Below are 54,059 nucleotides of genomic sequence, written 5' to 3'. Positions count from 1 at the left end.
TTGACCGCGCCGGCCTGACCCGAAAGCCCGCCACCGCGCACCGTGGCGACCACGTCGTACTGGCCGCTACGATCGGTGATGGTGAAGGGCTGGTTGATGACCAGACGCAGGGTCGGACGCGCAAGATAGGTTTCCTGGTCCTTGCCGTTGATGGTGATCTTGCCGGTGCCGGGCTTGACCCACACGCGGGCAACCGCATCCTTGCGGCGACCGGTGGCATAGGCGCGGCCCTGCTTGTCAAGCTCCTGCTGGCGCAGCGGAGCGGAAACGCGGGCGATTTCGACCGCGTCACCCTGCGGCGCGTCGCCGGCGATATCCTTGAGATCGGCGAGATCGGAGACGGTGGTGGTTTCGCCAGTATTTTCCGGGGTCATTATGCGGTGACCTTGTTCTTGCGATTCATGGAAGCGACGTCGAGCACCTGCGGCTGCTGGCCGTCATGCGGATGCTCGGTGCCGACGTAGAGGTGCAGCGCCTTCATCTGCTGGCGGCCCAGCGGGCCGCGCGGAATCATGCGTTCGACAGCCTTTTCGAGCACACGTTCGGGGAACTTGCCGCCCAGCACCTTGGCCGGGGTGGTTTCCTTGATGCCGCCGGGGTGGCCGGTGTGCTTGTAATAGACCTTGTCGCCCATCTTCTTGCCGGTGAACTGCACCTTTTCGGCGTTGATGATGATGACATGATCGCCGCAATCGACATGCGGCGTGAAGCTCGGCTTGTGCTTGCCGCGCAGGATATTGGCGACGATCGCGGCGAGACGGCCGACGACGAGGCCATCGGCATCGATAATATGCCAGTTCTTTTCGACCTCGGCCGGTTTGATCGACCGGGTCTGCTTGCTGAGCGCCTTCATGGCTGTGTGTCCTTGGTTCGAAACATTGTCCGGCAAAATTCACCGGAGAATCGCCCCGCCAGCCAATCGGTCGGAGGGCAAGTGAGCGCGCAACTGTCGTTTCGGCCCCCGAAAGTCAAGCAAAAGCGCGGGTCACACGAGAGGTAAAATAATACCTTGCCGCAATCGAGTCAGGCGCGGTGGAGGCTCCAGCGCTCGCGCGAGCGGCGTTCGGTTCCGTCGATCCGGGTCACAATCTGTCGTTCGCCTTCGGCCAGCCAGCGTGCGTTCGGGGCGGCGCGGGCCTCCCACAGCAGGGTGATTTCGCCCGTCAGGCCCTCGGGCAGCGGCACGGTCTCGACCTGCCGGATCGGGGCGGCGAGCGGGAAGAACAGATCTGTCGGCAGCGTGTCGAACTGGCTGGCCCCGGCGCGGTGGACCTCCGCGAGATAGCGCAGGAGGCTATCGCGACGGGCGCCGGAGCGGGTCAGTCGTGCGATCACCCCCTCGGCCGTGCGCAGGGCAGCCGACAGGTCGGCAGGCGCTGTCGAGGCTGAGCCATGGGAGACGATCAGGCCGGTCTCCGCCAGCAGGATCGGAAACATGGCCCCCGTGTCGCGCCGCTCCTCGATCCGGGCGAGTTCGCCCAGATGCGGCGGCGCCTCGACCGTGGCAGATACCTGTGTGCCGGAAACGACGATTCCGCGCGCCTGCCGGGCAAAGCCGACTTCCCACCCGCGCCGAACGGTAATTGTCGCCTCGCCCGACAATTCGCGCACCATCTCGCGTACCAGCAGCATGGTGCCTTCGGGTAGAGCCAGCGCGCCGTCAGTCGCAGCCAGCGGACGCACGAACGGCCCGAGGCTGCCTGCCATGCTAGCCCCGATCAGCCCGGCCAACAGCGTCCGGCGGGTACTCCCGGCCATATGATATTCCCCCCGTTTGCGACCTTGCCGCCGCTTCAGTCCTTCGCCTGCGCCCCTGCGGCAAGCCCGGAGACCGCAGTGGCCAGCCATGCGCCGGTCGCCGGATGCGCAGCATCGCAGTGCCAGCCGACGATGGCGGGTGTATCATAGGGGTGCAACTTGCCCAACTGCTCCAAAGCCGCAGTCAGTCGCGCGGCGGTGGTCTTGAACAACACGCCGGTTTCGGTGCCGCTTTCGCGTTCGCCTTGCCACAGAAACACGGATTCGATCTCGCCGATGATGTTGGCGCAGGCGATGTGGCCGTGGTCGAGCATTTGCCCGGCAACCGCGCGGGCGCTGTCGCGATCGGGGAAGGGGCACCAGATCAGCGCCGCGCCATCCTCCGTGCTCACCATCAGCGCGCGGCCAGTGCGTTCTGGCGGATTAGCCCGTCACTGTGCATCGCCCACACAGTCGCCGCTACCGTCAGCGCGCCTACCAGCTGGTGCGCGGCGGCGATCCACAGCGACACTTCGCTCATCACCGTGGCAATGCCCAGCAGCACCATCGTGCCGAAAGCGGTGTGCACCGCCACCGAAGCGAAGCGATCGGCCTTGCGCACCCGCCGCGCCAGCCACACCAGCGCCGCCACCGCGACCCATGCCCACCAGCGGTGCAGGAATTGCAGCAGGAACGGATCATGCGTGAGCGTCCACAGCACGCCGTCCGACCAGTCCACTTGTGGAATCAGCCGTCCGTTCATCAGCGGCCAGTCATAGGCGGCGTGCCCTGCGTTCAGCCCCGCCACCCACGCGCCGAGCAGGAGCTGGATAAAGAGTACAAGCGCAACCAGCGCCGAGCCTGCCGTCAGCGGCGCCGGACGCGCAGCGGGATCACGAGCGAGCCGCCCGAGATCGCGCGCCGTCCATACCAGACCGCCGAGCAGGAGCAGCGCTGTCAGCAAATGCGCCGACAGGCGGAAATGGCTGACATCGGTGAGATCGGTCTGCCCCACCCCGGAGGAGACCATGTACCAGCCCAGCGCCCCCTGCCCGAGGATTAGCCCGAACATCGCCGCCAGCCGCCAGCCATAGCCAGCAGGGATCGCCCGCCGCACCGCAAACACGATCAGCGGCAGCAGAAATGCGAGTCCGATCAACCGGCCCAGAATGCGGTGAAACCATTCCCAGAAGAAGATGAACTTGAAGGCCGCCAGATCCATTCCCGCCGGGCCGCTTTCGAATCTGTACTCGGCGGTCGCGCGATACTTGGCGAATTCGGCAGCCCAGGCCGCTTCGGTCAGCGGCGGCAGGATGCCGGTGACAACGTTCCATTCGGTGATCGACAGCCCGCTTTCGGTCAGCCGGGTGATCCCGCCCACCAGCACGATGCCGACCACCATCGCCGCGACGACCATGAGCCAGCGGGCCAGCGCCAGCGGACGCGCCTTGCCGCGCGGGGCGACAGCGAAATGACTGGAGACTGAGGCGGACGTGGCCATGACGGCGCATTCCATGTGCCGGAGCGGCGGTGAGTGCAAGCCCGTTCGGCGCAAGCGCAAGTGCGATCGGCGCAATCCCGGCGGCCGCGCTTGCACAATGTAACAATATCACATAAAGGGCGGAGCGTGATGACCCAGCCCCCCGTGCCTGCCGCGAATCAGACATCGCTGCGTCCCAGCCTGCGTCGGCGCCTCGATCACCTCGGGATCGGGCTGGCTGGCCTGTGCGCGCTGCATTGTATCGCCACGTTGCTGTTGGTCTCGGCCCTGGGGCTCGGCGGGCATTTCCTTTTGGAAGAGAACATCCACCGCATCGGCCTCGCGCTGGCGCTGGTGGTGGCTGCGGTCGCTATCGGCTGGGGGCTGATGCGCCACCGCCGCCCGTTCCCTTTCGCCGTGGCGATGGCGGGGCTCGGCTTCATGTTCTGGGCGCTGATCGTGCCGCACGGAACCAATGAATTTCTGCTGACGTTGCTGGGGGTTACGCTGGTTTCCGCCGCGCACTATCTCAACCTGCGCGCCTTGCGCTGAAAGCCCCGTCAAACTGATGGTTGCACCCTCGCGTCGAGAGCCTATGTCTCGCGCCATGAGCGATCCCAAGACCATCACCCTCAACGGGGACACCCGCCGCACCGACGCCGCCACGATCGCCGATCTGGTGCGCGAGCTGGAGCTTTCGCCGGAGAAAGTCGCGGTCGAACGCAATGGCGAAATCGTGCCGCGCTCGACCTTGGGTGAAGCTTCGCTGGCCGATGGCGACACGCTGGAGATCGTCCATTTTGTCGGCGGGGGTGATCGTGGGGGCGATCATGCGGCCGATACCTGGACGGTCGCGGGCCGCACCTTCACTTCGCGGCTGATCGTCGGCACCGGCAAGTACAAGAACTTCGAACAGAACGCTGCGGCTGTCGCGGCTTCGGGCGCGGAAATCGTCACCGTGGCGGTGCGCCGCGTGAACGTCAGCGATCCCAAGGCGCCGATGCTGACCGACTATATCGACCCCAAAAAGATCACCTACCTGCCCAACACCGCAGGCTGCTTCACCGGCGAGGATGCAGTGCGCACACTGCGGCTGGCGCGCGAGGCGGGCGGCTGGGATCTGGTCAAGCTGGAGGTGCTGGGCGAGGCGCGCACGCTGTATCCCGACATGCGCGAAACGCTGAAGGCGACCGAGGTGCTGGCCAAGGAAGGCTTCCGGCCGATGGTCTACTGCGCCGATGATCCGATTGCCGCCAAGCAACTGGAAGATGCAGGCGCGGTCGCGATCATGCCGCTGGGCGCGCCGATCGGTTCGGGGCTGGGCATCCAGAATCGGGTGATGATCCGGCTGATTGTCGAAGGCGCGAAGGTGCCGGTGCTGGTCGATGCGGGCGTCGGCACAGCGTCGGATGCGGCAGTCGGCATGGAGCTGGGCTGCGACGGCATCCTGATGAACACCGCCATCGCCGAAGCCAAAGACCCGATCCGCATGGCCCGCGCGATGAAACTCGCCGTCGAAGCCGGACGCGAGGCCTATCTCGCAGGCCGCATGGCGCGGCGGATGTACGCCGATCCCAGTAGTCCGCTGGCAGGCTTGATCTAAACCCAATCGCGCATATCGCGCCACTCCGGCTGCGCAGCAGCCGCAAGCGCGACCGCGCGCCCGCAGCAACCGAAGGGCGCGAGGATTTCGCGGCCCGGACGGGCTGCGGACAACAAGAACGCGCAGCAGCCGCAAGCGCGACCGCGCGCCCGCAGCAACCGAAGGCGCGAGGATTTCGCGCGCCGGAGGCGTGCGGAACACAAAAACCTCACCTAACGCTAAATTAACCACAATCGGCGAAGTTCTCCTTGTCCGAAGGAGGCACACCATGATGACGCCGATTGCCGAGATGCGCGAATTTGCGGGCTTCGCCCCGTGTGAGCAACGTTACATCAAGCGCAGCCTCGATATCGGCCTTGCCCGCACCGACGCCTTCCGCCGCTGGGGCCGCGGCGAGGCGGAGAACGTGGCGATCCGCCGCCAATATGTCGCCTATCAGGATTTGAAGGCGCTGCGCGCGCTGGTCCCGGTGGAGGGCACCCCGAACGAAGTCGAACGCTTCCTCGGCAAGCTGGTGCGCATCGCCGCCTTCGATCTCGAACAGGAGCGGCTGGAGTGCTTTTCGGCGTTCCGCTTCCTCTATGAACGCCTGCTCGGCGCAGCGGCGCGGCCCTATTTGCCCGCTGCCTTCTGCGCCGCGAGCGCGCTCCCGGCCATCCGCCCCGAACGCCGCAAGCTGCTGCTGCAATCGCTGAGCGAAGCCGCCGCCACCGCGCCCGGCTGGTCGCAGCGCGAGCCGGGGTTCTATCCCGAGTATGTCGACGATTTCGAAGCGGCATGAGCGGGAGGGGCGCTCCGCCTTACCCCTAACCGATCACGATCCCTGCCACCTTCCACGCGCCTTCCTCCCACACCAGCGAGAGGCTCTCGACCTGATTGGTGCCGCTCGCATATCTGCTGGCGAACTTGACGAGACGATATCCTTTGGGCGGAGCGGGGACGTATTCGTTGGCGACCAGATCACGGGTCAGAAGCTGACCCAATGACGGGCGCACCTGGTCGGAGACTGCGGCCCAGCGCTCCAGAGTGTTGACGCTGCGGAACTGCGCCCCAGTGGAAGCGTAGGTGTCGGCCCAGCGGTTTTCGTCCCACAATTTCAGGAAATCTTCGGCACTGCGAGCGGCTTCGGCGGCAGAGGGTTCAGCTGCGGCATTGCTGCTCGTTGCCGCAGCGGGCAGGACCGAAAGCGGCGAGGTGGGCAGGAACAAGGCGGCGAGAATCAGCGACATGGCAAGCACTCCGATAGACACAAGGGCAAGGTCTGGCCGTGCCCACCGCCGGGTGGCGGATGCCTTCGCCGATGCACCGGGAGGGGACGCCAACGCATCCCCCAAAGTCTTGTCCCCCAGCAATTCGGGGGTGCCAGTTTCCTCGGCCAGTAGCCGCCGTGCTGCCTCGCGGCTGCTGGTCACGCCAAGCTTGCGCCGTGCATGGCGCAGCCGTTCGTTCACCGTATGCACCGACAGACCAAGCTCTCGCGCCGACGATTTGGCATCATGCCCCCGCAGGATCAGCCGCAGGGTCTGGCGTTCCTTCTCGGTCAGAGTAGCGAGGCGGGCGGAAGTCATGGTCCGATGTCTAGGGCGGGCGAAGCAGCCGGACCACCCCGAATTATTTGGATCGTCATGGGTGAGCGCGATGGTGCCGAACATGCTTTTGCCGCAGTGGCCCGATAGGTTGGTCGGCAAGAGGAGATCAAGATGACCGACCGCATTCTCGTATTCTACGGTTCCTATCGCCGCGACCGCATGGGTATCCGGCTCGCCGATTACTGCGTCCAGAAGCTGGCTGAACGCGGGGCCGAGGTGGAGTTGATCGACGCGCAGGCGGTGGGCCTGCCGATGCTCGACCGGATGTACAAGGAATACCCCAAGGGCGAAGCACCCGAGGCGCTGGAAAGCCTCGCCGGCAAGATCCGTGCGGCGGATGCCTTCGTGTTCGTGACCGGCGAATATAACTGGAGCGTGCAGCCGGGGCTGAAGAACCTCACTGACCATTTCCTCGAGGAATGGTTCTGGCGCCCCGCCGCCATCGCCAGCTATTCCGCCGGACGCTTTGCCGGGGTGCGCGCGGCGCTGGCATGGCGCGACATTCTGGGCGAAATGGGCATGGCGGTGGTGTCGAGCACCATCGCGGTCGGTCAGATCGGCAACACGCTCGACGAGCAGGCCCAGCCGCAGGGTGAAGGCGGCAAAGCGCTCGAACGCCAGTTCCCGCGCTTTGCCGACGATCTGGCGTGGTGGACTGCGGCGGCAAAGGAGCAGCGGGAGAAGTCGAAACCGCCGTTTTGAGGTGCAATGGAGGCAGCGACCCTAAGCTCTTACAGATCAACGCCTTGTTTATGGGTGACTTACCGTTAAAGGCAGGGCATGTGGCTGAAGGAACCTCAGGCAATAATCTTTGACTGTGACGGGGTTCTAGTAGACTCTGAGATCATTCACATCGCTGCGGAGATTGAACTGCTGGCGAAGTTGGGTTTGGTCTATGCGCGCGAAGCATATTTGACGCGTTTTGTTGGACTGTCGAACGCTGATTTCCAAGCTGAGGTGGAGGCCGATTACGCTAAGCTTACTGGTGATAATTTCCCTTCAGACTTCGGCTCACAGCTTAATGAAATAATCTGGCCTCGGATTGAGGCCGAGCTTAGAGCAATCGATGGCGTTGCTGAGCTTGTCCAATCATTCTGTGGCAAGGTCGCGGTCGGATCATCTTCCCCTCTTGAAAAGCTGCTAAAGAAGCTTGAGATAACAGGGCTGCAATCGCTGTTTGCGCCCCACATCTACTCTGCCGACCAAGTCAAGACTGGGAAGCCAGCCCCCGACCTGTTCTTGCATTCCGCTGCGCAGATCGAGGTTGATCCGATCCGCTGCCTCGTCATCGAAGACAGCGTTCACGGAGTTTTGGCTGCGAAGGCGGCGGGCATGACCCCCATCGGCTTCGTCGGAGGCGGTCACTGTGATAAGGGGCTTGAACAAAGGCTTTTGGCCAATGGTGCCGTGATGGTAGTTTCCCACCACTCGCAGATCCGCGCTTTGCTTTGCTGAGCTGCACTTCCCTGCGCTCGCGCCTACCCCCGATACAACCCATCAATCCGCCCCTGATACCGCTCGCGGATCTTGTGGCGGCGGATCTTCATGCTCGGCGTCATTTCCTCGTTCTCGATGCTGAACGCCTCGTCCGCGAAGGCGAACTGGCGGACCTTTTCGATCACTGACAGATCGGCATTGGTGCGGTCCAGCGCCGCGCGCACCGCGTTCTTGAAGGCGGGCAGGTCCTGCAAGGCGGACAGATCGAACTTCTCGCCGTTCTCCCGCGACCATTCCAGCGCCCATTCGGCATCGGGCACGATCAGCCCGACCACGTAAGGCCGCTTGTCCCCGCTCACCATCGCCTGCGCGATTTCGGGCTGCAACGTCAGCATCCCTTCGACCTTCTGGGGCGCGATATTGTCGCCCTTGTCGTTGACGATCATGTCCTTCTTGCGGTCGGTGATAACGATCCGGCCCTTGTGATCCAGATGCCCGATATCGCCGGTGTGGAGCCACGGCCTGCCCGCCGGTTCGGCGGGATCGGCCTGCAGCGTGCGCGCGGTTTCGGCATCGTTGCGCCAATAGCCGTGCATCACCAGCTCGCCGCGCACCAGAATTTCGCCGTCCTCGGCAATCCGCACCTCGACCCCGCGCAGCGGCGGGCCGACGGTGTCCATCCGCAGGCCCACCTTGGGACGGTTGCAGCTGATCACCGGCCCGGCCTCGGTCTGGCCGTAACCCTGCAGCATCGTAAGCCCGAGCGCATCGAAGAAATTGCCGACTTCGGGATTGAGCGGCGCCCCGCCCGAAACCATCGCCTTGATCCGCCCGCCGAACTTGTCACGGATTTTCGGGCGCAGGGTCTTGCCGATGATAAAATCGAGCGGCCGGTCACGCAGGCGCTTCTTGCCGTCCTTGCTGTGCTCGGAGATTTTCATCGCGGCATCCAGCATGAAACCGGCGACTTTGCCCTGCTTCTCGATCTGTTTCATGATGCGGGCGCGCAGCACTTCGAACAGGCGCGGAACGACCACCATCAGCGTCGGGCGCGTTTCCTCGATATTGGAAGCGAGCTTTTCCAAACCTTCCGAATAGAAGATTTCTGCCCCTACCCCGATGGGAAGATACTGGCCGCCGGAATGTTCATAGGCGTGGGACAGCGGCAGGAACGACAGGAAGCGTTCGTCGCTCAGACCGAAATCGTTGATCAGTACCTCGGCCGCACCGCCGACATTGCATAGAATCGCGCCGTGGTGCTGCATCACGCCGCGCGGGGCGCCGCCGGTGCCGCTGGTGTAGATCAGGCACGCGGTGGCCGATCGTTCGATCTCCGCGATACGTTCGTCCACCGCTGCCCGCGCCGCGGTGGCATCGCCGGTAATCAGCGCGTCCCATGCGTGATATTCGAAGCTGCCCGACTGCTGGCGCTTCAGATCCTCGATCCCGATCACGTGTTCGACCAACCCGGTCTGCCCGATCGCGCCGACCAGCGGGGCGAGAAGTTTGCTGTTCGATACGAACACCGCCCGCGCGCCCGAATTGTCGAGAATGTGTGCGTGATCGCGGCGGGTGTTGGTGGTGTAGGTCGGCACTGTGATGCACCCGGCGGCCATGATCGCCAGATCGGCGATGCACCATTCGGGGCGGTTTTCCGATACCAGCGCCACCCGGTCGCCATCGGAAAGCCCCATGCGGCGCAAGGCCTCGGCCAACAGGCAGACATGCTCGGCCGCCGACCGCCAGCTTTGCGTCACCCATTTGCCGTCAGCCTTGTGGCCTAGGAAGGGGGCGTCGCCCTTTTCGTCGGCGCGCTTGAGGAACAGTTCGACGAGGTTCTGCGCCCCGTCGATATCCTGCAACATCGGGTCGTCGGCCGGGTTGATGGCGACGCCGACAGAATGGGCAAGCGTGGGGGAATGCACTGCCAAGGCTCCTGATCCCTTCGAACATGGTGCCGGGGCTCTCATGCGGCCCCGTTGCATTCAGATTAGAGCCTCATCGCCGGAGCGGCAACCCGTGAGCATCACTCGTAATCGAGCTTGCCCGCAAGCCGCGGATCGACCGCCACTTCCCAGCCGCCATCGGGCAGGCGCCGCAGGGCATTGGCTTTCAGCGGCGGCGCGGCCGCGCGGATATCGCCATGGCCGAGCGCCTTCAGGTCGTCCTCCATCGCTTCCAGCGGGCCTTGTTCGATCACCACCACATCGCCGAAGCTCATGATGAACGGCAGACCGAGCGCGGCTTCCGCGGTTAGGCCGAAATCCACCACCCCGATGATCGCGCGGGCGACCTGCACCGGGATGGTCGGGCCGCCCGCCGCGCCGATCACCAGCACCACTTCGCCTGTCGCGTCAAAGACGATGGTCGGTGCCATTGACGAGCGCGGACGCTTGCCGCCTTCGACCCGGTTGGCGACGGGCTTGCCGCCCTCTTCCGGGGTGAGGGTGAAATCGGTCAATTCGTTGTTGAGGTAGAACCCGCGGAAGAACAGCCCTGATCCGAACGCGCCCTCGACGGTGGAGGTATAGCTGACGGCGTTGCCTTCGCCATCGACGACCGCGAAATGGGTGGTGCCGCTCTCCGGCTCCTCGGGCCCGTCTGCGCGCGCGAGCGGCGCGCCGGGCGGTACGCCCGCTTCTATCTCAGCGAGTGCGGAGGCGGGGGAAATCAGTGCCGAACGCACGGCTATGTAACCGGGATCGACCAGCCCGGCGACGGGGACCTCAACGAAGTCTGAATCCGCAAGATAAAGCTCGCGGTCGGCATAGGCGAGGCGCTGGCTTTCCACGAACAGGTGCCAGAATAGCGGGCTATCCGGGCCCATCGCGGCGAGATCGAAGCGTTCAAGCTGGCTCAGCATCTGCCCGACAGCCACCCCGCCCGAAGACGGCGGCCCCATGCCGCACACGCGGTAGACGCGGTATGGCACGCAAATGGGATCGCGCAGTTTGGCATCATAAGCCGCCACATCTTGCGCCGTCATCGCGCCGTCCTGCGGAGTCTCGCCTGCGACATAGGCGGCCAGATTCGCGGCGGCATTCGCGCCGTACATCGCCTCAGGCCCTGCCGCGGCGATGGCTGCGAAGGTGTCTGCGAGCGCGGGGACTTTCACGGTCGTACCGATTGGCAGCGGTTCGCCGTCCGCGCCGAAGAAAATAGCGCGGGCGGCATCGGTCTTGTCGGCGCGGCCCTTGCTGGCGGCGAGCGATTCGTGAAACCGGCGGTTGACGGTGAAGCCGTCGCGGGCGAGCGCGATGGCGGGCTGGAACAGCACCGCCCACGGCAGCTTGCCGAATTTTTCGTGGGCTTCGGCGGCGAGCGCGATATTGCCCGGCACCCCGACGCTGAGACCGGAGAACACGCGGGTCTCGCGCGGCAGGACCTTGCCCTCGGCATCAAGAAAACGGGTCGGCGTGGCAGCAGCGGGCGCGGTTTCGCGCCCGTCGATGCTGATGATATCGTCGCTATCTCCGTCGGCGCGGAGCATGAACCCGCCGCCGCCGATGCCCGAACTTTGCGGTTCGACCACGGTCAGCGCCAGCATTACCGCAATCGCCGCATCGGTGGCCGATCCGCCTTGCGCCAGAATCGCTTCGCCCGCAGCGGTCGCGCGCGGATCGGCGCTGCTGACCGCGCCCTGCGCGAGCGTCGGCGACGTCGCTGTGGCAGTTTCGGGCGGGAGAGTGGCGGCGCAGCCGGTGAGGGCGAGCGCCAGCGGGGCGAACAGGGGGACGAGAAAACGCATCGGCAGCATCGCTATTCGGTTCCGACCGCTTCGGCAATGCTGGCAAAGCCATCGCGCCGCATCAGCCGCTCCAGACCCTTAACGATCCGCGCGCCGAGGCCCGGCCCTTCATAGACCATTGCGGAATACAGCTGCACCAGCGAAGCCCCGGCACGAATGCGTTCCCACGCGTGTTCGGCCGTGGCGATGCCGCCGACGCCGACCAACGGGATCGCCCCGCCGGTCGCCTTGCGGAAATCGCGCAAGCGCTGCTGCGCAAGCTCACGCAATGGCTCGCCCGACAGCCCGCCGATCTCACCCGCATGATGCGAACGCAAGGCTGGGCGCGAAATCGTGGTGTTGGACACCACCAGTGCGCCGAGCCGCCTGTCCAGCGCGATGCGGGCGATGGCGTCGATATCGGCGGGTTCGAGATCGGGCGCGACCTTGAGAAAGATCGGCGGGGGCGAATCGATTCCCGAAACGTCGTCCCGCGCCGCAATCACCGCATCGATCAGGCCCGCCAGCGCACCTTCATCCTGCAACGCGCGCAAGCCGGGCGTGTTGGGCGACGACACGTTGACGCAAAGATAGCTCGAAAATGGTGCCATCAAACGCGCCATCACGGCATAGTCGGCGATGCGGTCATCCGAATCCTTGTTCGCGCCGATATTGACGCCGACGATCCCCGTCCGGCCCGCGCGTGCGCGTATCCGTTCGAGCGCGGCCTCGGCCCCGGCATTGTTGAACCCCATACGGTTGATCACCGCGCCATCTTCCACCAGCCGGAACAGGCGCGGCTGCGGGTTGCCCGCCTGCGGCAGCGGCGTGATCGATCCCACCTCGGTGAAGCCGAAACCCAGACCGAGCAGCGCGTCGGGCACCTCGGCATCCTTGTCGAACCCGGCAGCAACTCCCACCGGATTGGGGAAGGACAGCCCCGCCACTTCCACACCCAGCGCGCCCGGCACCGGCATCGGCGCGCGCAGCGGCAGGGCCTTCAACCCTTTGATGGCAAGGCGGTGCCCGGTTTCGGAATCGAGCGCGAACAGAGCGGGCTTGAGCAAGCGGAACAGCATGGATTGCGCGCCTATGGCAGGCCGCGGGCGCTGTCGAGCGTGCAAGTGGCTTTGCCTGGCTTTGCGCGCCTGTGCGAGCGCCATAAACCAAGGGCAGCAGCACGTTAGCAGCCCGAAATATCAACTAGAGGATACCGCTTGTCGCTTGCATACAATCATTACTCCGATTCGCTCTTTATAGGCTGCGTTGCGACCCGAAGGGCTCGGAGCAGCAATGCAAAGAGTTCCTCAACTCAGATAGGGCGGCGTTCCATCAAGGAGCGTCGCCCTCTTTTTTGGTGCTGCCGGTTTTTGACAGGGCGACAGCGGGTTTGTTAAACGTTACATCGACCCATGAGCGCCAAAACTCTACCCCCGGCTGTGCCGATCGGATCTGCAGCGCCCGCATCGGCGCTGACCCCTGCTGCACTGATCAGCATCGATTATATCGACCCGCCAGCGGCGATCGCGCCGCTGGTCACCACGCTTTACCATTTCCGCTGTGACGAGCCCGTTATTCGCGACATCCAGCCTGCCGCCATCGGGCAGATATGCCTGTTTCCCCACGGCTCGGGGGAGATCCAGTTTGCTGATGGGCGCCGCGATCCGAACCACCCCGTCGGGCTGCTGACACCGCTTTCCCGCGCCACACCGATCGTGGTCGACGGGCCGTTCCATGCCTTCGGCGCGGCGCTGACTCCGCTAGGCTGGGCGGCACTGACCGGGCTTCACGCCGGCGAGCATCGCGACCGGTTGTTGCCGGCCGCATCGGTGCTGGGCGAGGATTTCGGCGAATTGGGGGAGGCGCTGCTGAATGCCTATCGCGGCGGCACGATGAGCGGGCGGGATTGCGCGCGGGCGGTGGGCGATTTCGTGGCCGCCAATGCCCGCCCCGTGAACCCGCGCCACCTCGCACTGATTGTCGCGGTTGGGCACTGGCTCGGGGCGTCGTTCAATCCTGACACTGCCAAGTTGAGCGGTGCTGCGGGCTATTCGGCCCGCCAGGTGCAGCGTCTGGTCGAGCGCTATTTCGGCCTGCCGCCGCGCGGGCTGGCGCGCAAATATCGCGCTTTGCGTGCGGCGGCCCTGCTGTCCGGTCCCTATCTCGCCCCGGAGGACGAATCCGCAATTTCCGAAGCCTTTTTCGATCAACCCCACATGATACGCGAAATCACGCATTTCGTCGGTCGCACCCCGGCGCGGCTGAGCGATCCCTCGATGCCCTACCTCGCCGAGATGATCGATCCGAGGAACCTGCGCGAACTGCGTAGCTGAGCCGCGCTGCGTGGGATGATCGCCTGCGGTTGTCAGGGTGGGGCGGGCAAGGCTAAGCCGGCCGCATACCGGTCATACCTGCGAAGACAACCAAGGACTCCACGATAATGATCACGCGCCTGTTCGCCGCCCCCCTTTCCCTGCTGGCCATTGCTGCCGCGCTCGGCACGGCTGCCCTGCCTGCCACGCTGGCGGCGCAGGAGGCGGGGGCTGCACCCGTCGCCGCGCCCGCCGAACTTCCCGCGACCGTCACGATCGACGAATTCTTCGCCGCTTATGATGCCGCCCAGCTTGCGATGTCGCCGCAGAGCAAGGCCTATCGCGGTATTCGCGACGAGGATTACGGCCAGTGGGACGATCCCTCCGACGCTGCCGAGCTGCGCGAATTCGCGTTGCTGCAGCAGACCTTGGCGGCGATGCGCGCACGGTACGATCCGGCCGCGCTCACCCCGCAGCAGGCATTGTCGTTCCGGCTGTTCGAATCGATGGCCGCCCGCCGCGCGATGCTGTGGCCCTATCGTGATCATAGCTACATCTTCGACCAGATGAACGGCGCGCAAAGCCGGTTGCCGGCCTTCCTCATCAACATCCACCGCGTCGCCAGCGAGGGTGATGCGCTGGCCTATGTCGAGCGGATCGCCGGGATGGGGCCGCAGCTCGATGCCCTTACCGCCGAATCGCGCGAGCGGGCCGCACGGGGCGTAATGCCCCCGCGCTGGGTCTATCCCTACGTCATTTCCGACATCCGCAACCTGCTCGAAGCGGGCGATGGCAATGCGGTTCTGGCCGACCTTGCGGACAAGCTCGAAAAGATCACGATCGATCCTGCGCTCAAGGACGGGATCAACGGCGGAGCCAAAGATGCGTGGTGGGACACGGTCGTGCCCGCCTATCAGCGCCTGCTCGCCGAAATGGAGCGCCAGCAGGCTATCGCGCCCACCGAGGATGGCGTGTGGCGCCTGCCCGATGGCGCCGATTATTACACCGCGCTGCTTGCCAACTACACCACCACCGATCTCACCGCGGACGAAATCCACGCCATCGGCCTGCGCGAAGTCGAGCGCATACATAATGAAATGCGCGCCATCATGGCCAAGGTAGGGTTCGGGGGCACTCTGCAGGAATTCTTCGCCTATACCCGCGACGATCCGCGCTTCTTCCACACCAGCCGCGCGGATTATCTGGCCGAGGCCGAAGCGCATATTGCCCGGATGAGCGAAAAGCTGCCGGAATTCTTCACGACGCTGCCCAAGGATCCGCTGGTGATCAAGCCGGTCGAGGCGTTCCGCGAGAAGAGCGCGGGGAAAGCCTTCTACCAAAGCCCCGCACCCGACGGCTCGCGCCCCGGCACCTATTACGTGAACCTGTATAATCTCAACGACATGAGCAAGAACGAGCTGGAGGCGCTGGCCTATCACGAGGGTTTGCCGGGCCACCACCTGCAGCGCTCGATCCAGACCGGGCTGGGCAACCTGCCCGCGTTCCGACGGTTCGGCGGGGTGACCGCCTATTCCGAAGGCTGGGGCCTCTATACCGAGGAACTGGGCAAGGACATGGGCTTCTACACCGACCCCTATTCCGATTTCGGGCGGCTTGGCATGGAGTTGTGGCGCGCAGGGCGGCTGGTGGTCGATACCGGCATCCACGACAAGCGCTGGAGCCGTGAGGACGCGATTGCGTGGCTGGCCGAAAATACTCCCAACCCGGCGGGCGATATCGAAAAGGCGATCGAACGCTACATAGTCTATCCGGGACAGGCGACCGCCTACATGATCGGCAAGCTGAAGATCATGGAACTGCGCGAGCAGGCGCGTACGGAGCTGGGCGCAAACTTCGATATCCGCGCGTTCCACGATGTGATTCTCACCAGCGGGCCAGTGCCGCTGTCAATCCTCGAAGAGAATGTCGAGCAGTGGATCGCCGAGTCTCGCACGTCCTGAGCGCGCGGGGCGGGCGGCGCGCCTTTGCGGTTGTAATCCGAGCGGATCGGTCCTAATTGGAAATCAGACTGATTCCGTCCGAATTGAGAACCGCTCGCAATGCGCCTGTCCAACCTTGCCGATTATGCCGTCATCACGATGTGCCAGGCCGCCACGCATTGTGGTGACGGGCGGGTAAGCGCGGCGGAACTGGCGGCGGAAACCGGCCTGCCGGTGCCGACCGTGCAGAAGCTGGTCTCGAAACTGACGGGCGCTGGCCTGCTGCGATCCGTCCGCGGCGCGCATGGCGGGTTGCAGCTGGGCCGTCCGGCAGCGGCGATCACCGTGGCCGACATTGTCGAGGCGATCGAAGGGCCGATTGCGCTCACCGCCTGCGTCGATCACGTCGCCTGCGATTTCGAGGCCGGGTGCAACATGCGCGCCCATTGGCCGATCATCAATGTCGCGCTGCGCGGCGCGCTGGCCGGGATCACGTTATCCCAGTTGCGCAATCCGCCAGGGGCGCGGCCCATCCCGCTTATCGAGGAAATTCCGGCATGACCGAAGCGACCGATATTCAGACCCGTCCTGAAACCCCCGAAACCGATGTCGAAGCGCGCGAAGCCGCCGCGAAAGCCGCCGATTACGAGCATGGCTGGTCGTCGGACATCGAGACCGAATTCGCGGAAAAAGGCCTGACCGAAGACACGGTGCGGTTCATTTCGGCCAAGAAGAACGAGCCCGAATGGATGCTCGACTGGCGGTTGAAGGCGTTTCGCCTGTGGCAGACCATGCCGGAGCCCGACTGGGCCAAGGTCGGCTACCCTAAGATCGATTATCAGGACGCCTATTATTACGCCGCGCCCAAGAAGAAGATCGAGCTGGACTCGCTCGAAGACCTCGATCCCGAGATCAAGCGGATCTACGACAAGCTGGGCATCCCCTTGGGCGAGCAGGAAGTGCTGGCCGGGGTCAAGGGCGCGAAGAAGGTCGCCGTGGATGCGGTGTTCGACTCCGTCTCCGTCGCCACCAGCTTCCGCGAGGAATTGCTGCGCGCGGGCGTGATCTTCCTCTCGATCTCCGAGGCGATCCGCGAATATCCCGATCTGGTGAAGAAGTGGCTCGGCAAGGTCGTGCCGGTGCGCGACAACTACTTCGCGGCATTGAATTGCGCGGTCTTTTCCGACGGCACCTTCGTCTATGTGCCCGAAGGCGTGCGCTGCCCGATGGAGCTGAGCACTTATTTCCGCATCAATGCCGAAAACACCGGGCAGTTCGAACGCACTCTGATCATCGCCGAAAAGGGCAGCTACGTCAGCTACCTCGAAGGCTGCACCGCTCCGATGCGCGACGAGAACCAGCTCCACGCCGCGGTGGTGGAACTGGTCGCGCTCGACGATGCAGAGATCAAATATTCGACCGTGCAGAACTGGTATCCCGGCAATGCCGAAGGCAAGGGCGGGATCTACAACTTCGTCACCAAGCGCGCGCTGTGTCAGGGGGACCGGAGCAAAGTTTCGTGGACGCAGGTCGAAACCGGCTCTGCAGTGACGTGGAAATACCCCTCCTGCGTCCTCAACGGCGAAGACAGCGTGGGCGAGTTCTACTCGGTCGCGGTGACCAACAATTACCAGCAGGCCGACACCGGCACCAAGATGATCCACAACGGCAAGAACAGCCGCTCAACGATCATCTCCAAGGGGATTTCGGCGGGCAAATCGTCCAACACCTATCGCGGCCTCGTCCGCGTCGGGCCGACGGCGAGCAATGTGCGCAACTTCACCCAATGCGACAGCCTGCTGCTCGGCGATCAATGCGGCGCGCACACCGTGCCCTATATCGAGGTCAAGAACCCCAGCGCGCAGATCGAGCACGAGGCGACCACCTCCAAGATCAGCGACGAACAGCTGTTCTACGCGATGCAGCGCGGGCTTGGCGAAGAGGAAGCCGTGGCGCTGATCGTAAACGGCTTTGCCAAGGACGTGCTGAAAGAGCTGCCGATGGAGTTTGCGGTCGAAGCGCAGAAGCTGCTGGCGATTTCGCTTGAGGGGAGCGTGGGGTGATGGCTGAATCACTGAAGCCATGGGCCGGGACTGACCTTCAGGCACTTCACCGGGCGCAAGACGTGGGCCGGGTTATCTACCATGCCATTCGGCAATGCCTTGGGACGCCAGATATTCTACATCCCCCACTTGGGGATACGAAGTATCGAGCGCAAATTCAGTTTCTGTCGGCAGATAGCGCCTTCGCCTGTGTTGATTTCAACGTGGAAACGGAAGCCGAATTGAATGTTGGCCAGGGGTCTGGGTTGTTATTAGAGCTTGTCAAACTCGCGTATGACCAAATCTGTGAGCACGTTATTTTGTATGATAAGGCTAGTGTTCGTGTGCGATTCAATTCGTGGGAATATATACATGATAAGAGCGATGGCTTTCACAGAGTGAGAGATGGCGATTGGCGCCAAGATTTCGAATATATTTTGAATTCCGATGGAGAGCTACTTGTCGCTCCAGGGGCGTGCCAATGACCACCCGTAAAACTCTAGCCCTCAACCCCGAGGCTGCCACCGCCGAAGCCCCCGCGCTCAAGAAGAAGGGCCGCGGGTGGGAGATTTCGGATTCGCGGCTCGATGCGCTGCACGAGCAGGCGCGTGAACTCCGCCGCCATTCGTCCGATGCGCACAAGGCTCTGGCCGAGAAGTTCAGCAAGGCCGATCTGGGCCGCTACACCTTCAAACGCTTCGCCGTGGTCGGCTCTGCGATTGTCGATTTCAACTGCCACAACCTCGGCCTCGCTCTGGCGATTGACGAGGAAGGGCAGAACGATGCTCTCGCCAAGCGGCGCGACAAAAGCCTCGAGAGCGTCGGCATTCGGGTGATGCGGATCGCGGCCAAGGACATCCTCGAAGACATCGACGCGGTGCTGCAACGCCTCACCACCGTGATGCGTGAACGCCTCGCCGAGCGCAAAGCCGCCGCCCGCGCGCACAAGGCGGCCAACCCGAACCAGAGCTACGACCGCCCCAAATCGCGCCCCAACGCTCAGGGCGATGCAAAGCGTCCCCCAAGGAAGAACCATGCTTGAAATCACCAACCTCCACGCCACCGTCGGCGGCCCCGACAAGCCCACCCCGATCCTCAAGGGCCTGACCCTGTCGATCCCGGCGGGCGAGATTCACGCGATCATGGGCCCCAACGGCGCGGGCAAATCGACGCTGGCGAACGTGCTGGGCGGCAAGCCGGGTTACGACGTGACCGAAGGCAGCGTAACCTTCAACGGGCAGGATCTGCTGGCTCTCGATCCGCATGAACGCGCTGCCGCCGGATTGTTCCTCGGCTTTCAATACCCGGTCGAAATCCCCGGCGTGTCCAACGTGCAGTTCCTGCGCGAGGCGCTCAATTCGCAGCGCAAGGCGCGCGGGGAAGAACCGCTGTCGGGCGGCGAATTCCTGAAGCTGGCCAAGGACAAGGCCGGCCTGCTGCAAATGGACATGGATATGCTCAAGCGGCAGGTGAATGTCGGCTTCTCCGGCGGCGAGAAAAAGCGCGCCGAGATGGTGCAGATGGGCATCCTCAATCCGTCCTTCGCGGTGCTGGATGAAACCGATAGCGGCCTTGATATCGATGCGCTGCGGATCGTCGGCGCCGGGATCAATTCGATCATGCGTTCGCCCGACAAGGCGGTGCTGCTGATCACCCACTACCAACGCCTGCTCGACGTGGTGAAGCCCGACAAGGTCAGCGTGCTCGCCGGGGGCCGGATCGTCGAAACCGGCGGCCCGGAACTGGCGCTGCGGCTTGAGGCCGAGGGTTACGATACGGTGATGGCGTGATGGCGGAAGGCGCAACCCTGACCCTCCCCACCCGCCGCGATGAGGCGTGGCGCTATGCCGATATGGACGGCGTGGCGCGGATTGGCGTCGATGCGCTCGATGCATGGCAGGATATTGCCGTAGCGGCCGGCGAAAGCATCACGCGCTGCATGATCGTCGGCAGCGACGCGCCCGAACTGCACCGGTTCCGCGTGAAGCTGGGCGAAGGCGCGACCGCCGCATTCTTCGTCACCAATGCCGGCCAGGATTACACCCGCGTCGAACTGGAAGTGCACCTCGCCAAGGGGGCGCATTTCGAATTCGGCGGCGTCACAATCGGCGGCGGCGACGCCACCCGCGAATTCGTGACGCAGGTGACCCATGCCGAGCCGGATGCGACCAGCAACCAGACCATCCGCGCGGTTCACTGGAACACCGGGACCGGCAATTTCCTCGGCGAAATCAAGGTTGCGCGCGATGCGCAGAAGACCGACGCCGCGCAGGATTTCAAGGCGCTGCTGCTGGAGGCAGGCGCGAGCGCCAATGCCGTCCCACAGCTCGAAATCTTCGCAGACGATGTGAAATGCGCGCACGGGGCGACCGTGGGCGAATTGGACGAGAGCGCGCGCTTCTACATGATGGCGCGCGGGCTCGATCCCGCCACCGTGCAGCGGCTGCTGGTCCAAGCCTTTATCGGTGATGCCTTCGTGGCGCTGGCGGACGAGGCCGAGCACGAACGGCTGCTCGATGCGGCGCTCAGCGCGCTGGAAGGGGCCAAGCTGTGAGCCTGATCCTCGCCCTCGCCCTCGCCCCTCCCGCTTTCACCGGCACCGTGCCGCAGCCCAATGCCGAATTGGACGCAGCCCATGCCTGTTTGCGCGCCGGGCTCGCAGCGCAGCTCGCCGACAATCCGCCGCCCCCGCTGGCGGATGAACGCTGGGACTGGGCGCTCAAGATCACTGATAGGTGCAAGGCGGAACTCGACGCCGCTGCGGATTCCAGGGAGGCGGTCGAACTGTATGCCGAAGTCTCGCACGGCACCATCACCAAGCGGCAGGCGCTGCGTTCCGAGGCGCTGTATTTTGCCGATCGCGTGATTCGCGAACATTACGAGGCACAGCCATGAACGCCCCCGCGACCATCCAGCGCGACTTCAGCGCCGAATTCCCCGGCCTCACTGCCGCGGATGGCAAGCTGTGGCACTACCTCGATACCGCCGCCACCGCGCAGAAACCCCGCGCCGTGATCGACGCGATGGCGCGCGCGCTGGGCGAGGATTACGCGACGGTGCATCGCGGGGTCTACTCGCGCTCGGCCGAGATGACGATCGCCTATGAGGCGGCACGGCGGCGGATCGCGGCGTTCCTGGGCGGACACGAGGACGAGATCGTCTTCACCCGCGGCGCGACCGAGGCGATCAATCTTGTGGCTTCGACCTGGGGCCGCGCGAACCTGAAGCCGGGCGACCGCATCCTGCTGTCGCAGATTGAGCACCATTCGAACATCGTCCCGTGGCAGATGATCGCGGCGGAAACCGGCGCGGCCATCGACGTGTGCCCGCTGACTGACGACCATTGCATCGATCTCGACGCCGCCGAAGCGATGCTGACCGAGGCGCACAAGCTGGTCGCGCTGGTGCACGTCTCCAACGTCACCGGCAGCGTGCTCGATGCCGAGCGAGCGGCGAGGCTGGCGCACAAGGTCGGCGCGAAACTGCTGCTCGACGGGTGCCAGAGCGCGCCGCACATGGGCGTGAATGTCAGCGAGTTGGACTGCGATTTCTTCGTGTTCAGCGCGCACAAGCTGTACGGCCCGACCGGGATCGGCGCGCTGTGGGCCAAAGCAGAGATTCTCGCCGATATGCCGCCGTATCAGGGCGGCGGCGCGATGATCGACCGCGTCACCTTTGAACGCACCACCTATGCCCCCGCGCCCCAGCGGTTCGAGGCCGGAACCCCCGCGATCACCGAAGCGATCGCCTTCGCCGCCGCCGCTGACTACGTCGACGGTATCGGGCTGGAGCACATTCACGCACACGAAACCGCGCTGGTCACCCGTCTGCGGCGCGAATTGGGCGCGATGAACGATGTGCGGCTGTTCGGCCCCGCCGACAGCGCAGGGATCGTCAGCTTTGCGCTGGACGATATTCACCCGCATGATCTCGGCACGCTGCTCGACGAAGGGAATGTCGCAATCCGCGCAGGCCATCATTGCGCCCAGCCCCTGATGGATTATCTTGGCGTTCCCGCCACCGCGCGTGCCAGCTTCGGCGTCTATTCGACCGAGGCCGATATCGACGCGCTGATGGCCGGGATCGCCCGCACCCGCCGCATTTTTGGAAAAGGATGAGAGCGATGGACAGCTCCGACCCGACGGACATGACCGTGAACAAGCCCCCCCGCGCCCGCGTGGAAGACGCGGTCGATCAGGACGCCGCACCTGCGGCAGAGGCTCCGCGCAGCCGCGACTATCTCGACGGTTTTCTGGCCGCGAAGGTTCCGGACGCGCCGGTTGGCGGTGCTGGCAGCGATTTGCAGGCCGATGTGATCGCCGCCCTGCGCGAGATTTTCGATCCGGAAATCCCGGTCAATATCTATGATCTCGGCCTGATCTACGGGGTCGAGGTGGATGACGAATGCGATGCCACCGTCACCATGACGCTGACTACGCCGCACTGCCCCGTCGCAGAATCGATGCCGGGCGAGATCGAACTGCGCGTCGCCTCTGTGCCGGGGATTCGCGATGCCGAGGTGGTTCTGGTATGGGATCCGCCGTGGGGGCCGCACAAGATGTCGGACGAAGCCCGGCTCGAACTGGGAATGTTATGATGAGCGATACCGCCACCACCACTCGCCCCGCGCCCAAGGCCGCCGTGATCCTTACCCCCGGCGCCGAAGCGCGCATTGCTGACTTGATGTCCAAGGCTCCCGAGGACGCGATCGGGGTGAAGCTGTCGACCCCGCGCCGGGGCTGCTCGGGCCTGGCCTACTCGGTCGATTACGTCACCGAAGAAGCGAAGTTCGACGAGAAGATCGAAACGCCCGGCGGCACCTTCTACATCGACGGGGCGAGCGTGCTCTATCTCGTCGGCAGCGTGATGGACTGGCGCGAGGATGATTTCACCGCCGGTTTCGTGTTCGAGAACCCCAATGCCAAGGGCGCGTGCGGCTGCGGCGAAAGCTTCATGGTCTGATTCGTGACAGCCACCGTCGAGCTATCGACCACGCTGGCCTGCAAGCCGGATGAGGCATGGGCGCGGGTCAGCACGTCCGCGCTGCTGCTGCATATTGCCGCACCGCTGATCCGCTTCACGCCCAAGGGCGCCGCCCGCTTCCCCGCAGTGTGGCAGCCGGGCGAATATCGTACGTGGATGTGGCTGTTCGGCCTTATCCCTATCGGCTGGCAGGCGGTGGTCATCAGCCAGCCTGCGCCGCAAGGTGAGGCCCGTTTCATCCGCGACAATGGCTATGGCCCGCTGATCCGGCGCTGGGATCACTGGATTACCATTGCGCCGGCCGCGGATGGTACCACCAGCTATACCGACAGGGTGGCAATCGAGGCGGGGTTGCTCACCCCGCTGATCGCCGCATTCGCGCGCGTGTTCTATGCCCACCGTCAGCGTCGCTGGCGGCAATTGGCGCATAAGGATTTTGCGGCACTGGAGCGGTAGGCGCTTATGCCTCTGCCGTCAGCCGCGCGATCAGGCGGCTTTCGAGTTCATCCACTTCGCCATCGGCGGCGATCATTGCTTCGAGCCATTCGCTCTCGTGATCGGTGACCGCCTCGCCCGCCGATTCCAGAGCGGCATAATCCGGGCCGGTGTTCTTGCGCTTGCCGAAGACCTTGCCGAAATGGTTGCCCGCCTGCGGCACTTCGCGGAGCACCCGGCCCATGAAGCGGCCGACGCTGGCGCTGTTGTCAGCAACGAAGGCTTCCAACTCCAGCTTGCGTTCATGGCTGACCTGAGCATTCTGCAGGGTGAAGCCCTTGAGATAATTCGTGACGCCGTCGATGAACAGATCGTCCCATTCGGCGGCGTTTTCCTCGGCGAGGGTTTCATCCTTCAGGCGGAACAGCATTTCTGCATCGAAACGCGTTACCGCTGCGGGGCCGTGGCCGCCGCTGGCGAAGATCACCCGGCGGATGATCCGGCATTCGGCGCTGCTGATATGGACCGCACTGAGTTCTCCGCCGCAGCGGGTCGGGCCGGTGCCGGTCAGCACTTCGCGCTCGATCTGGGCGAGCACGTAGTTTTTCAGACGGTCGGGCGTGTTCTCGGCGCGCTCGAGGATCCGCACCATCGTTTCCAGCTCGACCATGCTTTCGGTCACGCCGTCATGATCGACCTGCGCGATCAGCCAGACGGCCTCCGCTTCGTTGCATTGCAGGCGTGGCGGGGTGCCGTTCAGCACATGTTCGCCGATCGCCTCGACGAAGAAGTCGCACCATTCCACGCTGCGTTCGCTGAGCGCAGTGTTGAGCGTGAACAGCGCCTCGGCTTCGGCGCGGGTGATGATGCCATCGCCCCAGCCCTCGCGGCGGAGCGCCAGCAGTTCGTCTGCGGTCACTTGCCCGTCGGCGGCGGCGCGCTGCGCGATGTCGATGAATTGCGTGGTCATGGCCCGTGTAATCCTGTGATTGCGCGCATCCAATGGCACAGACAGGCTTAAGACCGGGTTACCGCGGCTGTTTTCCGGCTTCGACCTCGCGGATACAGGTGCCCGGATCGACCGCTGCCCCGCCCTGCCGCAGGCGCGTATCGACATGCGCGGCAGTCGGCTGGGCTCCGGGGCGCATCGGGTAGAGGTAGATGTCGAGCACGCAGGTCGCGCCGCTGAATTGCAGCTTGCGTGCGTCGCCCTCGGTCAGGTCGATCCGGGGCGTGCCGAACCGCCGAGTGAGCTGCACCGCCTCCTGCCCGATCACGCCGCCCAGCCCCTGCGGCGCCATCACCTGCGGCACCCGCACGACGCCGGCGGTGCGAACCGGAGCAGGGACGGGCGCGGGCCTGCTGCCCCCGACGCAGCCCGCAAGCGCCAGCACCATGCCCGCCAGAAGCGGAGCCGAAGCCTTCATCACGCGCCTGCCTCCTGCCTGTTCAGCCGCCGCAGCACCAGATGGGTGCCCGCCGCCGCGCCCAGCACCGGGGCAATGAGGCCCGCAAAGGGCACCAGCATCAGCCCGGCAATTACAGCGCCGAGCAGAAACCGCTCGGTACGGCCTGCAGGATTGGCGCGTTCGGCCCCCTCACCCGCGCCGCAATGCCGCAGCCACGCCATGTCGGTCAGCTCGCGCCCCAGCAGCACGGCGTTGACCACCAGAAACACCAGCGCCGGGCCGATCCCGGTGAACACCAGCAACCCCGCCACCGGCAGCGCCAGCAGGTTGTAGCCCAGTGCCCGCGCCAGTCCCTTGACCGAGTTGGCCAGATCGCGGCGGAACGGCAGCGGCTTTGCCGTGCTGGCGAGCGCCGGATAGTGCCGCGCCTCGACTGCCGCCACCACCTCGTCGGCGAAGAACTGCAGCACGGCTAGCGCCACGATCCGGAACAACAGCCACATCGCCAATGGCACCAGCACCACGGCGGCCAATCCGGCCCATTCGCCGTCATAGCCGTAGCTTTCGATCACGGCGGCCAGCCCGAAATACACTCCTGCCCCCAAGCCTGCGAACAGCGCCAGCGTGATGCCGATGCTCTTGCCCAGCACCCGCAGCACGGCGCGATCGGCAAGCTGGGCAAAGGCCTTGGCAAGAGCGGCGGGAACGGCGGACATGGTGCCGGGTCGATGCGGGGTGCGCACTGCGAAGTCAACGTGGAGGGCGCACGGCGCACACAGATGCTTGGCGCGAGGGACGAAGGCGGCTAGGCGGCGCGCAAGCAAAAGCGAAGGAACTCACCCGTGCCCGATATCCAGCCCGCCCGTTACGACGTCATCGCCATCGGCAATGCCGTGGTCGACGTGATTGCCTCCTGCGAGGAGGAGTTGATCGACGAGCTTCAGCTCAACCGCGGCGGCATGACCCTGATCGACGAAGCGCGCGCCGATGAACTCTACGACGCCATGCCACCTGCGCGCGAGATCTCCGGCGGTTCGGCGGCCAACACGCTGGCGGGCCTCGCCACGCTGGGCCTGCAATGCGCCTTCATCGGTCAGGTCGCGGACGATCAGCTGGGCAAGGTGTTCCGCCACGACATGCGCGCCACCGGCATCGATTTCGACACCCCGGCGCGTGAGGGCGAACCGGCAACGGGCCGCGTGCTGATCTTCGTCACGCCCGATGGCGAGCGGACGATGAACACCTTCCTCGGCGCGGGCCAGTATCTCCCCGCCGCCGCGCTGGACGAAGAGCTGATCGCCAGCGGGGCGATCCTGTACCTCGAAGGCTATCTGTGGGATCCCGAAGAACCCCGCCGCGCCATGCGCCGCGCCATCGAGGTTGCGCGCGACGCGGGCCGCAAGATCGCCTTCACTGCATCGGAAAGCTTCGTGATCGACCGGCACGGCGACGATTTCCGCGCCATGATCGATGACGGGGTGATCGACATCCTGTTCGTCAACGAAACCGAACTCGCCACGCTCACCGGCGAGGACGATTTCGAAGCGGGCCTCGCCGCAGTGGCAGGCAAGGTGCCGGTGCTGGTCGCCACCCGTTCGGAGAAAGGCGCGGTTGCCATCGCCCACGGCGAGCGCGCCGAAGTCGCCGCCGTGCCGGTCATCAAGGTGATCGACACCACCGGCGCGGGCGACCAGTTCGCTGCCGGGTTCCTGTCAGGCTATGCGCGGGGCGAGCCGCTGACCCGCTGTCTGAAGCGCGGGGCGATCGCCGCGTCGGAAGTGATCGCGCATTACGGCCCGCGCCCGGAAGCCGATATGGTCGAGCTGATGGAAGAGCGGCTTTAGGTCTTGCGTTCGCCCCTCCGGGCGAACGTCCTCAGCGCTGTTCCTCCGGCGCTACGCACCTCCGGGCGCCTGCGGGCGCGCGGTCGCGCTTGCGGCCGCTCCGCGACCGTTCAGTTTTCGTGCCGGTTTCCTGATGTTGGAGACACATGAGACACTGTCCAGGAAGCGAAAACTCTCTCGTTTCGCAGGGTGTTTGGCAGGTTGACGATGGCAAAGAGCGAGGCCGGCATAGCTGCGCTGAGCCTCTGTAGGAAAGTCACTCGTCCGGCACGTATCCGGCCTTGCGCAGGGTCACCATATAGCGCGCGATCTGGTCGATCTGCGCACGGGTGAGGGTGAAATCCATGTCCTCGGGATAATTATGCGCCTCGGCCAGCCAATCGGCGAGCGACGCTTCCGAAAGCCCCCGCCGGTTGGCAATCGCGGCGAAGCTGGGCGAGGCCGGATTGGGCGACAGGAACGGCGGCTCGACCGCATGGCACCCGCCGCAGGCCGCCTCGACAAACGCAGGCGCGCGGGTATCGGGCGAAGGCGAGGTCGATTTGCCCACCATCGGCGGCGGATTGGCGGTGCCGGACGTCTGGCAGGCGGCAAGCGCCATGAGCGGCGCGGCGATAAGGGCTAGGCTGCGGAGCGGTTGTTGGGTCATGGTCCCTGTATCCTTCCTTCGCATCACTGCGTCCTTGATCGGGATCAATTTTGTGAAGCCCCCCAACAAAGGCCTGTCGTATGACCGGTTTTAGGCAAACGAGCGGGCAAAGCGAGTGACTGGAAGTGGGTGGATTTCTGCCATGCCCAACAAATCATTGCTTAATCAGAACAAGCTAAGCCTACCAGTTGCGCGAATCTTCGTGGGAGTATGGCATGGTCTATCTGATCGGCAGCGAACGTGAGATGGGCCAGTATCCTAGGGAGAGATTTTTCGACGGCGACCCTCGCCAGATCAAGGTTGAGGGTCCTGAAACCGAAGAGACCCTTCGAGCGATCACGCATCATTACAAGCATCAATACAATGCCGGCTTCCGCATTGCGAAAGAGCATGTTCCAACCCTTTGGGAGTGGGAGTCGTCTCGCCCGGTGCCCGATTACTACACTCCCCATGGCTTCCCCTGCGTCGCGTCACGCTTCAAGGATGTGGTCGAGCGGTTTGAACCCGATGTGCACCAGTTCTTTCCGATCTCGGTGGTGAACAAAGCGGGTGATGAGATCGCTCAGCGTTGGCTGTGGGTGGTTTGCAACCGGATCGACGGCGTTGATCGCGAACATACAACCTTCGTGCTCAAAAAGGGTGCGCTATGGATGTCGAGTTGGATGGAGAATGGCAAAAGAGTGCGTATACCTGATGCCAAGCTCTACCACAGCAAGACGCAGACGGCGGGCTATCATTTCTGGCGTGATAAGCATCTAAGGGGTGGTGGGATTTATGCATCTGATGAGGCTGCGGAAGCCCTAATCGCACTTGATCTAATGGCCTTCGCGGCCAGCAAGCTGGAGACCGTGTGATGGCATTCCCAAACTCTACACGGCCGCAGGACCTCCGCCGCCTCCTCGCACCGCGCTTGCCGCAAATCCACGATGGGCCTTAGCTTGACGCGGCTCCATCTGCAGAACGTGAGCTGTTGGGAAGCCGCTTGTGAAAGCCCGAATGGGCCGCCTGCCACCTCGCTTCTAACGGCCGCTACGGGGTCGAAAGCCGAACGGCAGGGTTTTTCCGCAAATCCGCGAAAGCCGCCGCTTAGCGTCTGCGCTTGAAGAACCCGCGCAGCAGGGCTGCCGCTTCGTCTTCGCCGATGCCGGCATAGACCTCCGGGCGGTGGAGGCACTGGGGCTGGTCGAATACCCGCGCGCCGTGCTCCACTGCGCCGCCCTTGGGATCGCTGGCGGCGTAGTACAGCCGGGCGATACGCGCATGGGCAATCGCGCCGGCACACATCGCGCAGGGCTCCAGCGTGACCCATAAATCGCAATCCGTCAGACGTTCGTCGCCCAGCGCCCTGGCGGCGCGGCGGATCGCGAGGATTTCGGCATGGGCGGTGGGATCGTGATCGGTGCGGGGGGCGTTATGCGCCTCGGCGATGATGCGTCCGTCCTTCACCACCACGGCGCCGATCGGCACTTCGCCCGCATCCGCTCCGGCGCGGGCAAGCGCAAGGGCGCGCCCCATGAAGCTGCGGAACCCCGCCTGCTTCACGCGGCGCGCCCGGTTGCGGCGCAGGGATGCGCGTTATTCGTCGCCGGTGACTGGCTCGCCTTCGGCGTCAGGCATGGTGACATCGACATCGGGAACTTCGACCGTCCTCTCCTCGGTGCCGACATCGACATCCGCCGTTTCCACGTCATATTCAGGCATGTTGCCTTCTTCGACCTGCAATTCGGGCATTTCGCCTTCTTCGGTCTGGTCGACATCGCACGCGGCGAGCCCCAATGCAAAGGGGGCGATAAGGCTGGTGGCGATCAGTCGTTTCATACTGTTTTTCTCCTGTTGGCGTCACGGCGCGGGCGGTACCCGGGCCTGATCCGCGCGTACAGCACGACCCGTGCGGCGCGCTGGCCATTACATAGGTTGGTAACACGCGGGGCCGTGTTGCAAGCGGGACAGGCGGTTAGAGGCGATGCTGGCGCACGCAACTTGCTTGACGATTCGGATATGCCCCGCTATGCGCGCCGCTTTCCCGGATTAGACCCGAACTTTACGAGAAGAGACGAGACCATGGCGCGCATCTGCGAACTGACCGGCAAGGGCCGTATGACCGGCCACAATGTCAGCCACGCCAACAACAAGACCAAGCGCGTGTTTCTGCCCAACCTGCAGAACGTGACGCTGATGAGCGAAAAGCTCGATCGCAGCTTCAAGTTCCGCGTGTCGACCCATGGCCTGCGCTCGGTCGAGCACAATGGCGGGCTCGATAACTGGCTGCTCAAGACCAGCGACGAAAAGCTTTCGGCCAGCGCGCTGAAGGTGAAGCGCGAGTTGGTGAAGGCACAGGCTGCCGCCTGATCGGCGCTGTCCCTTCGGGACGGTAACGGATTTACGAGGCGCTCGGGTTTTCCTGGGCGCTTTTCGTTTGTCCGCGTCTCAGCCCTCCCAATCGAATGTCACCAGCAGGCTGCGCTGGAATACCGAGAAATTGTCGTCGGCAATCAGCCACACCGCACCGCGCGCCGGATCGCCGGGCGCCGGGACAAAGGCGATTCCTTCGAAATTATCGCCGAACATCGCACCTGACAGACGCTGGATGATCTCGCCCTGCCATGCCTCTCCGGCGCGGATCGCGGCCGGATCGGCCACCATAATCGCGGTGTCGAACCGCGCCGGTATGGCATATTCCACCCGCCGCAGCAGGATCAGCACGCGCCCGTCGGGCAATTGCGTCGCATCGACCGGATCGTAATCCGCGCCCGAAACGAGGCGGAAGGCGAGCGGGGCGGCAGACGCGACGGGATCGCCCGCGAACAGCAGGCCGGGTCGATCCTCCGGCCCGCCGCCTTGCGACCCTTCGGCGAGGATCAGGAAGCGCCCATCGTTCAGCCGCACCATGGCTTCCGGCCCGCTGTTCCTGCTCCATCCGGCCATCTCCGGCGGACGGCGGATGGTGCGCGAGCCATCGGGGTCAGCACGCATGACGAGATTGGCGTTTTCGAACGCCGCCCACAGCGTACCCGTGGCAGAATCGCGGGCGAGCGATTCCAGATCGACCACCTCCTTGCGGGCGCTGGTGCGTATGCCGACGAACCGGAAACTGGCGGGCACCGGCCGAGGCGCGGCGCCCGTAAGGTCGAGATCCAGCAGCCATCCGCGATCGCTGCCCGCAATCAGACCCTTCGCACCATCGCCGACCAGTGCCGAGAAGCCGCCGAACCAGCCATGCGTCGATCGAAGCTCCCACGCGCCGGTCAGGGTCAATGCGCCCGTCACGCCGCCGCGTTCGGATACCGGGGTGACGGTGACGACCGCCACATCGCTGCGCAACCCGGTTCTGGTGCGGACGAAGGTGCCGGGGGCAAGCCCGACGATCACCAGAGCGAGAAGCAGCCAGCGGAACATCCGCGCGCGGCCATCGGGCCTCGGGCGGGCGAGGTCAACCGCGGCGGCGATGGCGGATCAGGCCGGGTCGGAGCCGAGCAGGCGGCGCGTGGCGACTTCGCACGAGGCATAGGGCTCCTGCCGCTCGGCGCTCCAGTACCGCAGTTCCGTAAGCGGAATGGGTTCGCCCGTCACGGCGCATAGCACGTGATTGCCCGGGCGCAGCACCCGGAAGCTGGAGGGGCCATAGTAAAGCTTGGCGGTCTTGTCGGCGGAGGACATCAGCATGGCGCCCCCGATAGCACCGCGCGGCTATCCGAACAAATCTTCTTGTGTCGGGCCAGAGCGTTTCGGCGCTGCCGGTCGCGGCTTTGTCGGGGCTGCTGGCGGAGGCGCGGCGCACGCGGGCACGACATCCAACCTGCCGTCGCGCAATTGCACCACGAGCGCCGGTTCGGCTGCAGCCTCGGTGCGGGTGGTGAGCGCCTTTCCCGCAGTGTCACGGATAATGGCATAGCCGCGCTCCAGCGGCTTTTCGGGATGAAGCTGGCTCATCACGCGTGTGAGCGCTCCCAGCCTATCGACTCGCTCACGCAGGGGCCGCTCGACCAGCGCGGGAATCAGCCGCGTGCGGGCGAGACGATCGGCGGCGTCGCGGGCCGGGCGTTGCACCAAGGCGGCCGTCAATCCGGCGCGATCCAGCCGCCGCCGGGCTTCGGCGGTACTCCGGGTCAGCAGGCTGGGGGACAGCCGCGCCGCCGCCCCTGCCAGCCGCTCGCGCCCCTTGGCCGAACGCTCGCCCAGCCCGCGCCGCAGTCGTTCTGCCAGATCGTCGAGCCGCTGAGCCTGCGGTTGCAGCAGGTTTTCGGGCCTGGGCAACATCCGCACCCTCGCCGCCAGCCGTTCGCGCCCCAGTTCGACCGGTCGATAGACGCAGCGCCGCTGGCGGGTGCCGAGATCGGCCAGCGTAAGGGCCAGATCGGCGCGCACCGGCACCGCCATTTCCGCCGCTGCCGTGGGCGTGGGCGCGCGCCGGTCGGCAGCGTAATCGGCCAGCGTGGTATCGGTTTCATGCCCCACCGCCGAAATCACCGGGATGGTGCATTCGGCAATGGCACGCACCACCGCTTCCTCGTTGAAACTCCACAAGTCTTCGATCGACCCGCCTCCGCGCGCGACGATCACGACATCAGGGCGCGGCACCGGCCCGCCCGGTTGGAGCGCCGAAAACCCGCGCACCGCCGCCGCGACCTGATCCGCCGCCCCGTTGCCCTGCACCAGCACCGGCCAGACGATTACGTGCGTGGGAAAGCGATCCGCCAGCCGATGAAGGATATCGCGGATCACCGCGCCAGTGGGCGATGTCACCACCCCGATCACCTGCGGCAGGAACGGCAGGCGGCGCTTCTTGCCCTCGGCAAACAGCCCTTCCGCCGCCAGCCGGGCGCGGGTCTTTTCTAGCAGCGCCAGCAGCGCACCTTCGCCCGCCAGTTCCAGCGAATCGATCACGATCTGGTATTTGGACCGACCCGGATAGGTCGTCAGCTTGCCGGTGGCGATCACCTCCAGCCCGTCTTCGGCGCGGAAGTTCAGCCGCGCGGCGTTGCCCTTCCACATCACCCCGTCGATCACCGCGCCTTCATCCTTCAGCGCGCAGTAGAAATGCCCCGACGCTGCGCGCTTCACCCCCGACAATTCGCCGCGTAGCCGAACGAAGCCGAAGCGATCCTCGACCGTGCGCTTCAGCAGCGCGGAAATCTCGCTGATGGTCAGCGGCTGCGCATTGTCGCCCGCGCCCGTGCGCGCTACCAGCCCGGCATCGTTAAGACCGGTTGGGTCATCACTGTTCGGCGGAGGGGCCATGAATATCCTGCTTCTGGGTTCGGGAGGCCGCGAACATGCGCTGGCGTGGAAGCTGGCGCAATCCCCCGGCTGCACGCATCTTTACGCCGCCCCCGGAAATCCCGGCATTGCCGAGGAAGCGGAGCTGGTCGCGCTAGATGTGACCGACCATGGCGCGGTGATTGCGTTCTGCGCCGACAAGACCATCGGCCTCGTGGTGATCGGGCCGGAAGCGCCGCTGGTTGACGGATTGTCGGATGCGTTGCGCGCCGAAGGCGTGCCGGTGTTCGGCCCCTCGCAGGCCGCCGCGCAGCTGGAAGGCTCCAAAGGCTTCACCAAGGACCTGTGCGCCCGCGCGGGCATCCCCACCGCAGGCTATGTCCGCACCGCGTCGCTGGACGAGGCTCGCGCCGCGCTGACCCGGTTCGATCCGCCCTACGTGCTCAAGGCCGATGGGTTGGCGGCGGGCAAGGGCGTGGTGATCGCCGACACCATCGAAGCAGCCGAAATCGCGCTGGCCGACATGTTCGGCGGCGGGTTCGGCGCAGCGGGCGCAGAAGTGGTGATCGAGGAGTTCATGCACGGCGAGGAAGCCAGCTTCTTCGCGCTGACCGACGGCACCGCGATCCTCCCCTTCGGCTCCGCGCAGGATCACAAGCGCGTGGGCGACGGCGATGTGGGGCCGAACACCGGCGGCATGGGTGCATACTCCCCCGCCCCGGTGCTGACGGCGGAGTTGCAGGCCCGCGTCATGGCCGAAATCATCGAACCGACGGTGCGCACCATGCGTGAGGACGGCAATCCCTATTCCGGCGTGCTGTTTGCCGGCCTTATGCTGACGGCGGACGGCCCCAAGCTGATCGAATACAACGCCCGCTTCGGCGATCCCGAATGCCAGGTGCTGATGATGCGGCTGCAGAGCGATCTGGCGGCGATCATGCTCGCATGTGCGAAGGGCGAATTGGGCGGGGTCGCACCGCAATTCCGCCCCGATACCGCGCTCACCGTGGTGATGGCCGCCAACGGCTATCCCGGCACCCCGGACAAGGGCGGCGCAATTGCGCTGAACGATGCCGAGGCTCCAGGCACAAAGGTGTTCCACGCCGGAACCGCACGGAACGACGGCGCGCTGATCGCGAACGGGGGACGCGTGCTGAATGTCATCGCGATGGGCGCAAACGTAATCGAGGCGCAGCGCCTCGCCTACGCTGCGGTCGACCGGATCGACTTCCCCTCCGGCTTCTGCCGCCGCGACATTGGCTGGCGCGAAGTGGCGCGGGAAGCCGCAGGCGAACGCCAGAATTGATGGCCGAGCGGACCTTGGTTCCGTCGCCCCGTGCTTGACACGGGGCTTGGCTAACTTCCCCGCGGGCAGAGAAGCCTAACCCCGGATCAAGTCCGGGGCGACGATTGAGGGAGTGTCAGAAAACCATACAGCTTTGGTCATAAGCAGGACTGGGGCGTGACGCTGAAAGCGGCATGGCAGCTTTGCCTCGCTTCTGAAAAATTCCTGCCTTTCGGCCAGCGACCCCATTCAAGTCGTTCGATTTGATCGCCATCCACATTAAAAGCGGACGCAATTCAGCATGGCGCTGATCGAATGCTTCGGGTAGCGAGCGGCATGCGTGTTTTACTGACAGGGTCATCAGGCTGGTTAGGCAGATTTCTCGCACCGGCATTGCAAGCTGCAGGGCATCAGGTAATCGGTATCGATGTTGCGCCGGGTGAACACACTCAGGTCGTCGGATCGGTTGCCAACTCCGAATTGGTCAAGCGGACCTTCTTGAATTTCGAAGTTGAGGCTGTGATCCACGCCGGGGCCCTGCACAAGCCCGATATTGTGCGGCAGACGACACAGTCGTTTATCGACGTAAATCTGACCGGGACATTGAACCTCCTGACGTCGGCCATCGAGTCCGGTGTCGACCGCTTCGTCTTCACCTCGACTACCTCGGTGATGATTTCGCAAGCAATCCGTACCGAACAAGGGACGGCTGCGGTTTGGCTCGACGAACGAAGCGGACCTCTTGAGCCGCGCAACATATATGGCGTGACAAAACTCGCCGCTGAAGGACTGTGTCGCGATGCATTCCTCAAGCATGGCCTGCCCTGTATCGTCTTGCGCACCTCACGCTTTTTTCCAGAAGACGACGATACGCACGGCATACCGAGCGGCGAAAACCTAAAGGCGAATGAGCTACTGTACCGACGAGCAACGGTCGAAGACATGGCAGATGCCCATATTCTCGCGCTCGAATGCGCGCCGAAGATAGGCTTCGACATTTTCATTATCTCAGCACCGACGCCGTTTACGCGGGAGGATGTGACCGATCTGAAGCTCGATGCCGCTTCGGTAGTTGAGAGGTGCTTCCCGGGCGCCTCTACCCTTTATGCTTTAAGAGGCTGGACTTTGCCCAAGACGATAGGACGAATTTACGACCCGTCTCGCGCCGAGCAGGTCCTTGGCTTTCGTGCAGGCATAGACTTTGCCGCTGTGCTCGAAGCCTTGGAGCAGGGCAATGAACTTCCATTTGCGCATGACCCTACCTACCTGCCACCGCATGCCGATTTCAGCTTTGCGACGGCTGGATAACTTAAATATCGCTCGATAGCCGCCATTCCGAAATCCACCCATAAGCAGCCATTCACGCCTCGCCGCCCACGTGCCGCAAGCGGTCGTTTGTCGCGGCTCAGGCCCAGTCGCCCAGTAGCGGGGTGAACTCGTCAACCCGGATCGATTGCCACACGCCGCCGGTGAGATAGGGGTCGCCGGCGAGGATGGCGCGGGCGTGCTCCTCGTCCTCGGCCTTCACGATGAGCAGCGATCCGATGATCAGCCCGTCGCCACGTTTGAGCGGGCCGACGATCACGAAATGCTCCGCATTGGCGTGGACGAAATCGAGATGCGCCGGGCGGTGGATCCCGCGCAGCCGCCCGCCGTCTTCGCCATCCCGGCAGTGGAAGCAGAACATCCGCATGGCTGGTGATCCCTTTTTGCTCGGGCCTGACCTTAACAGCCGGTCGCCCGCGTTCAAGTTCAAGCCGAGCGCGGGGAGCCATGTTGCAAACACTGAACTTGAAGCGCAGCCGCTGGGGGTTCAAGGCGCGGCGAATTGCTCCGATTCGTATGAGGTGAACACATATATGGCCGATGCAGCAGCTGCTTTTTCCTTTGCCCCCGTGGATCGCACCGCGTTGCGCCGCGCCTACCGCGCCGAGGAGGAAGCCTGCATCGCCGAGCGGCTGGAACAGGCGGCCCCGGCCGCGCGGGTCCATGCCGATGCCGCCGCGCTGGCGATCCGCCTGATCGAAGGCGCGCGTGAGGAAAAGGCCAGCGGGGTCGATGCCTTCCTGCAGCAATACGGGCTCGACACGGATGAAGGCATCGCGCTGATGTGCCTTGCCGAAGCTTTGCTGCGCGTGCCCGATGCCGCTACCGCCGACGCGCTGATCCGCGACAAGATCGGGACGATCGACTGGGGCGAGCATCTGGGCGAAAGCGCCTCCACCTTCGTCAATGCGGCGACATTTTCGCTGATGCTGACCGGCGAAGTGCTGGAACAGCCCGAGGCGCATCAGCGCGGCATGGGCAAAGTGCTGAAACGCACCATGAACCGGCTGGGCGAGCCGGTGATCCGCACCGCGACGATGCAAGCGATGCGGATATTGGGCGGGCAATTCGTGTTCGGCCGCACGATCGAGGAAGCGCTGAAGCGCGCGGCTCCCGAACGTGCGAAGGGCATCACCCACAGTTTCGACATGCTGGGCGAGGCCGCGATGACCTTTGCCGATGCCGAAAAATACCGGAAGGCCTATGAAGCCGCGCTGACCCGGCTGGCGCGTGAGGCGGGCGCGGGCGTGGGCGGATCGCCGGGCATTTCGGTCAAGCTGTCGGCGCTGCACCCCAAATATACCTATTTCCACGCCGATCAGGCGCGTGCGGCGATGGTGCCGGTGGTCAAGGCGCTGGCGCTGAGGGCGCGCGATGCCGACATCCACTTTACCCTCGACGCCGAGGAGGCCGAGCGGCTGGAACTCAGCCTCGACATCATCGAGGAACTGGTCGCCGATGATGAGTTGTTTCGCCGTCCTGATGGCAGCCGCTGGGAAGGGTTCGGGCTTGCGGTGCAGGCCTATCAGAGGCGCGGCGTGCCGCTGTGCGACTGGGCGGGCAAGCTGGCCCGGCGGCATGGTCGCAAGCTGTTCGTGCGGCTGGTCAAGGGCGCCTATTGGGACAGCGAGATCAAGCTCAGCCAGGTGGGCGGATATGATGATTACCCGGTGTTCACCCGCAAGGTGGCAACCGATGTGTCCTACCTCGCCTGCGCCGCGCGCCTGTTCGAACATGCCGATGTGATCCACCCGGCATTCGCCACGCACAACGCCTATACCATCGCGTCGATCAAGAGCATGGCGACCACCGAAGATTTCGAGTTCCAGCGCCTCCACGGGATGGGCGAGGAAGTGTATGACGCGCTCCACGCGCTCGAAGGCAACCGGCGAACCCCGGTGCGGATCTATGCGCCGGTCGGCGGGCACAAGGAGCTGCTCGCCTATCTGGTGCGCCGCCTGCTGGAAAACGGCGCAAACACCAGCTTCGTCAACCGCATGGGCGATGCCGATACCGCGCCCGAGGAGCTGGTCGGCGATCCGGTGGCCGAACTCGCCGCGCTGGTCCCGCGCCGCAACCCGGCGATCCCGCTGCCTGCCGATATCTTTGCAAATCGCCGCAACAGCGCAGGCATCGACCTCAGTGATCCGCTGGTGCTGGGGCCGCTGCAAGCCCGGCTGACATCGCTCGAAAACGTCCACTGGCGCGCCGAGCCCACCTTCCCGGCCGCGACTCCGGGCGAGAGCGCTCCGATCACCATGCCGCATGATCTATCCGTGGTCGTCGGCACCCGCCGCGATGCCACGGCCGAGGAAGTCGATGCCGCCTTCACCCGCGCCGCCGCGATCCAGCCCGGCTGGGATGCGCTGGGCGGAGACAAGCGTGCGCTGCTGCTGGAGGAAGCCGCCGACCTGTTCGAGGCGCACACCGACGAATTTATCAGCCTGTGCCAGCGCGAGGCGGGCAAGACCCTGCTCGATGCAGTGCTGGAACTGCGCGAAGCGGTGGATTTTCTGCGGTTCTACGCGGTCGAGGCGCGCCGCCAATTCGCTGCGCCCATGCCCCTGCCCGGCCCGACGGGTGAGGAAAACAGCCTCTCGCTTCACGGACGCGGCGTGTTTGCGACGATTTCGCCGTGGAACTTCCCGCTGGCGATCTTCACCGGCATGGCCGCCGCTGCGCTGGCGGCGGGCAACAGCGTGATTGCCAAGCCCGCTGAACAGACCCCGCTGATCGCCGCCCTTGCTGTCAGGCTGTGCCATCAGGCCGGCATCCCGCCCGAGGCGCTGCAACTGCTTCCCGGCGCGGGCACTGTCGGCCAGCTGATCACTGCCCACCCCAAGCTGGCAGGCGTCGCCTTTACCGGATCGACCGAGACCGCGCAGGCGATCAACCGCACGCTGGCGGGCAGAGATGGCCCGATCGCCACGCTTATCGCCGAAACCGGCGGGCAGAACGCGATGATCGTCGATAGCTCCGCCCTGCCCGAACAGGTGGTGCGCGACGTGGTGGGAAGCGCTTTCCAGAGCGCGGGGCAACGCTGTTCGGCACTGCGGGTGCTGTATCTGCAGGATGACATCGCGGACGAGATGCTGGCGATGATCCGTGGCGGGTTCGAGGCGCTGCATATCGGCGATCCTGCCCAGCTTGCCACCGATGTCGGCCCGGTGATCGATCCCGATGCGCAAGCGCGGCTGGAACGCCACGTCGCGCGCTGTCTCACAAGCGAGCGCAAAGTCACGCGCCTGCCGCTGCCGCCGGGAGTGGCAAAGGGCTGCTTCGTCGCGCCCACCATCGTCGAACTCGGATCGATCCGCGATCTGCAACGCGAACATTTCGGCCCGGTGCTGCACGTCGCACGCTTCCGGGCGAGCGAATTGGGGCAAGTGATCGAGGATATCAACGCCACCGGCTTCGGCCTCACGCTCGGCCTGCATAGCCGAATCGCGGACACGCGGCGCTTCGTTCAGGCCCGCGCACGGGTCGGCAATTTCTACGTCAACCGCAACCAGATCGGCGCGGTGGTGGAAAGCCAGCCGTTCGGCGGCGAAGGTCTGTCGGGGACCGGCCCGAAAGCGGGCGGTCCGCACTACCTGCTGCGTTTCGCCACCGAACGGGTGATGACGATCGACACGACGGCAGCAGGCGGCAATGCCAGCCTGCTGGCGGCGGGGTAAGGTCACGCAGGCGCCTTCTGGCGCTCAACCGCTGATGACAGCTTGATCGGTCAGGCCCGCACCACCGCCGCAGCCGATCCCAGCACTGCTGCGTCCTCGACAAAGCCGGTGGCGGTCTGGCTTTGCCGCTCCATCGCCTTCAGCCGTGTGCGCCAGCCGACATAGGACGCGACCAGCGCTGTCGTGCCGCCCGCTGCCGCAGCCGTCCAGCGCTGGTGCCGCGGCGCAAGGGCGGCGCCTGCAATCGCCGAGGTGACGAACCGTGCCACCAGACCCGCCGGCATCACCCGGTCGGGCGCCGACTTGAGCTTGTCGCCCGCCATCTCGCCCACGGCGAGCGCGACCGCGCCGGCCACCACTGCCGGGTGCCCAAGCACGCGCGGCGCTCCGTTATCGCGGGGAAGCTCGCCGCGCGCTGCTGCGACCGCGACCACGGCGAGCGGGGTCAATGCTCTCTGGCCTCCAACGAGACCCATCAGGATCGATTTCAACACGTGATTTTCCTCCGTGGCGCAAGCCTGAGAAAGTCACACCGTGAATAATTGATCCACCCGGCAGGCTCGCCGGTTGCTGGAGTGCGGCAGTTCGTGCGCTGCTAGCGCCGGGAAAGAGGCATAACGGCGTGCGCCGAAACGCGGTTGCGCACCTCAGCCCAGCAACCGCCCGGCAACCGCGTCGAGGTTCGCCAGCACTGCCGGATCATGCTCGTCGGGCGCGGTGATCACCGCATCGTCGAGCGCATTGTCGATGGGCGAGGGATCGCGTGTCTTGGGCAGGGCTTCGATGAAGTTTTTCACCATTGTCCGGGCAAGCTGGCCATTGGCCTGCATCTGCTCGATCACCTCGGCGACATCCACCGCCTCGCCTTCGCGCCAGCAATCATAGTCGGTGACCATGCCGACCAGCGCATAGGGCAACTCCGCCTCGCGCGCGAGTTTTGCTTCGGGCATCGCGGTCATGCCGATCACGTCCGCGCCCCACTGGCGGTACATCCGGCTTTCGGCGCGGGTGGAAAACTGCGGGCCTTCCATGGCGAGATAGGTCGCGCCCACCGCGACCTTGCCCTTGGCCTTGGCGACCGCTTTGGCGGCCATTTCCGACAGGCGCGGGCAGACCGGATCGGCCATCGAGACATGGGTGACGAACCCGCTGGTGAAGAACGTGCTGGGGCGGTGCACGGTCCGATCGATGAATTGTTCGACGACTGCGAACCGCCCCGGCTCCAATTCTTCGCGCAAGCTGCCGACGGCGCTTATGGCGAGAATATCGGTGCAGCCCGCCCGCTTCAGCGCATCGATATTGGCGCGTCCGTTGAGTTCGGTCGGGGTGATCGGGTGCCCGCGCCCGTGGCGGGGCAGAAAGCGCACCTTCACCCCGGCGAACGTGCCGCACAGAATTTCGTCGGAGGGATCACCCCACGGCGTATCGATCGCGATCCACTGCGCATCCTCGATGCCGTCTATCGCATAGAGTCCCGATCCGCCGATGATCCCGATGCACCATTCGCTGGCCATGTGCGCTGCTCTTGCCCCTTGCTTGCTGTGCCGGTGGAGGGATTAGGTCAGGTCGAAGCGGGTCGGCAAGGCCTTGCGGATGATTGTGTCCGCCGCCGCGTAAGGTTCCGCAATCGCGGGAAGCGCCTGCATCGCGGCAAAATGCGCGGCAAAGGCGGGCCAGCGGTCGAGCGGCGTTTCCGCCACCAACGACACCTGCATCAGCACGCAGGCGACCGTGATATCGGCAATCGACAGCGCATCGCCGGCGAAGAATTCGCGTCCGTCAAGCCGCGCCTCCAGCACATCGAAGATCGGCGGCAATTGGTTCGCCCAGGTATCTCGCGCCTTGTCGACATCGGGCTCCTGCCCCTTGCTAACCGCGAAGAAGATCGGGCGGAAGATGCCCAGGCCCCCGGCCATCGCCAGCGCGGTGTCGGCATATTCCTCGATGAACAACGCCTCGCCCAGCGCCATCGGGTCTGCAGGATAGAGCGCCGGTTCGGGATGCTTGCGTTCGATCATCGCGCAGATCGCGGAGGAATCGGCGATGGTGCCGGCCACGCCTGCTTCCGCCACCGACCGGTCGCGCACTACCGGAATGCGCTTCATCGGCGAGATGTCGCGGAACCACTGCGGCGGATCGAACACGTTCACCGCCTCGGTCTCGTAGGGGACGCCCTTGGCGATGCACACGCCCGCCACCTTGCGCGCAAAGGGCGACACCGGGCTGCCGTAGATGACCAGATCGGGGCGGGAATCACTCATGCATACTCTCCGTTACGGCAAGTTCGGCTGCTTCCATAAGCGTCCGGCCCGATTGCGCAATCGCAAGGCGAAGCGGGCGGCCCCGGCGCGGACACCTGCTATCACGGCAGTGATTGCGTTTTTCTATGCAACGCGCCAGTTTGCACAGGCGAGAGAAGAATCCCCCAATTCGACGAGAGAGGAACCATCATGGCCACGCAGTATAAAAATCTCATCAATGGTGAAATGATCGCCACCGACCGCTGGCTCGACGTGGTCAACCCGGCAACCGAACAGGTGATCGGGCAGGTTCCCGCCTGCGGTCAGGACGAGCTCGACAAGGCGGTCGCCGCCGCGCGCGCCGCGTTCAAGAGCTGGAAGAACACGCCGATCGAGGAACGCCGCGCCGCGATCATGGCGATTTCGGGCGCGATCAAGGCCAATGCCGAGGAGCTCTATCGCCTGCTGACCAGCGAGCAGGGCAAGCCGCACGATCAGGCCAAGGGCGAAATTTACGGCGCTGCAGGGATGAGCGCCGCGCAATCGACCCTCAGCCTCGACGACGAGATTAACGAGGACAGCGATACCCGCCTGTCGCGCACCCGCCGCGTGCCGGTGGGCGTGGTCGCCGGGATCGTGCCGTGGAACTTCCCGGTGATGATGGCGATCCAGAAGATCGTCCCCGCCATGCTGTCGGGCTGCACCATCATCCTCAAGCCTTCGCCCTTCACCCCGCTCACCACATTGCGGATTGCCGAGCTGATCGCCGACAAGGTGCCGGCGGGCGTGGTCAACATCATCACCGGCGAGGACGATCTTGGCCCGATGATGACTTCGCACCCCGATATCGACAAGATCACCTTCACCGGATCGACCGCGACCGGCAAGAAGATCATGGAAGGCGCCAGCGCCGACCTCAAGCGCATCACGCTGGAACTGGGCGGCAACGACGCCTCGATCGTGCTGCCCGATGCCGATCCCAAGAAGGTTGCCGAACAGCTGTTCTGGTCGAGTTTTTCCAACGCCGGGCAAATCTGCGTCGCGGCCAAGCGCATCTATATCCACGAGGATATCTATGACGAGCTGTCCGCCGCGATCGTCGAAGTAGCCAAGACCGTGACCGTTGGCGACGGCGCGCAGCAGGGCACCGGGGTCGGGCCGATCCAGAACAAGAAGCAGTTCGACCGCGTGGTCGAGCTGATCGAGGATGCCAAGGACAACGGCTACAAGTTCCTGCTCGGCGGCAATGTAGATCCGTCCGGCACGGGCTACTTCGTGCCGCTGACGATCATCGACAACCCGCCCGAAGACGCGCGGATCGTGGCCGAGGAACAATTCGGCCCGGTGATGCCGCTGATGAAGTTCTCCAGCGAACAGGAAGTGATCGCCCGTGCCAATGCCAGCGAATACGGGCTGGCGGGCGCGGTGTGGACCGGCAACCCGGAAAAGGGCGTCGAAATCGCCGAACAGCTGGAAACCGGGACGGTGTGGATCAACGAATTCCTCCACCTGTCGCCCTTCGCGCCGTTTGGCGGGCACAAGCAATCGGGCTTCGGCGCGGAATACGGCAAGGAAGGCCTGAAGGAGTTCACCTATCCGCAGGTGATCACCGTCAAGAAGGACAACGTCCCCGCCTGATCGCGTGGGGATGTCTCCTGACGAGTTGAGCGCCGGGCTGGCGCGGGTATGTGCCCGCGCCGGCCTCGGTGTTGTGTCCGGGGAGCCGCAGCGGCTTACCGGCGGGGCGGTGATGGAAAGCTGGCGGTTTGCGGCCGGAAGCGAAGCCTTCGTCCTGCGCCGCGCGCCGAGCCTCGCCTTCATGGAGGGGCGACCTTACGGGCACGCGGTCGAAGCGGCGCTAATCGAGGCAGCGCGCGCCAGGGGTGTGACCGCGCCGGAAGTGGTGGCAGTGCTGGAGGAGGCGGACGACCTCGGTTCCGGCTTCGTCATGCGCGCGCTGCCGGGGACGGCTGATCCCAAGGTCATTCTGGGCTGCGACGATCCGGCGGGCCTGCTGCGGCAGGCGGCGCGGGATCTCGCCCGCATCCACCGCTTGCGGCAGGCGGACGTGCCCGAGGGCGTCCCGGTGATGGATTACCGCGCCGCGCTTGCCGACCTGAAAGCGCAGTTCATTGCGGCGGGCGGGGATCGTCCGATCATCGCGCTCGGGCTCAAGTGGCTGGAGGATAATGTCGGCGTTATTTCCCACCCCCAACCCCTCCCGCAGGCGGGAGGGGAGCAAGTCGTGCTCAACCACGGCGATTACCGCATGGGCAATCTGCTGGTCGAAGGTTCGTCGCTGACCGGCGTGCTCGACTGGGAGCTCGCCCATTTCGGTGACCCGCACGAGGACTTGGCTTTCGGTTGCATGGCGGTGTGGCGCTTCGCCCGATACGACCGGCCCGCGCTGGGGCTGGGGAGCCTCGCCGATTATTTCGCCGCCTATGAGGCCGAGAGCGGCACCAAGGTGGACCCGGCGCGCTTCCGCTTCTGGACGATCTATCGCACCGTGTGGTGGGCGCTCGGCTGCCTCAAGATGGCGGCACAATGGCGCTCGGGCGCGGACCGGATGCTGGAGCGCGTGGTGATCTCGCGCCGGACCAGCGAGCAGGAACTCGATCTGCTGCTGCTGCTGGAAGAGGATGCGCCGGAGGCGGAGCGGGCGCGACCCGCGCACGAATGGCCAAGCACTTTCCCGACCGCAGGCGAGGCGACTCAAGGAGAAATCGCCTTAGCGGTGGCAGAATGGCTTGAAACCATCAAACACCGCTTGGACGGTCATGACCGCTTCCAGTGGGCGGTCGCCCGCAACGCTCTCGGAATGATCGCTCGCGAGGATACGAGCTTTGCGATGCTGGCGGAAAATGACGGCCTCGCCGAAGATATCCTGGCCGGGCGCAAGGGCCTCTCGACGCCGAAGCTTCTTGCTGAACTCAGGGGCCTCGCGCTGATGAAACTGGCGGTCGACATCCCGAAATATCCCGCGCTAGATCATGCGCGCAAGAAATGGACCGGAGAGAACTAATGGACTTCGCCATTCCCGCCGACCTTCAGGCCTACCTGAGCGAACTCGACGCCTTCATCGCCGCCGAGATCAAGCCGCTGGAGCAGCAGGACGACAACATCCGCTTCTTCGATCACCGCCGCGAATATGCGCGCACGGACTTCGAGGCGGGCGGGCTCCCGCGCCACGAGTGGGAGGAACTGCTGAAAGAGGCCACCCGCCGCGCGGACAAGGCGGGCCATTGGCGCTTCTCCGCGCCCAAGCGTTACGGCGGCAAGGATGGCAGCAACCTTGGGATGGCGGTGATCCGCGAGCATTTCGCGCGGATGGGCCTTGGCCTGCACAATGATCTCCAGAACGAACACAGCATTGTGGGCAACTTCCCCTTCGTCGCCATGTTCGACCAGTGGGGCACCGAGGAACAGAAGGCCGAATTCATCACCGGCGGGTTCGAGCGCACCCGCCGCGTCGCCTTCGGCCTCACCGAACCCGATCACGGCTCCGACGCCACACACATGGAAACCGTCGCGGTGCGCGACACCCGTGACGGGGTGGACGGCTGGCGGATCGATGGCGCAAAGATGTGGATCACCGGGATGCACGTCGCCACCCACTGCGCGATGTTCGCGCGCACTTCGGGCAAGGCCGGGGACGCCAGCGGGATTACCTGCTTCCTCGTCCCCAACCCCACCGAGGGCCTCACAATCGAGGAGTGGCTGTGGACCTTCAACATGCCCACCGATCACCCGCGCCTGTCGGTGACGAATGTGTGGGTGCCCGACGGCGCGATCCTCGGCGTGGAAGGCCGGGGCCTCGCGCTCGCACAAAGCTTCGTCCACCAGAACCGCATCCGGCAGGCGGCGAGTAGCTGCGGCGCGGCGCTCTATTGCATCGACGAAAGCGTGAAATACGCGCGCCAGCGCAAGCCCTTCGGCGAGGAATTGGCGCGCAATCAGGCGGTTCAGTTCCCGCTGGTGGAGCTGGCGACGCAGGCGGAGATGCTGCGGCTGCTGATTTTCAAGACTGCGTGGGAGATGGACAATATGCCCCACGACGAGATCGAGCGGACCATCAGTGACAAGGTCTCGATGTGCAATTACTGGGCGAACCGGCTGGTGTGCGAGGCGGCAGACCGCGCGATGCAGGTCCACGGCGGCATCGGCTATTCGCGGCACAAGCCGTTCGAACACATCTACCGCCACCATCGCCGCTATCGGATCACCGAAGGATCGGAGGAAATCCAGATGCGCAAGGTGGGGGCGTACCTGTTCGGCTATCTCGGGCCGAAGCGGGGGATGTACGGGTGAGCCATTGCGAGTCCCCGCGCAGGCGGGGACCTCAGGCGGCTTGGCGCAATCCTTCGGGAGGTCCCCGCCTGCGCGGGGACTCGCAATGATCGGGGCTGGCAATATCCTTGCGCGCCGCTAGTCTCCCCCTCAACAGAGGAGACATTTTCATGCGCCATATCGCCGCCGCCCTGCTCGCCGGGGCTGCCTGCATTGCAGCACCGATCTCAGCCCAATCGAAGGGCAAGGACGCCAAGGCCGACGCAAGCTGGAACGTCGAGGCGCCCAAGGGTGCGACAATCACGCAGGTGTCGATCAAGACCGACGAAGGCACGTGGATGGATGTCGATGTGTCGCCCGACGGGCAGACGCTCGCCTTCACCCTGCTGGGCGATATCTACACCATGCCCATCACCGGCGGCACACCCAAGCGCATCACCGAAGGCCTCGCGTGGGACGTGCACCCGCGCTTCTCGCCCGATGGTACCCGCATTGCCTTCACTTCGGATCGCGGCGGTGGGGACAATATCTGGGTGATGAACGCCGATGGCAGAGACACACGGCAGGTGACCAAGGAGGATTTCCGCCTGCTCAACCAGCCGGCATGGTCGCCTGACGGGCGGTTCATTGCGGCCAAGAAGCACTTCACCACGGAACGCAGCGCCGGGACCGGCGAGATCTGGCTCTACCACGTATCCGGCGGTGGCGGGGTGCAGGTGGTGGAACGCGCCAATGAGCGCCTGCAAAAGGAGCTGGGCGAGCCGGTGTTCTCCCCCGGTGGTGACGCGATCTACTACACCCGCAACACCACGGGCGGAAACACCTTCGAATACGCGCAGGATTCGCAGACCGGCATCTTCGCGATCGAGCGCCACGATCTCGCGACCGGCGAAGTCACCACCGCGATTTCCGGCTATGGCGGCGCGGTGCGGCCCGCACCCTCGCCCGACGGTACCGAAATTGCCTTCGTCCGGCGCGACAAGGACACCAGCCAGCTGTGGGTGAAAGACCTCGCCAGCGGGCGCGAGCGCATGATCTACGGCGCGCTCGATCTCGACGTGCAGGAAACCTGGGCGGTGACCGGGGTCTATCCCAATATCGACTGGCTGCCCGATAGCAGCGGGATCGTGTTCTGGGCGGGCGGGAAGCTCAACCGCGTGTACCGCGACGGTAGCGGCCATGCGGTGATCCCCTTTACCATCGCCGATACACGCGGGATTGCCGATGCGCCGCATCCGGTGATCGAAGTGTCACCCGATACCTTCACCACTTCGATGCCGCGCTTCGCCACGCTGTCGCCCGATGGCACGCGGGTGGTGTTCGAAAGCCTCGGGCGGCTGCATTCCAAATCGGCCAGAGGCAAGGATGCGCCCGCGCCGCTGACGGGTGATCCGGCGGATGCTGTGGAAGCCTTCCCTGCCTTCAGCCGTGATGGCGGAAGCCTGGCCTATGTGCGCTGGAACGACAAGACACTGGGCGAGATCGTGCTCGCCGATGCTAATGGGCAGAATGGCCGGGTGCTGACCGGGCCAGGGCATTTTGGCAATATCGCCTTTTCGCCCGATGGCAGCATGATCGCCTTCGAAAAGCGCGAGGGCGGCTATCTGACCGCGCCCGAATATTCGGAAAACCCCGGCGTCTATGTGATGCCGACAAGCGGTTCCGGCCAGCCGCGCCTTGTCAGCCGCGACGGCGGCAGCCCGCAATGGGGCGCGGGCAGCGACCGGTTGTTCATGCTGGCAGGGGAAGGCGACGGTCTGGCGCTGGTTTCGACCGACCTCAATGGCGAAGCGCGGCGCGTCCACGCACGCGGCGAACTCGCCAATGATTTCCGCGTCGCGCCCGATGGCCGCACCATCGCCTTCCGCCAGAATTACGAAGTGTTCGCGATGCCGCTGGTGCCCGGCGGAAAGCCGGTCGACGTCAGCGAAAAGGGCGGCGCGCTGCCCGTCACCAAGGTCAGCACCGGCGGCGCGGATTATCTCGGCTGGGCCAATGGGGGCGAGACCCTGTTCTGGTCGATCGGACCGAGCCTGCAAAGCGCCAAGGTGAGTGATTTCTTCGCCGCTGCGCCCAAGGCTGATGACGACAAGGCCAAGCCCTATACCCCGCCCACTACCGGCATTGCGCTGGGCGTGACGGCGCAGAAGGCTGCGCCGACCGGCACCACCGTAATCACCGGTGCACGGGTGCTGACGATGGCGGCAGGCCTTGCCGCGGGTGACGCGGGCGTGATCGAAAACGGCATGATCGTGATCGAAGGTGACCGCATCACCGGCGTTCATGACGCGACGATCGTGAAGATGGCCTTTCCCAAAGGCACACGCTTCATCGACGCCAGCGGCAAGACCATCATGCCCGGCCTCGTCGATGCGCATGCGCACGGGCCTTACGGAGTCGGCGACCTGATCCCGCAGCAGAACTGGACGCTGTTGCAGGATTTGGCGCTGGGGGTGACCACCGTCCACAACCCGTCGAGCCAGGCCAGCACCGTGTTCGCAACCGCAGAACGCCAGCGCGCCGGGCTGACGCTGGCCCCGCGCATCTTCTCGACCGGAGAGGTCATCTACGGGGCCAAGGCACCCGATGTTTACGCACGGATCGACACCTATGACGATGCGCTAGCCCACGTGCGCCGGATCAAGGCGCAGGGCGGCATTTCGGTCAAGAACTACAACCAGCCTCGGCGCGAACAGCGCCAGATGGTCGCGCGGGCAGCCGCGGCGGAAGATATGCTGGTGGTGGCCGAGGGCGGATCGTTGTTCGGGATGGACATGAACCTGGTTGCCGACGGCAATTCGACCATCGAACACAATGTTCCGGTCGATGTGTTCTACGAAGACGTGCTGCAGTTCTTCGGCCAGTCGAACAGCAATTACACCCCCACGCTGGTGGTGACCTATGGCGGTCTGGCGGGCGATCCCTACTGGCGGCAGGCGATGGACGTGTTCGATCACCCGCTGATGATCCACACGCCCCCCAAGGCGCTGCTGGCTGCCAATGGTCGGCGCGTGAAGGCGCCCGAATGGGCCTTCGTCGATGACAATTCCGCGCGCGAGGCGAAGAAGCTCAGCGCACGCGGGGTGAAGGTCAGCATCGGCGCGCATGGCCAGCAGGCCGGCATTGGTGCGCATTGGGAAATCTGGAGCTTCGCACGCGGCGGGATGAGCCCGGTGGAGGCGCTGAAGGCCGCCACCATCGTCCCGGCGCAATCGTTGGGCATGGCGAAGGATATCGGCAGCCTTGAAGTCGGCAAGCTGGCTGACCTCGTAATCCTGTCGGACGATCCCAGCGTCGACATCGCCAACTCGGACAATATCGAACAGGTGATGCTCGGCGGGCGGTTGTACGATGCGGCAACGCTCAACGAAGTCGGCACCGGTACCGCGACACGCCAGCCCTATTGGTGGAACGCCAATGGCGGCAAGGGCGCGGGCGGATCGGAGGCCGCGACCCACGCAGGCCAGGGCCATGCCGATGGCGATGCCGGGTAGTTCGCGCGAGGAGGGGGCGGCTTAACCCGCCCCTTCCTCCATCAGCGCCTTCAGGTCTTTCAGCGCCTTGGCGCGTAGCTGGTGAACGCGCGGGACGCTGACATCGAGCACGGCGGCGATTTCGGTAAGGTTCAACTCCTCGACGAAGAACAGCTGCAGCACCAGTTTCAGCCGGTCGGGCAGCTGGATCATCGCCCGCAGCAGGCGCTCGCGGTCTTCCGCCGCGCACAGCGCCTCGAACGGATCGGGATCGTCGCTGGCAAAGGCGGTGCTGGTCTCGTCATATTCCTCGGCAATCGAGGTCAGCGTCACGCCTGCGCTTTCCAGCGTCAGCAGTTCGGCATCGTCCACGTCCAGCATCCGCGCCAGTTCCGCCCGGCTCGGCTCCCGCCCGAGCGTGCCGCGCAGACTGGCGAGCGCGCGTTCGAACGCGGCGCGTTTGCGGCGCGCGGTGCGGGTATCGTGCGCCGCGCGGCGCACTTCGTCCAGCATCGCCCCGCGCACCCTGATCTTGGCATAGGCGGCAAACCCGTCCTCAGTCGGCCCGGCATGGCGCTGGGCGCATTCGGTCAGCGCGAGCATGCCTGCCTGCACCAGATCTTCGATCTCCAGTCCGCTGCGTCCGTTGCCGTTGATGTGCCACGCCGCGCGGCGCACCAGCGGCAGGAAGCGGCGGACGCGGTCTTCGACCTCGGCGCGGGACGGCGCGTAGGAGGCGGCAGCGGCAAATCCGGTGTGGTCATGTTTCATCAGGCAGGCTCCGTCGCATCAGGCGCAGCAAGCGCGGGCGTTTCGGGCGGGTTCGGCTCGCCGATCACACCGATCACCACGATCGGCTGGGTCGGGGGCAGTTCGGCAATCGACAGGACGAGGCAGCGCGGGCTGCGCTGCTTGAGCAAAGCGGCCAGTGCGCGGCGGGCAGGCGGCTGGACGATCAGTGCAATCGCTGCCTTTTCGGCATCGGCGAGGCGGTTCACTTCGCGCACGATCATGCCGCCGCATTCCGGCTCGATCAGCGGCTGGCCGGTGGCAGGATCCACCATCCCCCCAAGGATTGCGCTTTCCAGCCCGGCATCGAGCGTCGCCACCTTCAACGGCTCGCCCGGTGCGGCAATGCGGGCGATCAGCCGCGCGCCCAGATCGGCGCGGACGACATCCACCACCGCATCGAATTCGGTGGTCTTCTGCAAGGCAAGCGCCAGTGATGTGAACAGCGGCTGCGGGTGCGCAAGGACGATTCCATCGGCCACCAGCACGCGCAGGATGCGGGTGAGCGCGGGCAGGGTCAGCGGATCGGGTGTCACAGCCTCGACCAGTGCGGGGGCGCGGGCCTTGAGGCCATCGACCCATTCGCGCACTTCGTCCGGGCCGAGCAGTTGATGCGCTTCGGCCAGCAGCGCCTGATTGGCGTGGGTGGCGATGACGGTGGCGGGATCGACCACCAGAAACCCTTCGGCCACGGCATGATCGCGTGCGGAGGGCGCGATCCACAGCGCCGGGCAGTCGAAGCTGGGATCGCGGGTCGTCTCGCCAGTCAGCCCGAGTTCCGCATAGGGGCCGGGTCGCACCTCGCCCGCGTCGATGGCGAGCAGTTTGCCCGGCCTCACGTTGCCGCGCGCGATGCTCACCCCGCCCAGCAGCACGGTATAGTCCTGCGCCGCCAGATCGAGCGAATCGCGAATTCTAAACTGCGGCAGAACGAAGCCCAGATCGCGTGACAATTGCTTGCGGATGCCGGTGATGCGGGTGATCAACGGGGCGCCCTGACCTTCGTCCACAAGGCCGACGAGGCCATATCCCAGCTCCACCGTCACCAGCGTCTGATCCGACACATCGGCGAGCGCGATATGATCGGCGGCAGGCTCGGCGGCGGGTGCGGGCGGCGGCGGCGGCGCGGCGGCGCGGCGTTTCAGCTGCCACCAGATCGCCGTCGCAATCGCTGCGCCGGGGAAGAAAATCATCTGCGGCATGTCTGGCACCAGCCCGATCGCGCCGAGGATCAGCGCCACCGGCAGCCAGCCGCGCGGGTCGGCGAACTGGCCGCCGATCTGCCCGGCAAGATCGCGGGTGTCGGAAACGCGTGTAACAATCGCAGCGGCCGCAATCGACAGCAGCAGCGATGGCACCTGCGCGACCAATGCATCGCCCACCGCCAGCGTGACGTAAACCTCGCCCGCCTCGCTCGCCGAAAGGCCGTGGCTGATCATGCCGAGCGCAAATCCGGCAATGATATTCACCCCGAGGATCAGCAGCGCGGCAATCGCATCGCCTTTCACGAATTTGGAGGCACCATCCATCGAACCGTAGAAATCGGCCTCGACTGTCACCTCACGGCGACGTTCGCGCGCCTCGTCGGCGGTTACGAGCCCGGCGGCGATATCCGCATCGATCGCCATCTGCTTGCCCGGCAGCGCATCAAGCACAAACCGCGCGGAGACTTCCGACACCCGGCCTGCGCCCTTGGTGATGACGATCATGTTGATGATCATCAGGATTGCGAAGACGAACAATCCGACCGCGAAATTGCCGCCGACCAGAAACGCGCCGAAGCTTTCGATCACCTCGCCCGCCGCCGCGCCGCCTTCGTGGCCGCTCATCAGGACGATTCGGGTCGAGGCGACATTGAGCGCGAGCCGCAGCAGGGTCGCGAACAGCAGCACGCTGGGGAAACTGGAGAAATCGAGCGGTTTGCGGGCGTTCAGCGCCACCATCAGCACTGCAATCGAAATCGCGATATTGAGCACGAAGAAGATATCCAGCAACAGCGCCGGGATCGGCAGCACCATCAGCGCCAGCAGCGCGAAGATGCCAGCCGGCAACACCATCGCTGCAGGCATGGCCAGAATGCGCTGGAGCGGGGTGGCAGCGGTCGTTGCAGGCGCGCTCACAGCCCGAACGCCTTTAGCTGGTCATAGGCGCGGCGCACCTGAACGGGCGCGGCGCCGGGTTCATCGCCGAAGGCTGCCCCCAGCACCTGCGACATTGCCATGCGCGGCGGCGACGCGGCCAGTTGCGGCGAGGTGCCGAAGCTGGACATCGCGCCGCCTGCCGCCGGAAATGGCGTGGCTGAAAACGGCGCTGCGTGCGCACGATCCGTGCGGGCAAGGCGCACGCCGGGTCCGCTGCCTGCGTGGTCAAGCGCGCGTTCCAGCTTGGCCCCCAGCACCTCCATCACTCCGGCAAGGCTGCGCGGGGCGCCATCGGCGCTGTAGAAGATCGCGCGATTGGCAGCTGCGGGCTTGGCGAACAGCGCAGGCGCGCTCTGGCCCGGATCGGCCCGGAGTTCGGACAGGAACCGCCCCGCTCCGCCTGCGCCAAGGAAATGCGCGAGGTAGAGTTCGGCATGATCGGGCTGGCGGCCAAGGATCGGGGTGAGGTGGGTGCGGTTATCCTCCGCCAGCCCCGCCGCCATCAGCGCCGCGACCTGCGGATCCTTGCGCAAGCCGAGAATGGCATCACGCTGCGCCGGATCGGCGACATAGGCGCTGCCCGAGGCGGTGACGCCGATACTATCCGCCACATCGCCAAGACCAAACCGGCTCCCGTGCTTCTTGACGGTGCTTAGCCAGGTGCTGTCGATGAACTGGTAAAGTCCCGTCGCGCTCGATGTGCGGGCGCGGGCATGGGGATCTAGCGAGGATTCGACCTCAGCTTGGGCCAGCAGGTATCCGAAATCGACGCTGGTCTGCTCCGCCGCGCGGGCAATTGCCGCTTCGACGGAAGTGCCGGGCCGGGGTGCGGCAATCGGTAGGGCTGGGCCGCTGCGGCGGGCAGCCTCATGGATGCGGGCCGCAGCCTCGAACCCGGCCCGGATCGGCGCGGTTGGGATGTAAGCAGGGGAAGACGTGGACACGCAAACTCCGCCGGATCGGTAGCGCCGCATGGGGCAGCGCTTTCAGGCAGGTTTTAGCAAGGGGCGTGCCAAACGTGTTTCCGAGCGGTATCCGGCACGACTGGGAATCAGGAACGTCTAACCCCGCAGCGCGGCATAGGCTGGACGCGGCAATCGGCGCGACCCGCCCAAGGCCTCGATCCGGGCAGCGACATTGGCGGCCAGCAGGTTGCGCACCCGGCGATTGATGTCGTTCAGATGGCGCGCTGTCTCGGCAAGGGCGCGGCTCTCGTCGTCCAGCACGCCCGGGCCGATCGCGGCCAGAACATCGCACAGCGCCTCCTTCTCGCGGGTCGATCCGATCAGGCCATCGGCATCCAGCGCGGCAAGCGCCTGCCGCTCGGCCTCGAGCACGGCAATCATTTGCCGCAAGTTGTCGGCCAGTGTTGCGGGCTCGGAATGGGGCTGGATCTGGGGCTTTTCAGGCGTTTCGGCCACGCGGATCACGCCTTCACCGGCAGCGCGAAGCTGATTTGCGCCGCGATCATCGCATCGACGATCTGCGTCGGCACCAGTGGATAGGAGCCATCCTGCAGGGCGGCGCGGATCTGCTGCACGCGTTCGGCATCGATAGGTGGGGTGGCAGGATCGGCCGCGCCGCCGATTTCGACGCTGACACCGCTCGGCGGCACATCGGCGGGGCGGGATGCGCCCGCACGGGTCTCGATCTGCGCGCGGTCGCTGGTCGACAGCGCGCGCGTTGCGGCGATCCCTTGCAATTTGCTCAGTTCGACAGAAGCCATGACAATTATCCTTGGTGGGGCTGCTGAACCGGAGAACGGCTGTCCGGATCCGGCTTTAAGAGTGGATTAAAGATTTCTTCAGCTTGCCGGGATCACCGCAAGGCCGGGGCGTTCAATCCGGGCACGCAGGGCTTCGGCCTTGCGTGCGGTGCGCACGAAGATCCATTCGCCCACCGCGCCGTTTTCCATCGCCTCGCCCTGCTGCTGCACCGAAAAGCCGCGCCCGCGCACCTGTATCGTCAGCGCATCGCCGCGCTTGATTGCCGGAGGGGCAGGGCGGTTCGAAGCGGCACTGCCGCCTGCGCCGTCGACCGCGACAAACACGCGCCAGGTGTCCGGACCGGGGCATTCGACCTGCACCGAACGGCGCGTATTGCCATGCCAGGACACCGCCAATGGCCCGGCGCAGGCGGCGAGTTGCAGGCGCGGATCGGCCGGTGCGCGTGCGCCGCCGGGGGTGCCGGTTGCCGCGCCGGTGAAGGCGACCACCGCACGGTCAATCGCTGCCGGCTCGGTGCGGACCTGCGCTTTGGCCGGGGCATCGCACAGCGGCAGCAGCATTGCTGCCGCCAGCGGCGCGAGCCGCCAGCCATCGGGCCAGGGATTGGTGATTTCCATGCGTGTGCTCCTGTCATGCGGACGGAATATCCGCCTGTCGTTTAGCAAAGGTCGTGCCAAGCGCGCCCGGAATCGGCCTACGGGTCTTAC

General features: G+C 65.1%; 56 protein-coding genes (1 of these 56 running past the window's edge). 28 read left to right on the top strand and 28 right to left on the bottom strand.

Annotated features, from left to right (window positions below; translation table 11 throughout):
• The 5 genes from rpsI to J3454_RS09400 all read right to left on the bottom strand — a co-directional run.
• A protein-coding gene (gene rpsI, locus J3454_RS09420; RefSeq protein ID WP_349513509.1) for a 30S ribosomal protein S9 crosses the window boundary here: on the bottom strand, nucleotides 1-374 show its 5' portion. It extends 154 nt beyond the left edge of the window; the window shows 374 of its 528 coding nt (coding positions 1-374); its start codon is at nucleotides 372-374; the stop codon falls past the left edge of the window.
• Nucleotides 374-853, bottom strand: a complete 480-nt coding sequence (gene rplM / locus J3454_RS09415) for a 50S ribosomal protein L13 (RefSeq protein WP_349513508.1) — start codon at nucleotides 851-853, stop codon at nucleotides 374-376. The genes rpsI and rplM overlap by 1 nt, the downstream gene beginning before the upstream one ends.
• Before the next feature lie 170 nt (nucleotides 854-1,023).
• Nucleotides 1,024-1,758 carry a hypothetical protein gene (locus J3454_RS09410; RefSeq protein ID WP_349513507.1) on the bottom strand — a complete coding sequence of 245 codons (735 nt, stop codon included), beginning with the start codon at nucleotides 1,756-1,758 and terminating at the stop codon, nucleotides 1,024-1,026.
• A 35-nt stretch (nucleotides 1,759-1,793) separates the two neighbouring features.
• On the bottom strand, nucleotides 1,794-2,153 hold the full coding sequence (cutA, locus tag J3454_RS09405) for a divalent-cation tolerance protein CutA (RefSeq protein ID WP_349513506.1): 360 nt from the start codon (nucleotides 2,151-2,153) through the stop codon (nucleotides 1,794-1,796).
• Complete coding sequence (locus J3454_RS09400; protein WP_349513505.1) at nucleotides 2,153-3,238, bottom strand: COX15/CtaA family protein; 1,086 nt, start codon at nucleotides 3,236-3,238, stop codon at nucleotides 2,153-2,155. Before J3454_RS09400 ends, cutA begins: the two co-directional genes overlap by 1 nt.
• A gap of 129 nt (nucleotides 3,239-3,367) precedes the next feature.
• On the opposite strand from J3454_RS09400, the gene J3454_RS09395 reads away from it, so the two are divergent.
• The 3 genes from J3454_RS09395 to J3454_RS09385 all read left to right on the top strand — a co-directional run bounded on the left by J3454_RS09395 (nucleotide 3,368) and on the right by J3454_RS09385 (nucleotide 5,601).
• On the top strand, nucleotides 3,368-3,769 hold the full coding sequence (locus J3454_RS09395; RefSeq protein WP_349513504.1) for a MerC domain-containing protein: 402 nt from the start codon (nucleotides 3,368-3,370) through the stop codon (nucleotides 3,767-3,769).
• Between the two features lie 55 nt (nucleotides 3,770-3,824).
• On the top strand, nucleotides 3,825-4,820 hold the full coding sequence (thiS, locus tag J3454_RS09390) for a sulfur carrier protein ThiS (RefSeq protein WP_349513503.1): 996 nt from the start codon (nucleotides 3,825-3,827) through the stop codon (nucleotides 4,818-4,820).
• Nucleotides 4,821-5,088: 268 nt separating this feature from the next.
• Nucleotides 5,089-5,601 (top strand): hypothetical protein, encoded by a 513-nt coding sequence (locus tag J3454_RS09385; RefSeq protein ID WP_349513502.1) that lies wholly within the window; start codon nucleotides 5,089-5,091, stop codon nucleotides 5,599-5,601.
• 25 nt (nucleotides 5,602-5,626) lie between these two features.
• On the opposite strand, the gene J3454_RS09380 is transcribed toward J3454_RS09385, so the two are convergent.
• On the bottom strand, nucleotides 5,627-6,388 hold the full coding sequence (locus J3454_RS09380) for a helix-turn-helix domain-containing protein (protein WP_349513501.1): 762 nt from the start codon (nucleotides 6,386-6,388) through the stop codon (nucleotides 5,627-5,629).
• A gap of 132 nt (nucleotides 6,389-6,520) precedes the next feature.
• Between J3454_RS09380 and J3454_RS09375 the strand changes: the two genes are divergently transcribed.
• Together J3454_RS09375 and J3454_RS09370 are read left to right on the top strand one after the other, a co-directional pair.
• Nucleotides 6,521-7,111, top strand: a complete 591-nt coding sequence (locus J3454_RS09375; RefSeq protein WP_349513500.1) for an NADPH-dependent FMN reductase — start codon at nucleotides 6,521-6,523, stop codon at nucleotides 7,109-7,111.
• A gap of 78 nt (nucleotides 7,112-7,189) precedes the next feature.
• A complete protein-coding gene (locus J3454_RS09370; protein WP_349513499.1) occupies nucleotides 7,190-7,864 on the top strand; it encodes an HAD family hydrolase in 675 nt (224 codons plus the stop codon).
• Nucleotides 7,865-7,887: 23 nt separating this feature from the next.
• On the opposite strand, the gene J3454_RS09365 is transcribed toward J3454_RS09370, so the two are convergent.
• From J3454_RS09365 to J3454_RS09355, 3 genes are all read right to left on the bottom strand, one after another.
• Nucleotides 7,888-9,711: an AMP-dependent synthetase/ligase gene (locus tag J3454_RS09365; protein WP_349513926.1), complete on the bottom strand. Its 1,824-nt coding sequence runs from the start codon at nucleotides 9,709-9,711 to the stop codon at nucleotides 7,888-7,890.
• A 161-nt stretch (nucleotides 9,712-9,872) separates the two neighbouring features.
• Nucleotides 9,873-11,594: a gamma-glutamyltransferase gene (gene ggt, locus J3454_RS09360; RefSeq protein ID WP_349513498.1), complete on the bottom strand. Its 1,722-nt coding sequence runs from the start codon at nucleotides 11,592-11,594 to the stop codon at nucleotides 9,873-9,875.
• Between the two features lie 11 nt (nucleotides 11,595-11,605).
• Nucleotides 11,606-12,652, bottom strand: coding sequence for a quinone-dependent dihydroorotate dehydrogenase (locus J3454_RS09355; protein ID WP_349513497.1), 1,047 nt, complete (start codon nucleotides 12,650-12,652; stop codon nucleotides 11,606-11,608).
• 333 nt (nucleotides 12,653-12,985) lie between these two features.
• Between J3454_RS09355 and J3454_RS09350 the strand changes: the two genes are divergently transcribed.
• The 13 genes from J3454_RS09350 to J3454_RS09290 all read left to right on the top strand — a co-directional run bounded on the left by J3454_RS09350 (nucleotide 12,986) and on the right by J3454_RS09290 (nucleotide 23,306).
• On the top strand, nucleotides 12,986-13,906 hold the full coding sequence (locus J3454_RS09350) for an AraC family transcriptional regulator (RefSeq protein WP_349513496.1): 921 nt from the start codon (nucleotides 12,986-12,988) through the stop codon (nucleotides 13,904-13,906).
• Between the two features lie 107 nt (nucleotides 13,907-14,013).
• Entirely contained in the window at nucleotides 14,014-15,846 is a 1,833-nt protein-coding gene (locus tag J3454_RS09345) for a DUF885 domain-containing protein (RefSeq protein ID WP_349513495.1), read from the top strand.
• A gap of 99 nt (nucleotides 15,847-15,945) precedes the next feature.
• The gene (locus tag J3454_RS09340; RefSeq protein WP_349513494.1) at nucleotides 15,946-16,386 is read left to right on the top strand and encodes an SUF system Fe-S cluster assembly regulator; all 441 of its coding nucleotides are present in this window, start codon (nucleotides 15,946-15,948) and stop codon (nucleotides 16,384-16,386) included.
• Nucleotides 16,383-17,888 (top strand): Fe-S cluster assembly protein SufB, encoded by a 1,506-nt coding sequence (sufB, locus tag J3454_RS09335; RefSeq protein ID WP_349513493.1) that lies wholly within the window; start codon nucleotides 16,383-16,385, stop codon nucleotides 17,886-17,888. The genes J3454_RS09340 and sufB overlap by 4 nt, the downstream gene beginning before the upstream one ends.
• Nucleotides 17,888-18,352, top strand: a complete 465-nt coding sequence (locus tag J3454_RS09330; RefSeq protein WP_349513492.1) for a hypothetical protein — start codon at nucleotides 17,888-17,890, stop codon at nucleotides 18,350-18,352. The genes sufB and J3454_RS09330 overlap by 1 nt, the downstream gene beginning before the upstream one ends.
• Nucleotides 18,349-18,909 (top strand): endonuclease domain-containing protein, encoded by a 561-nt coding sequence (locus tag J3454_RS09325; RefSeq protein ID WP_349513491.1) that lies wholly within the window; start codon nucleotides 18,349-18,351, stop codon nucleotides 18,907-18,909. Before J3454_RS09330 ends, J3454_RS09325 begins: the two co-directional genes overlap by 4 nt.
• Nucleotides 18,902-19,657, top strand: a complete 756-nt coding sequence (sufC, locus tag J3454_RS09320; protein WP_349513490.1) for a Fe-S cluster assembly ATPase SufC — start codon at nucleotides 18,902-18,904, stop codon at nucleotides 19,655-19,657. Before J3454_RS09325 ends, sufC begins: the two co-directional genes overlap by 8 nt.
• Entirely contained in the window at nucleotides 19,657-20,421 is a 765-nt protein-coding gene (locus J3454_RS09315) for a SufD family Fe-S cluster assembly protein (protein WP_349513489.1), read from the top strand. Before sufC ends, J3454_RS09315 begins: the two co-directional genes overlap by 1 nt.
• Nucleotides 20,418-20,762 carry a hypothetical protein gene (locus J3454_RS09310; protein ID WP_349513488.1) on the top strand — a complete coding sequence of 115 codons (345 nt, stop codon included), beginning with the start codon at nucleotides 20,418-20,420 and terminating at the stop codon, nucleotides 20,760-20,762. Before J3454_RS09315 ends, J3454_RS09310 begins: the two co-directional genes overlap by 4 nt.
• Nucleotides 20,759-21,985, top strand: coding sequence for a cysteine desulfurase (locus tag J3454_RS09305; RefSeq protein ID WP_349513487.1), 1,227 nt, complete (start codon nucleotides 20,759-20,761; stop codon nucleotides 21,983-21,985). The genes J3454_RS09310 and J3454_RS09305 overlap by 4 nt, the downstream gene beginning before the upstream one ends.
• A 5-nt stretch (nucleotides 21,986-21,990) precedes the next feature.
• Nucleotides 21,991-22,464, top strand: coding sequence for an SUF system Fe-S cluster assembly protein (locus J3454_RS09300; protein ID WP_349513486.1), 474 nt, complete (start codon nucleotides 21,991-21,993; stop codon nucleotides 22,462-22,464).
• Nucleotides 22,464-22,829 (top strand): HesB/IscA family protein, encoded by a 366-nt coding sequence (locus J3454_RS09295; RefSeq protein ID WP_349513485.1) that lies wholly within the window; start codon nucleotides 22,464-22,466, stop codon nucleotides 22,827-22,829. Before J3454_RS09300 ends, J3454_RS09295 begins: the two co-directional genes overlap by 1 nt.
• A gap of 3 nt (nucleotides 22,830-22,832) precedes the next feature.
• On the top strand, nucleotides 22,833-23,306 hold the full coding sequence (locus J3454_RS09290) for an Rv1443c family protein (protein WP_349513484.1): 474 nt from the start codon (nucleotides 22,833-22,835) through the stop codon (nucleotides 23,304-23,306).
• A gap of 4 nt (nucleotides 23,307-23,310) precedes the next feature.
• Here the strand turns inward: J3454_RS09290 and J3454_RS09285 are convergent, their stop codons facing one another.
• From J3454_RS09285 to J3454_RS09275, 3 genes are read right to left on the bottom strand one after another with little or no spacing between them, the layout of a single operon-like run.
• Nucleotides 23,311-24,255: an SH2 domain-containing protein gene (locus J3454_RS09285; RefSeq protein WP_349513483.1), complete on the bottom strand. Its 945-nt coding sequence runs from the start codon at nucleotides 24,253-24,255 to the stop codon at nucleotides 23,311-23,313.
• Between the two features lie 58 nt (nucleotides 24,256-24,313).
• Nucleotides 24,314-24,712 (bottom strand): hypothetical protein, encoded by a 399-nt coding sequence (locus tag J3454_RS09280; protein ID WP_349513925.1) that lies wholly within the window; start codon nucleotides 24,710-24,712, stop codon nucleotides 24,314-24,316.
• Nucleotides 24,712-25,410 (bottom strand): EI24 domain-containing protein, encoded by a 699-nt coding sequence (locus J3454_RS09275; protein ID WP_349513482.1) that lies wholly within the window; start codon nucleotides 25,408-25,410, stop codon nucleotides 24,712-24,714. Before J3454_RS09275 ends, J3454_RS09280 begins: the two co-directional genes overlap by 1 nt.
• Nucleotides 25,411-25,545: 135 nt before the next feature.
• On the opposite strand from J3454_RS09275, the gene J3454_RS09270 reads away from it, so the two are divergent.
• Nucleotides 25,546-26,538, top strand: a complete 993-nt coding sequence (locus tag J3454_RS09270) for an adenosine kinase (RefSeq protein ID WP_349513924.1) — start codon at nucleotides 25,546-25,548, stop codon at nucleotides 26,536-26,538.
• A 256-nt stretch (nucleotides 26,539-26,794) separates the two neighbouring features.
• Here the strand turns inward: J3454_RS09270 and J3454_RS09265 are convergent, their stop codons facing one another.
• Nucleotides 26,795-27,187: a hypothetical protein gene (locus tag J3454_RS09265; RefSeq protein ID WP_349513481.1), complete on the bottom strand. Its 393-nt coding sequence runs from the start codon at nucleotides 27,185-27,187 to the stop codon at nucleotides 26,795-26,797.
• Between the two features lie 215 nt (nucleotides 27,188-27,402).
• On the opposite strand from J3454_RS09265, the gene J3454_RS09260 reads away from it, so the two are divergent.
• Entirely contained in the window at nucleotides 27,403-28,041 is a 639-nt protein-coding gene (locus J3454_RS09260; RefSeq protein ID WP_349513480.1) for an imm11 family protein, read from the top strand.
• 232 nt (nucleotides 28,042-28,273) lie between these two features.
• On the opposite strand, the gene J3454_RS09255 is transcribed toward J3454_RS09260, so the two are convergent.
• Together J3454_RS09255 and J3454_RS09250 are read right to left on the bottom strand one after the other, a co-directional pair.
• Nucleotides 28,274-28,702, bottom strand: coding sequence for a nucleoside deaminase (locus J3454_RS09255; protein ID WP_349513923.1), 429 nt, complete (start codon nucleotides 28,700-28,702; stop codon nucleotides 28,274-28,276).
• A gap of 60 nt (nucleotides 28,703-28,762) precedes the next feature.
• Nucleotides 28,763-29,005: a hypothetical protein gene (locus J3454_RS09250; RefSeq protein WP_349513479.1), complete on the bottom strand. Its 243-nt coding sequence runs from the start codon at nucleotides 29,003-29,005 to the stop codon at nucleotides 28,763-28,765.
• A gap of 243 nt (nucleotides 29,006-29,248) precedes the next feature.
• Here J3454_RS09250 and rpmB point away from each other — a divergent pair, with 243 nt between their 5' ends.
• Nucleotides 29,249-29,536 (top strand): 50S ribosomal protein L28, encoded by a 288-nt coding sequence (gene rpmB / locus J3454_RS09245; RefSeq protein WP_349513478.1) that lies wholly within the window; start codon nucleotides 29,249-29,251, stop codon nucleotides 29,534-29,536.
• Between the two features lie 78 nt (nucleotides 29,537-29,614).
• Here the strand turns inward: rpmB and J3454_RS09240 are convergent, their stop codons facing one another.
• The 3 genes from J3454_RS09240 to xseA are packed head-to-tail and all read right to left on the bottom strand — an operon-like array spanning nucleotide 29,615 to nucleotide 32,425.
• Nucleotides 29,615-30,583 (bottom strand): esterase-like activity of phytase family protein, encoded by a 969-nt coding sequence (locus J3454_RS09240; protein WP_349513477.1) that lies wholly within the window; start codon nucleotides 30,581-30,583, stop codon nucleotides 29,615-29,617.
• A 57-nt stretch (nucleotides 30,584-30,640) separates the two neighbouring features.
• Nucleotides 30,641-30,850, bottom strand: a complete 210-nt coding sequence (locus tag J3454_RS09235) for a DUF2093 domain-containing protein (RefSeq protein ID WP_349513476.1) — start codon at nucleotides 30,848-30,850, stop codon at nucleotides 30,641-30,643.
• Between the two features lie 24 nt (nucleotides 30,851-30,874).
• Complete coding sequence (gene xseA, locus J3454_RS09230; protein ID WP_349513475.1) at nucleotides 30,875-32,425, bottom strand: exodeoxyribonuclease VII large subunit; 1,551 nt, start codon at nucleotides 32,423-32,425, stop codon at nucleotides 30,875-30,877.
• Here xseA and purD point away from each other — a divergent pair.
• Both purD and J3454_RS09220 read left to right on the top strand, forming a co-directional pair.
• On the top strand, nucleotides 32,424-33,710 hold the full coding sequence (gene purD / locus J3454_RS09225; RefSeq protein ID WP_349513474.1) for a phosphoribosylamine--glycine ligase: 1,287 nt from the start codon (nucleotides 32,424-32,426) through the stop codon (nucleotides 33,708-33,710). The two genes, xseA and purD, sit on opposite strands and share 2 nt — an antisense overlap.
• 315 nt (nucleotides 33,711-34,025) lie before the next feature.
• Nucleotides 34,026-34,997, top strand: coding sequence for an NAD-dependent epimerase/dehydratase family protein (locus J3454_RS09220; RefSeq protein ID WP_349513473.1), 972 nt, complete (start codon nucleotides 34,026-34,028; stop codon nucleotides 34,995-34,997).
• A 97-nt stretch (nucleotides 34,998-35,094) separates the two neighbouring features.
• On the opposite strand, the gene J3454_RS09215 is transcribed toward J3454_RS09220, so the two are convergent.
• Nucleotides 35,095-35,382 (bottom strand): YciI family protein, encoded by a 288-nt coding sequence (locus J3454_RS09215; protein WP_349513472.1) that lies wholly within the window; start codon nucleotides 35,380-35,382, stop codon nucleotides 35,095-35,097.
• Nucleotides 35,383-35,548: 166 nt separating this feature from the next.
• Here J3454_RS09215 and putA point away from each other — a divergent pair, with 166 nt between their 5' ends.
• Nucleotides 35,549-38,692, top strand: coding sequence for a bifunctional proline dehydrogenase/L-glutamate gamma-semialdehyde dehydrogenase PutA (putA, locus tag J3454_RS09210; protein ID WP_349513471.1), 3,144 nt, complete (start codon nucleotides 35,549-35,551; stop codon nucleotides 38,690-38,692).
• A 50-nt stretch (nucleotides 38,693-38,742) separates the two neighbouring features.
• Here putA and J3454_RS09205 read toward each other — a convergent pair whose 3' ends face one another.
• The 3 genes from J3454_RS09205 to J3454_RS09195 all read right to left on the bottom strand — a co-directional run bounded on the left by J3454_RS09205 (nucleotide 38,743) and on the right by J3454_RS09195 (nucleotide 40,953).
• Nucleotides 38,743-39,186 (bottom strand): DUF4126 family protein, encoded by a 444-nt coding sequence (locus tag J3454_RS09205; protein ID WP_349513470.1) that lies wholly within the window; start codon nucleotides 39,184-39,186, stop codon nucleotides 38,743-38,745.
• A 153-nt stretch (nucleotides 39,187-39,339) separates the two neighbouring features.
• The gene (mtnP, locus tag J3454_RS09200; protein WP_349513469.1) at nucleotides 39,340-40,206 is read right to left on the bottom strand and encodes an S-methyl-5'-thioadenosine phosphorylase; all 867 of its coding nucleotides are present in this window, start codon (nucleotides 40,204-40,206) and stop codon (nucleotides 39,340-39,342) included.
• Between the two features lie 42 nt (nucleotides 40,207-40,248).
• A complete protein-coding gene (locus J3454_RS09195) occupies nucleotides 40,249-40,953 on the bottom strand; it encodes a glutathione S-transferase family protein (protein WP_349513468.1) in 705 nt (234 codons plus the stop codon).
• A gap of 189 nt (nucleotides 40,954-41,142) precedes the next feature.
• On the opposite strand from J3454_RS09195, the gene J3454_RS09190 reads away from it, so the two are divergent.
• The 4 genes from J3454_RS09190 (at nucleotide 41,143) to J3454_RS09175 (ending at nucleotide 48,716) form a co-directional block, all read left to right on the top strand.
• A complete protein-coding gene (locus J3454_RS09190; RefSeq protein WP_349513467.1) occupies nucleotides 41,143-42,570 on the top strand; it encodes an aldehyde dehydrogenase family protein in 1,428 nt (475 codons plus the stop codon).
• 10 nt (nucleotides 42,571-42,580) lie between these two features.
• Nucleotides 42,581-43,957: a phosphotransferase gene (locus J3454_RS09185; protein ID WP_349513922.1), complete on the top strand. Its 1,377-nt coding sequence runs from the start codon at nucleotides 42,581-42,583 to the stop codon at nucleotides 43,955-43,957.
• Complete coding sequence (locus J3454_RS09180) at nucleotides 43,957-45,243, top strand: acyl-CoA dehydrogenase family protein (protein ID WP_349513466.1); 1,287 nt, start codon at nucleotides 43,957-43,959, stop codon at nucleotides 45,241-45,243. Before J3454_RS09185 ends, J3454_RS09180 begins: the two co-directional genes overlap by 1 nt.
• 149 nt (nucleotides 45,244-45,392) lie before the next feature.
• Nucleotides 45,393-48,716 carry an amidohydrolase family protein gene (locus tag J3454_RS09175; RefSeq protein ID WP_349513465.1) on the top strand — a complete coding sequence of 1,108 codons (3,324 nt, stop codon included), beginning with the start codon at nucleotides 45,393-45,395 and terminating at the stop codon, nucleotides 48,714-48,716.
• Nucleotides 48,717-48,737: 21 nt separating this feature from the next.
• Here J3454_RS09175 and J3454_RS09170 read toward each other — a convergent pair whose 3' ends face one another.
• The 6 genes from J3454_RS09170 to J3454_RS09145 all read right to left on the bottom strand — a co-directional run bounded on the left by J3454_RS09170 (nucleotide 48,738) and on the right by J3454_RS09145 (nucleotide 53,969).
• Nucleotides 48,738-49,466: a sigma-70 family RNA polymerase sigma factor gene (locus J3454_RS09170; protein WP_349513464.1), complete on the bottom strand. Its 729-nt coding sequence runs from the start codon at nucleotides 49,464-49,466 to the stop codon at nucleotides 48,738-48,740.
• Nucleotides 49,466-51,553, bottom strand: a complete 2,088-nt coding sequence (locus J3454_RS09165; protein WP_349513921.1) for a flagellar biosynthesis protein FlhA — start codon at nucleotides 51,551-51,553, stop codon at nucleotides 49,466-49,468. The genes J3454_RS09170 and J3454_RS09165 overlap by 1 nt, the downstream gene beginning before the upstream one ends.
• Before the next feature lie 47 nt (nucleotides 51,554-51,600).
• Complete coding sequence (locus J3454_RS09160) at nucleotides 51,601-52,569, bottom strand: transglycosylase SLT domain-containing protein (protein WP_349513463.1); 969 nt, start codon at nucleotides 52,567-52,569, stop codon at nucleotides 51,601-51,603.
• A gap of 117 nt (nucleotides 52,570-52,686) precedes the next feature.
• Nucleotides 52,687-53,046, bottom strand: a complete 360-nt coding sequence (locus J3454_RS09155) for a flagellar protein FlgN (RefSeq protein WP_349513462.1) — start codon at nucleotides 53,044-53,046, stop codon at nucleotides 52,687-52,689.
• A gap of 5 nt (nucleotides 53,047-53,051) precedes the next feature.
• Complete coding sequence (locus tag J3454_RS09150; protein WP_349513461.1) at nucleotides 53,052-53,351, bottom strand: flagellar biosynthesis anti-sigma factor FlgM; 300 nt, start codon at nucleotides 53,349-53,351, stop codon at nucleotides 53,052-53,054.
• A gap of 78 nt (nucleotides 53,352-53,429) precedes the next feature.
• Nucleotides 53,430-53,969, bottom strand: a complete 540-nt coding sequence (locus tag J3454_RS09145; protein ID WP_349513460.1) for a flagella basal body P-ring formation protein FlgA — start codon at nucleotides 53,967-53,969, stop codon at nucleotides 53,430-53,432.
• Nucleotides 53,970-54,059 lie beyond the last annotated feature (90 nt).

It is taken from the genome of Erythrobacter sp. NFXS35 (assembly GCF_040148725.1).
Taxonomy (GTDB): Bacteria; Pseudomonadota; Alphaproteobacteria; order Sphingomonadales; family Sphingomonadaceae; genus Erythrobacter.
The sequence above is the reverse complement of the archived record's forward strand: the minus strand, read 5'-3'. Positions and strand labels throughout refer to the sequence as shown.

What these genes read in the sequence shown, in the direction of transcription:
- rplM (WP_349513508.1), bottom strand. Translation starts at nt 853, where the DNA reads ATGAAGGCGCTCAGCAAGCAGACCCGGTCGATCAAACCGGCCGAGGTC.
- J3454_RS09410 (WP_349513507.1), bottom strand. Translation starts at nt 1,758, where the DNA reads ATGGCCGGGAGTACCCGCCGGACGCTGTTGGCCGGGCTGATCGGGGCT.
- cutA (WP_349513506.1), bottom strand. Translation starts at nt 2,153, where the DNA reads ATGGTGAGCACGGAGGATGGCGCGGCGCTGATCTGGTGCCCCTTCCCC.
- J3454_RS09400 (WP_349513505.1), bottom strand. Translation starts at nt 3,238, where the DNA reads ATGGCCACGTCCGCCTCAGTCTCCAGTCATTTCGCTGTCGCCCCGCGC.
- J3454_RS09395 (WP_349513504.1), top strand. Translation starts at nt 3,368, where the DNA reads ATGACCCAGCCCCCCGTGCCTGCCGCGAATCAGACATCGCTGCGTCCC.
- thiS (WP_349513503.1), top strand. Translation starts at nt 3,825, where the DNA reads ATGAGCGATCCCAAGACCATCACCCTCAACGGGGACACCCGCCGCACC.
- J3454_RS09385 (WP_349513502.1), top strand. Translation starts at nt 5,089, where the DNA reads ATGATGACGCCGATTGCCGAGATGCGCGAATTTGCGGGCTTCGCCCCG.
- J3454_RS09380 (WP_349513501.1), bottom strand. Translation starts at nt 6,388, where the DNA reads ATGACTTCCGCCCGCCTCGCTACTCTGACCGAGAAGGAACGCCAGACC.
- J3454_RS09375 (WP_349513500.1), top strand. Translation starts at nt 6,521, where the DNA reads ATGACCGACCGCATTCTCGTATTCTACGGTTCCTATCGCCGCGACCGC.
- J3454_RS09370 (WP_349513499.1), top strand. Translation starts at nt 7,190, where the DNA reads ATGTGGCTGAAGGAACCTCAGGCAATAATCTTTGACTGTGACGGGGTT.
- J3454_RS09365 (WP_349513926.1), bottom strand. Translation starts at nt 9,711, where the DNA reads ATGTTGCAGGATATCGACGGGGCGCAGAACCTCGTCGAACTGTTCCTC.
- ggt (WP_349513498.1), bottom strand. Translation starts at nt 11,594, where the DNA reads ATGCGTTTTCTCGTCCCCCTGTTCGCCCCGCTGGCGCTCGCCCTCACC.
- J3454_RS09355 (WP_349513497.1), bottom strand. Translation starts at nt 12,652, where the DNA reads ATGCTGTTCCGCTTGCTCAAGCCCGCTCTGTTCGCGCTCGATTCCGAA.
- J3454_RS09350 (WP_349513496.1), top strand. Translation starts at nt 12,986, where the DNA reads ATGAGCGCCAAAACTCTACCCCCGGCTGTGCCGATCGGATCTGCAGCG.
- J3454_RS09345 (WP_349513495.1), top strand. Translation starts at nt 14,014, where the DNA reads ATGATCACGCGCCTGTTCGCCGCCCCCCTTTCCCTGCTGGCCATTGCT.
- J3454_RS09340 (WP_349513494.1), top strand. Translation starts at nt 15,946, where the DNA reads ATGCGCCTGTCCAACCTTGCCGATTATGCCGTCATCACGATGTGCCAG.
- sufB (WP_349513493.1), top strand. Translation starts at nt 16,383, where the DNA reads ATGACCGAAGCGACCGATATTCAGACCCGTCCTGAAACCCCCGAAACC.
- J3454_RS09330 (WP_349513492.1), top strand. Translation starts at nt 17,888, where the DNA reads ATGGCTGAATCACTGAAGCCATGGGCCGGGACTGACCTTCAGGCACTT.
- J3454_RS09325 (WP_349513491.1), top strand. Translation starts at nt 18,349, where the DNA reads ATGACCACCCGTAAAACTCTAGCCCTCAACCCCGAGGCTGCCACCGCC.
- sufC (WP_349513490.1), top strand. Translation starts at nt 18,902, where the DNA reads ATGCTTGAAATCACCAACCTCCACGCCACCGTCGGCGGCCCCGACAAG.
- J3454_RS09315 (WP_349513489.1), top strand. Translation starts at nt 19,657, where the DNA reads ATGGCGGAAGGCGCAACCCTGACCCTCCCCACCCGCCGCGATGAGGCG.
- J3454_RS09305 (WP_349513487.1), top strand. Translation starts at nt 20,759, where the DNA reads ATGAACGCCCCCGCGACCATCCAGCGCGACTTCAGCGCCGAATTCCCC.
- J3454_RS09300 (WP_349513486.1), top strand. Translation starts at nt 21,991, where the DNA reads ATGGACAGCTCCGACCCGACGGACATGACCGTGAACAAGCCCCCCCGC.
- J3454_RS09295 (WP_349513485.1), top strand. Translation starts at nt 22,464, where the DNA reads ATGAGCGATACCGCCACCACCACTCGCCCCGCGCCCAAGGCCGCCGTG.
- J3454_RS09285 (WP_349513483.1), bottom strand. Translation starts at nt 24,255, where the DNA reads ATGACCACGCAATTCATCGACATCGCGCAGCGCGCCGCCGCCGACGGG.
- J3454_RS09280 (WP_349513925.1), bottom strand. Translation starts at nt 24,712, where the DNA reads ATGAAGGCTTCGGCTCCGCTTCTGGCGGGCATGGTGCTGGCGCTTGCG.
- J3454_RS09275 (WP_349513482.1), bottom strand. Translation starts at nt 25,410, where the DNA reads ATGTCCGCCGTTCCCGCCGCTCTTGCCAAGGCCTTTGCCCAGCTTGCC.
- J3454_RS09265 (WP_349513481.1), bottom strand. Translation starts at nt 27,187, where the DNA reads ATGACCCAACAACCGCTCCGCAGCCTAGCCCTTATCGCCGCGCCGCTC.
- J3454_RS09260 (WP_349513480.1), top strand. Translation starts at nt 27,403, where the DNA reads ATGGTCTATCTGATCGGCAGCGAACGTGAGATGGGCCAGTATCCTAGG.
- J3454_RS09255 (WP_349513923.1), bottom strand. Translation starts at nt 28,702, where the DNA reads ATGGGGCGCGCCCTTGCGCTTGCCCGCGCCGGAGCGGATGCGGGCGAA.
- J3454_RS09250 (WP_349513479.1), bottom strand. Translation starts at nt 29,005, where the DNA reads ATGAAACGACTGATCGCCACCAGCCTTATCGCCCCCTTTGCATTGGGG.
- rpmB (WP_349513478.1), top strand. Translation starts at nt 29,249, where the DNA reads ATGGCGCGCATCTGCGAACTGACCGGCAAGGGCCGTATGACCGGCCAC.
- J3454_RS09240 (WP_349513477.1), bottom strand. Translation starts at nt 30,583, where the DNA reads ATGTTCCGCTGGCTGCTTCTCGCTCTGGTGATCGTCGGGCTTGCCCCC.
- J3454_RS09235 (WP_349513476.1), bottom strand. Translation starts at nt 30,850, where the DNA reads ATGCTGATGTCCTCCGCCGACAAGACCGCCAAGCTTTACTATGGCCCC.
- purD (WP_349513474.1), top strand. Translation starts at nt 32,424, where the DNA reads ATGAATATCCTGCTTCTGGGTTCGGGAGGCCGCGAACATGCGCTGGCG.
- xseA (WP_349513475.1), bottom strand. Translation starts at nt 32,425, where the DNA reads ATGGCCCCTCCGCCGAACAGTGATGACCCAACCGGTCTTAACGATGCC.
- J3454_RS09220 (WP_349513473.1), top strand. Translation starts at nt 34,026, where the DNA reads ATGCGTGTTTTACTGACAGGGTCATCAGGCTGGTTAGGCAGATTTCTC.
- J3454_RS09215 (WP_349513472.1), bottom strand. Translation starts at nt 35,382, where the DNA reads ATGCGGATGTTCTGCTTCCACTGCCGGGATGGCGAAGACGGCGGGCGG.
- putA (WP_349513471.1), top strand. Translation starts at nt 35,549, where the DNA reads ATGGCCGATGCAGCAGCTGCTTTTTCCTTTGCCCCCGTGGATCGCACC.
- mtnP (WP_349513469.1), bottom strand. Translation starts at nt 40,206, where the DNA reads ATGGCCAGCGAATGGTGCATCGGGATCATCGGCGGATCGGGACTCTAT.
- J3454_RS09195 (WP_349513468.1), bottom strand. Translation starts at nt 40,953, where the DNA reads ATGAGTGATTCCCGCCCCGATCTGGTCATCTACGGCAGCCCGGTGTCG.
- J3454_RS09190 (WP_349513467.1), top strand. Translation starts at nt 41,143, where the DNA reads ATGGCCACGCAGTATAAAAATCTCATCAATGGTGAAATGATCGCCACC.
- J3454_RS09185 (WP_349513922.1), top strand. Translation starts at nt 42,581, where the DNA reads ATGTCTCCTGACGAGTTGAGCGCCGGGCTGGCGCGGGTATGTGCCCGC.
- J3454_RS09180 (WP_349513466.1), top strand. Translation starts at nt 43,957, where the DNA reads ATGGACTTCGCCATTCCCGCCGACCTTCAGGCCTACCTGAGCGAACTC.
- J3454_RS09175 (WP_349513465.1), top strand. Translation starts at nt 45,393, where the DNA reads ATGCGCCATATCGCCGCCGCCCTGCTCGCCGGGGCTGCCTGCATTGCA.
- J3454_RS09170 (WP_349513464.1), bottom strand. Translation starts at nt 49,466, where the DNA reads ATGAAACATGACCACACCGGATTTGCCGCTGCCGCCTCCTACGCGCCG.
- J3454_RS09165 (WP_349513921.1), bottom strand. Translation starts at nt 51,553, where the DNA reads ATGCCTGCAGCGATGGTGTTGCCGGCTGGCATCTTCGCGCTGCTGGCG.
- J3454_RS09150 (WP_349513461.1), bottom strand. Translation starts at nt 53,351, where the DNA reads ATGGCTTCTGTCGAACTGAGCAAATTGCAAGGGATCGCCGCAACGCGC.
- J3454_RS09145 (WP_349513460.1), bottom strand. Translation starts at nt 53,969, where the DNA reads ATGGAAATCACCAATCCCTGGCCCGATGGCTGGCGGCTCGCGCCGCTG.